The sequence below is a fragment of the Aestuariibacter sp. A3R04 genome (assembly GCF_018860805.1).
Lineage (GTDB): Bacteria > Pseudomonadota > Gammaproteobacteria > Enterobacterales > Alteromonadaceae > Alteromonas.
Genome location: NZ_JAHKQR010000003.1, coordinates 288,358 through 346,028, shown reverse-complemented (window position 1 = coordinate 346,028; position 57,671 = coordinate 288,358). Strand labels below are relative to the sequence as shown.

General features: G+C 47.0%; 43 protein-coding genes, 1 tRNA gene and 2 pseudogenes (1 of these 46 running past the window's edge). 19 read left to right on the top strand and 27 right to left on the bottom strand.

What is annotated here, in order from left to right:
• Window positions 1-210 carry the start of a UPF0149 family protein gene (locus tag KO518_RS06295; RefSeq protein WP_216024975.1) on the bottom strand. It extends 444 nt beyond the left edge of the window, so only the first 210 of its 654 coding nucleotides appear in the window; the start codon lies at window positions 208-210; its stop codon lies off the left edge, out of view.
• 80 nt (window positions 211-290) lie between these two features.
• Between KO518_RS06295 and KO518_RS06290 the strand changes: the two genes are divergently transcribed.
• Complete coding sequence (locus KO518_RS06290; RefSeq protein ID WP_216024974.1) at window positions 291-1,490, top strand: Nramp family divalent metal transporter; 1,200 nt, start codon at window positions 291-293, stop codon at window positions 1,488-1,490.
• Here KO518_RS06290 and KO518_RS06285 read toward each other — a convergent pair.
• From KO518_RS06285 to typA, 3 genes are all read right to left on the bottom strand, one after another.
• Window positions 1,476-2,612: a PatB family C-S lyase gene (locus KO518_RS06285; RefSeq protein WP_216024973.1), complete on the bottom strand. Its 1,137-nt coding sequence runs from the start codon at window positions 2,610-2,612 to the stop codon at window positions 1,476-1,478. The two genes, KO518_RS06290 and KO518_RS06285, sit on opposite strands and share 15 nt — an antisense overlap.
• Before the next feature lie 116 nt (window positions 2,613-2,728).
• Window positions 2,729-3,103 (bottom strand): response regulator, encoded by a 375-nt coding sequence (locus tag KO518_RS06280; protein WP_216024972.1) that lies wholly within the window; start codon window positions 3,101-3,103, stop codon window positions 2,729-2,731.
• Between the two features lie 129 nt (window positions 3,104-3,232).
• The gene (gene typA / locus KO518_RS06275; RefSeq protein ID WP_216024971.1) at window positions 3,233-5,062 is read right to left on the bottom strand and encodes a translational GTPase TypA; all 1,830 of its coding nucleotides are present in this window, start codon (window positions 5,060-5,062) and stop codon (window positions 3,233-3,235) included.
• Window positions 5,063-5,506: 444 nt separating this feature from the next.
• Between typA and glnA the strand changes: the two genes are divergently transcribed.
• From glnA to glnG, 4 genes are all read left to right on the top strand, one after another.
• On the top strand, window positions 5,507-6,916 hold the full coding sequence (glnA, locus tag KO518_RS06270; protein WP_216024970.1) for a glutamate--ammonia ligase: 1,410 nt from the start codon (window positions 5,507-5,509) through the stop codon (window positions 6,914-6,916).
• A 106-nt stretch (window positions 6,917-7,022) separates the two neighbouring features.
• The gene (locus tag KO518_RS06265) at window positions 7,023-7,556 is read left to right on the top strand and encodes a DUF4124 domain-containing protein (RefSeq protein WP_216024969.1); all 534 of its coding nucleotides are present in this window, start codon (window positions 7,023-7,025) and stop codon (window positions 7,554-7,556) included.
• A 128-nt stretch (window positions 7,557-7,684) separates the two neighbouring features.
• On the top strand, window positions 7,685-8,770 hold the full coding sequence (gene glnL, locus KO518_RS06260) for a nitrogen regulation protein NR(II) (protein WP_216024968.1): 1,086 nt from the start codon (window positions 7,685-7,687) through the stop codon (window positions 8,768-8,770).
• Window positions 8,763-10,178, top strand: a complete 1,416-nt coding sequence (glnG, locus tag KO518_RS06255) for a nitrogen regulation protein NR(I) (RefSeq protein ID WP_216024967.1) — start codon at window positions 8,763-8,765, stop codon at window positions 10,176-10,178. Before glnL ends, glnG begins: the two co-directional genes overlap by 8 nt.
• A gap of 58 nt (window positions 10,179-10,236) precedes the next feature.
• Here glnG and KO518_RS06250 read toward each other — a convergent pair whose 3' ends face one another.
• Entirely contained in the window at window positions 10,237-11,391 is a 1,155-nt protein-coding gene (locus KO518_RS06250; RefSeq protein ID WP_216024966.1) for an HD-GYP domain-containing protein, read from the bottom strand.
• A 258-nt stretch (window positions 11,392-11,649) separates the two neighbouring features.
• On the opposite strand from KO518_RS06250, the gene KO518_RS06245 reads away from it, so the two are divergent.
• From KO518_RS06245 to KO518_RS06235, 3 genes are all read left to right on the top strand, one after another.
• The gene (locus KO518_RS06245; protein WP_216024965.1) at window positions 11,650-12,372 is read left to right on the top strand and encodes a 1-acylglycerol-3-phosphate O-acyltransferase; all 723 of its coding nucleotides are present in this window, start codon (window positions 11,650-11,652) and stop codon (window positions 12,370-12,372) included.
• 55 nt (window positions 12,373-12,427) lie between these two features.
• On the top strand, window positions 12,428-12,808 hold the full coding sequence (gene rraB / locus KO518_RS06240) for a ribonuclease E inhibitor RraB (RefSeq protein ID WP_216024964.1): 381 nt from the start codon (window positions 12,428-12,430) through the stop codon (window positions 12,806-12,808).
• Between the two features lie 140 nt (window positions 12,809-12,948).
• Window positions 12,949-13,674 carry a choice-of-anchor H family protein gene (locus tag KO518_RS06235; RefSeq protein ID WP_216024963.1) on the top strand — a complete coding sequence of 242 codons (726 nt, stop codon included), beginning with the start codon at window positions 12,949-12,951 and terminating at the stop codon, window positions 13,672-13,674.
• A gap of 67 nt (window positions 13,675-13,741) precedes the next feature.
• On the opposite strand, the gene KO518_RS06230 is transcribed toward KO518_RS06235, so the two are convergent.
• The gene (locus tag KO518_RS06230; RefSeq protein ID WP_216024962.1) at window positions 13,742-13,960 is read right to left on the bottom strand and encodes a hypothetical protein; all 219 of its coding nucleotides are present in this window, start codon (window positions 13,958-13,960) and stop codon (window positions 13,742-13,744) included.
• Between the two features lie 20 nt (window positions 13,961-13,980).
• Window positions 13,981-14,835 (bottom strand): SPFH domain-containing protein, encoded by an 855-nt coding sequence (locus KO518_RS06225; protein WP_216024961.1) that lies wholly within the window; start codon window positions 14,833-14,835, stop codon window positions 13,981-13,983.
• Between the two features lie 172 nt (window positions 14,836-15,007).
• On the opposite strand from KO518_RS06225, the gene KO518_RS06220 reads away from it, so the two are divergent.
• Window positions 15,008-16,276, top strand: coding sequence for a PotD/PotF family extracellular solute-binding protein (locus tag KO518_RS06220; RefSeq protein WP_216025470.1), 1,269 nt, complete (start codon window positions 15,008-15,010; stop codon window positions 16,274-16,276).
• Window positions 16,277-16,287: 11 nt separating this feature from the next.
• A complete protein-coding gene (locus KO518_RS06215) occupies window positions 16,288-18,990 on the top strand; it encodes an ATP-binding protein (RefSeq protein WP_216024960.1) in 2,703 nt (900 codons plus the stop codon).
• 88 nt (window positions 18,991-19,078) lie between these two features.
• On the opposite strand, the gene KO518_RS06210 is transcribed toward KO518_RS06215, so the two are convergent.
• From KO518_RS06210 to pepA, 3 genes are read right to left on the bottom strand one after another with little or no spacing between them, the layout of a single operon-like run.
• Complete coding sequence (locus KO518_RS06210; protein ID WP_216024959.1) at window positions 19,079-21,856, bottom strand: valine--tRNA ligase; 2,778 nt, start codon at window positions 21,854-21,856, stop codon at window positions 19,079-19,081.
• 8 nt (window positions 21,857-21,864) lie between these two features.
• On the bottom strand, window positions 21,865-22,293 hold the full coding sequence (locus KO518_RS06205; protein WP_216024958.1) for a DNA polymerase III subunit chi: 429 nt from the start codon (window positions 22,291-22,293) through the stop codon (window positions 21,865-21,867).
• 5 nt (window positions 22,294-22,298) lie between these two features.
• Window positions 22,299-23,804 (bottom strand): leucyl aminopeptidase, encoded by a 1,506-nt coding sequence (gene pepA, locus KO518_RS06200; RefSeq protein ID WP_216024957.1) that lies wholly within the window; start codon window positions 23,802-23,804, stop codon window positions 22,299-22,301.
• Between the two features lie 284 nt (window positions 23,805-24,088).
• Between pepA and lptF the strand changes: the two genes are divergently transcribed.
• On the top strand, window positions 24,089-25,192 hold the full coding sequence (lptF, locus tag KO518_RS06195) for an LPS export ABC transporter permease LptF (RefSeq protein WP_216024956.1): 1,104 nt from the start codon (window positions 24,089-24,091) through the stop codon (window positions 25,190-25,192).
• Window positions 25,193-26,254: an LPS export ABC transporter permease LptG gene (gene lptG / locus KO518_RS06190; protein WP_216024955.1), complete on the top strand. Its 1,062-nt coding sequence runs from the start codon at window positions 25,193-25,195 to the stop codon at window positions 26,252-26,254.
• 11 nt (window positions 26,255-26,265) lie between these two features.
• On the opposite strand, the gene KO518_RS06185 is transcribed toward lptG, so the two are convergent.
• Window positions 26,266-26,751 carry an RDD family protein gene (locus KO518_RS06185; RefSeq protein ID WP_216025469.1) on the bottom strand — a complete coding sequence of 162 codons (486 nt, stop codon included), beginning with the start codon at window positions 26,749-26,751 and terminating at the stop codon, window positions 26,266-26,268.
• 223 nt (window positions 26,752-26,974) lie between these two features.
• On the opposite strand from KO518_RS06185, the gene KO518_RS06180 reads away from it, so the two are divergent.
• Window positions 26,975-28,954: a TonB-dependent receptor domain-containing protein gene (locus tag KO518_RS06180; RefSeq protein WP_216024954.1), complete on the top strand. Its 1,980-nt coding sequence runs from the start codon at window positions 26,975-26,977 to the stop codon at window positions 28,952-28,954.
• A gap of 203 nt (window positions 28,955-29,157) precedes the next feature.
• Window positions 29,158-29,244 (top strand) — tRNA-Leu (locus KO518_RS06175).
• A gap of 130 nt (window positions 29,245-29,374) precedes the next feature.
• Here the strand turns inward: KO518_RS06175 and KO518_RS06170 are convergent.
• From KO518_RS06170 to KO518_RS06140, 7 genes and pseudogenes are all read right to left on the bottom strand, one after another.
• Window positions 29,375-30,541 (bottom strand): annotated as a pseudogene (locus KO518_RS06170) (IS4 family transposase); the annotation flags it as partial.
• A gap of 496 nt (window positions 30,542-31,037) precedes the next feature.
• Window positions 31,038-32,105, bottom strand: coding sequence for a DUF4124 domain-containing protein (locus KO518_RS06165; protein WP_216024953.1), 1,068 nt, complete (start codon window positions 32,103-32,105; stop codon window positions 31,038-31,040).
• 193 nt (window positions 32,106-32,298) lie between these two features.
• The gene (locus tag KO518_RS06160) at window positions 32,299-32,832 is read right to left on the bottom strand and encodes a recombinase family protein (protein ID WP_216025468.1); all 534 of its coding nucleotides are present in this window, start codon (window positions 32,830-32,832) and stop codon (window positions 32,299-32,301) included.
• Between the two features lie 694 nt (window positions 32,833-33,526).
• Complete coding sequence (locus tag KO518_RS06155; RefSeq protein WP_252736001.1) at window positions 33,527-33,925, bottom strand: IS30 family transposase; 399 nt, start codon at window positions 33,923-33,925, stop codon at window positions 33,527-33,529.
• A gap of 141 nt (window positions 33,926-34,066) precedes the next feature.
• Window positions 34,067-34,699 (bottom strand): annotated as a pseudogene (locus tag KO518_RS06150) (transposase); the annotation flags it as partial.
• 93 nt (window positions 34,700-34,792) lie between these two features.
• Window positions 34,793-35,863 (bottom strand): mechanosensitive ion channel family protein, encoded by a 1,071-nt coding sequence (locus tag KO518_RS06145; protein ID WP_216024952.1) that lies wholly within the window; start codon window positions 35,861-35,863, stop codon window positions 34,793-34,795.
• A gap of 184 nt (window positions 35,864-36,047) precedes the next feature.
• On the bottom strand, window positions 36,048-38,483 hold the full coding sequence (locus tag KO518_RS06140) for an alpha-amylase family protein (RefSeq protein ID WP_216024951.1): 2,436 nt from the start codon (window positions 38,481-38,483) through the stop codon (window positions 36,048-36,050).
• A 350-nt stretch (window positions 38,484-38,833) separates the two neighbouring features.
• Between KO518_RS06140 and KO518_RS06135 the strand changes: the two genes are divergently transcribed.
• Both KO518_RS06135 and KO518_RS06130 read left to right on the top strand, forming a co-directional pair.
• Window positions 38,834-40,213 (top strand): lyase family protein, encoded by a 1,380-nt coding sequence (locus KO518_RS06135; protein WP_216024950.1) that lies wholly within the window; start codon window positions 38,834-38,836, stop codon window positions 40,211-40,213.
• Between the two features lie 3 nt (window positions 40,214-40,216).
• On the top strand, window positions 40,217-40,681 hold the full coding sequence (locus KO518_RS06130; RefSeq protein WP_216024949.1) for a DUF2753 family protein: 465 nt from the start codon (window positions 40,217-40,219) through the stop codon (window positions 40,679-40,681).
• A gap of 67 nt (window positions 40,682-40,748) precedes the next feature.
• On the opposite strand, the gene KO518_RS06125 is transcribed toward KO518_RS06130, so the two are convergent.
• The 3 genes from KO518_RS06125 to KO518_RS19850 form a co-directional block, all read right to left on the bottom strand.
• Window positions 40,749-42,698 (bottom strand): sulfatase-like hydrolase/transferase, encoded by a 1,950-nt coding sequence (locus KO518_RS06125; RefSeq protein ID WP_252736000.1) that lies wholly within the window; start codon window positions 42,696-42,698, stop codon window positions 40,749-40,751.
• A 242-nt stretch (window positions 42,699-42,940) separates the two neighbouring features.
• Complete coding sequence (locus KO518_RS19855) at window positions 42,941-43,060, bottom strand: hypothetical protein (RefSeq protein WP_252735999.1); 120 nt, start codon at window positions 43,058-43,060, stop codon at window positions 42,941-42,943.
• Window positions 43,061-43,176: 116 nt separating this feature from the next.
• Complete coding sequence (locus KO518_RS19850; protein ID WP_252735998.1) at window positions 43,177-44,205, bottom strand: sigma 54-interacting transcriptional regulator; 1,029 nt, start codon at window positions 44,203-44,205, stop codon at window positions 43,177-43,179.
• A 412-nt stretch (window positions 44,206-44,617) separates the two neighbouring features.
• Between KO518_RS19850 and KO518_RS06115 the strand changes: the two genes are divergently transcribed.
• Complete coding sequence (locus tag KO518_RS06115) at window positions 44,618-45,019, top strand: GreA/GreB family elongation factor (protein WP_216024948.1); 402 nt, start codon at window positions 44,618-44,620, stop codon at window positions 45,017-45,019.
• Between the two features lie 33 nt (window positions 45,020-45,052).
• Window positions 45,053-46,405, top strand: a complete 1,353-nt coding sequence (gene gdhA / locus KO518_RS06110; protein ID WP_216024947.1) for an NADP-specific glutamate dehydrogenase — start codon at window positions 45,053-45,055, stop codon at window positions 46,403-46,405.
• Between the two features lie 194 nt (window positions 46,406-46,599).
• Here gdhA and KO518_RS06105 read toward each other — a convergent pair whose 3' ends face one another.
• Genes KO518_RS06105 through KO518_RS06085 form a run of 5 tightly spaced genes read right to left on the bottom strand, consistent with a single transcriptional unit; the run spans window position 46,600 to window position 54,462 of the window.
• Complete coding sequence (locus tag KO518_RS06105; RefSeq protein ID WP_216024946.1) at window positions 46,600-47,901, bottom strand: HAMP domain-containing sensor histidine kinase; 1,302 nt, start codon at window positions 47,899-47,901, stop codon at window positions 46,600-46,602.
• Entirely contained in the window at window positions 47,894-48,574 is a 681-nt protein-coding gene (locus KO518_RS06100; RefSeq protein ID WP_216024945.1) for a response regulator transcription factor, read from the bottom strand. The genes KO518_RS06105 and KO518_RS06100 overlap by 8 nt, the downstream gene beginning before the upstream one ends.
• Window positions 48,575-48,582: 8 nt before the next feature.
• Window positions 48,583-51,714 carry an efflux RND transporter permease subunit gene (locus tag KO518_RS06095; RefSeq protein ID WP_216024944.1) on the bottom strand — a complete coding sequence of 1,044 codons (3,132 nt, stop codon included), beginning with the start codon at window positions 51,712-51,714 and terminating at the stop codon, window positions 48,583-48,585.
• On the bottom strand, window positions 51,707-53,062 hold the full coding sequence (locus KO518_RS06090) for an efflux RND transporter periplasmic adaptor subunit (RefSeq protein WP_216024943.1): 1,356 nt from the start codon (window positions 53,060-53,062) through the stop codon (window positions 51,707-51,709). The genes KO518_RS06095 and KO518_RS06090 overlap by 8 nt, the downstream gene beginning before the upstream one ends.
• Window positions 53,059-54,462 carry a TolC family protein gene (locus KO518_RS06085; RefSeq protein WP_216024942.1) on the bottom strand — a complete coding sequence of 468 codons (1,404 nt, stop codon included), beginning with the start codon at window positions 54,460-54,462 and terminating at the stop codon, window positions 53,059-53,061. The genes KO518_RS06090 and KO518_RS06085 overlap by 4 nt, the downstream gene beginning before the upstream one ends.
• 235 nt (window positions 54,463-54,697) lie before the next feature.
• Between KO518_RS06085 and KO518_RS06080 the strand changes: the two genes are divergently transcribed.
• Window positions 54,698-57,025, top strand: coding sequence for a PAS domain S-box protein (locus KO518_RS06080; protein WP_216024941.1), 2,328 nt, complete (start codon window positions 54,698-54,700; stop codon window positions 57,023-57,025).
• A 109-nt stretch (window positions 57,026-57,134) separates the two neighbouring features.
• Here the strand turns inward: KO518_RS06080 and pedF are convergent, their stop codons facing one another.
• Entirely contained in the window at window positions 57,135-57,635 is a 501-nt protein-coding gene (pedF, locus tag KO518_RS06075; RefSeq protein WP_252735997.1) for a cytochrome c-550 PedF, read from the bottom strand.
• Between the last annotated feature and the right edge of the window lie 36 nt (window positions 57,636-57,671).

The window sequence follows — 57,671 nt, the reverse complement described above, 5'->3', positions numbered from 1 at the left end:
CAGACCTTCTGCCAGCCTGTCCATAGAGGCGGAGTGATGCGCCCCCCCCTTGCCATACACCAGCCAGGGCATCCAGGTTTCCGGCATGGGAATTTCCGGACTGGTGGCAACGGCAAAAATAAATCCTTCGGCAAACGGCTGCTCAGGTAAAAGCGGGCGATAATGGTCTGAGGTATATAGATCGGTAAACTGCATCTCATAAGCCGTCATTTTGCAATGCGCCTTGCCTTGTTTCTCATAATCGTTATTCTGCTTAGTCTAATAGTAAATAAATGAATTGGAACTCTTTTATGTCCAAAGACAAATCGGGCTTTATTATCGCCGCTGCGTTTATCGGGCCCGGAACCGTGACTACTGCCAGTTTAGCCGGCGCACAATTCGGGTTCCACTTAGTGTGGGCGCTACTTTTCTCAGTAGTTGCCACCATGATTTTACAAGACATGGCAGCACGACTTGGTATCGGCACCGGACAAAGTCTTGCACACTGCCTGGTATCACTTACCGACAACCGGTTTGTAAAAAAAATATCTATCGTGCTAATCATATCCGCTATTGGCATCGGCAACGCAGCGTACGAATCGGGCAACCTCACTGGAGCGGCAATTGGTCTGCACAGTATCGCACCAATTGGCGTATCAGTTTGGGCGGGGTTACTTGGCCTTATTGCTGCCGCGTTACTCTACTCAGGCAAATACAAACTCATCGAGAGTGTGTTAGTGAGTTTAGTTGGACTCATGGCCTTAGTCTTTGTTGTTACTCTCATTGTGGCAAGGCCAGACTTTGCAACAATGACAGCGCAACTTTTTGCTCCGCGGTTCGACGCCCATACCACCACTATGGTACTTGCCCTCATTGGCACCACAATCGTACCTTACAACCTCTTCCTTCACGCAAGTCTTGTCGCTCAGGCCTACAGAGGACAAAATCAGGCCATAGCAATTAGAGCCTGTCGCAGACAGTCAGCCTTTGCCATTGGCTTTGGAGGCTTCATCACGCTGGTGATAGTGGCAACGGCGATGACCGCATTTTTCGGCCAAGCCATGGCGTTAAGCGCAGCAAACATGAGCGAACAACTGGCCCCCGTGCTAGGCGATAAAGCGACCTGGTTTTTCGGTGCGGGAATGTTGGCCGCGGGCCTGACCAGTGCAATCACTGCCCCATTGGCTGCGGCATATGCCATTTGTGGTGCCTTGGGCAAACCCGCAGACCTTCACACCCCATTTTTCAAAACCATATGGGGGCTTGTTATCGCCACTGGGATCATTGTTGCCAGCGCTGGCTTTAAACCACTGTCAGCCATTGTTTTCGCGCAAGCGGCCAATGCCTTGCTATTGCCGGTAGTCGCGGTATTCTTGCTGGCAGTGATGAATCAAAAGACCGTACCTGCAGCTTACAGAAACACCCCCGTCAGCAATCTGTTTGGCGGACTGACGGTTGCGTTCATCCTCGGCCTTGCCGGAAACAAAATGCTTCAGTTATTTACCGGCTAATCTACTCAGAATCTGCTCCAGCATCGCTTTGCTGCAGCCAAAGTTGATGCGCATAAAATCAGGGGCGAGAAAGTCGCTGCCTGGTGATGGGCCTACACCGCGGCTCTCAGCCCATTTCTGTACGTTGGGTACGTTAAGACCACTGCCGTCAACCCAGGCGAGGAATGTTGCCTGGGCAGTGTGGACTGATAACCCGGGAATATTGTTTACTGCGTCGACCAAACACTGCTGATTAGATCGCAAATAATCAAGCAGTGCATTGTGCCATTGGTCGCACAGTGTAAAAGCAGCCTCGGTGGCCACTAAGCCCAATACGTTTACCCACGGCATATGCCCCGCAGCAGCATTTACAAATGACTGGCGTAATTTTCTATCCGGGATAATAGCAAACGACGCCCCCAGACCCGCCACATTGAAAGTTTTGCTGGCAGCCATTAACGTTACGCTAATGTCTTTAAGCGCTTCTTCACGACCCGCCGGTATATGCGGAGCAGACGCATCTAAAACGAGATCGCAGTGAATTTCGTCTGAACAAAGTTTTACCTGGTTCTCCCGGCATATTGTGGCAATTCGAGCTATTTCATCCTGACTTAGTACACTTCCCACCGGATTCATAGGATTGCATAAGATCAGTAACTTACACTTTGGATCAGCGGCCTGGGTTTCAAGCTCTGCAAAGTCAATGGTGGGACGGCCATCAATCGTTACTGTACCTATGTCAACGCGCTCAAGACCATTGATCTTGGGAGCGGCCAGTAATGGCGGATAGTTAGGTGTCTGCACCATGACTTTGTCACCAGGCTCACAATACGCTTTGCAGGCAATGTTAAACGCCGGCACTACCCCAGGTGTCCACACTAACCACTCAGGATCAATATTCCAGGCGTGCTTGACTTTTAGCCATCGCTGCACCGCTTCGATAGCAGGCTGATATTGGGCAGGCAAAACATAACCTAAGTTACCGTGCTCAATTTTGGCAGACAGGGCATTCAGAATCGGCGGCGCGCACCGAAATTCAGTATCCGCTACCCAGGCCGGAATGATGTCCTGTCCGGCGTATTTCTGCCATTTAAAAGAAAAAGTATCCCGACGTGATGGCGTCTCATCAAAATTGAATTGCACGATAAGCTTCCTGTTATACGGTAATATGAAATGAATTCGATGTGGAGTGAAAACGGCGTTCTCACAGATATTTTCAGAGTTTAAAGCCTACGTCGTACTTTGACCAGTAGCAACCCTCAAACGAGCAAAGCCTTTACTTTTGCTATGAGATCATCAGTGGAAAACGGTTTTGCCAAAAACTGTGTAGCACCACCTTTTTTTGCTGCAATGACGGTTTCTCTGGTCGCGTCAGCGGTAAGAAGTATAAATGGGACGTTCACGCCAGCAGCCCGGCAGTCTTTCAACAACGTAAGGCCGTCATATTGAGGCATATTTTGATCACTAATAATAAGCGACAATTGCCGCCCAGAGGGGCTTCTGAGAAACTCTCTGGCCATTTCACTGCGACTAAACCCATACACGTTAACTTCCATGGCATCTTCCAGGGCATAGGTAACAATATCCAAAGTCAGTGTATCGTCATCTACCACAGCGATGTTGTACGCAGCCATGCAATATCACCTCTTTTCAGGCTATTAAAATGTACGTTGAGACAACATACTGCCTGTAAAAGTGTTTTAAAACCATGCCTTAGACGAAAAAAAAGCGCCATTCGGCGCTTTTTCAATCGAAAGTTTAAATTACTTTTTTTCCCGGGAAGCGCGTTTACGCTCATTTTCGGTCAGTAATTTCTTGCGAATGCGAATGCTCTCAGGTGTCACTTCTACCAATTCGTCATCGTCGATAAACTCAAGGGCCTGTTCAAGAGACATTTTAATTGGTGGCACCAGTGTTTGCGCTTCATCGGTACCAGATGCACGCACGTTCGTTAACTGCTTGCCTTTGAGGGCGTTAACGGTAAGGTCGTTGTCACGGCTGTGAATACCGATAATCATACCTTCGTAAACTTCCACACCATGACCGATAAACAAACGACCACGCTCCTGCAGGTTGAACAATGCATTGGTAAGCGCTTTACCATTGGCATTGGCAATAAGCACGCCATTCTTACGCTTGCCAATTACGCCGCCTTTGTGGGCACCGTAATGATCGAACGTGTGATACAGCAAGCCAGAGCCCGAAGTGAGTGTCATAAACTCGGTTTGGAAACCAATTAGGCCACGGCTGGGAATGATAAAGTCCATGCGCACCCGACCTTTGCCATCAGGCGACATGTCAGTAAGCTCTGCTTTACGCAAACCCAATTGCTCCATAATAGAGCCTTGATCATCACTCTCACAGTCAATGGTTAATGTTTCGAACGGCTCTTGCAGTTCGCCATCAACTTCCCGGAGAATAACTTCCGGACGCGACACTGCCAACTCGTAGCCTTCGCGACGCATATTTTCAATTAAAATACCCAAGTGCAATTCACCGCGCCCTGATACGCGGAACTTATCCGGATCATCGGTTTCTTCAACCCGCAGTGCAACATTGTGAATTAACTCATCTTGCAACCGCTCAAGAATATTTCGTGAGGTAACGTACTTGCCTTCTTTACCAGAAAACGGAGAGGTGTTTACCTGGAATGTCATGGTTACAGTAGGTTCGTCAACCGTTAATGGTGGCAACGCTTCAACAGCGTTTACGTCGCAAACGGTGTCAGATATCTTCAGTTCGCCCAGCCCTGTAATAGCAATAATGTCGCCTGCATGGGCAGATTCCACTTCGTGACGTTCAAGTCCGAGGTAGCCCAGTACTTGGCCTACTTTGCCGTTGCGGGTTTTGCCATCGGCGCCAACAACCGTTACCTGCTGGTTGATTTTAACGCTGCCGCGCGTGACACGGCCAACACCAATAACACCTACATAAGAGTTGTAATCAAGCTGAGAGATCTGCATCTGGAACGGGCCATCTGCATCAGCAGCCGGTGCTTCAACCTGATCAACAATCATTTGAAACAGCGGGGTCATATCTTCGCCCTGGGTATCTGAATCCATAGATGCCCAACCATTTAGCGCAGATGCATAAACCACTTGAAAATCAAGTTGTTCGTCTGTCGCACCCAGGTTGTCAAACAGATCGAAGACCTGATCCATTACCCAATCGGGACGCGCCCCTGGTTTGTCTATTTTATTAATGACAACAATGGGTTTGAGACCCTGAGCAAAGGCTTTTTGCGTCACAAAACGGGTTTGCGGCATAGGACCTTCCTGCGCATCAACCAGCAGCAGTACAGAGTCTGCCATTGACATTACCCGCTCTACCTCACCACCGAAATCGGCGTGTCCTGGTGTGTCGACAATGTTAATGCGGTAATCGTTCCAGTTAATGGCAGTGTTCTTTGCCAAAATGGTGATACCACGCTCTTTCTCGATGTCGTTAGAATCCATCACTCGTTCTTGAGCTTCGCCACGACTTTCCAGCGTACCGGATTGCTGAAGCAATTTGTCCACGAGGGTGGTTTTACCGTGGTCAACGTGAGCAATGATCGCAATATTGCGTAATTTATTAATATCAGTGGTGTTCATTGGGTCTAAGCCTTGGTGATTTACACGTTCAACACTGTCGTGAAGAAAAGGTGCAAACCGAATTGCAATTTCGGAATAGTAAAATGTGCGCGGATTGTACAGAAAATCACTATACATTGCGCATTTTTTTTTATTTAAATTTATTGCAATTTTGTGAACACACACAATTATACTGGTAAATCACTGACTTTCTCGTTTAGACACTGGTATCGCTGACAGGATTGCTCTACGCTAGGTCAGGAAATCACAAGCTCAAATCACCATTATAGTGCACCGTCGCACCATAATGGTTCAATTTGAATTATCTGAACGATCCCCTTTGTCTGCTAGGCCGCGCCATGACTCAGAACAGACAAATGGCACGAATATCGCTTAGTGGTTTCCACTCATTTTTTGGAATGAAAATTTTCATTCCGTTTTGTTTTAATAAATCCGGAGGACACGATGGCAATTGATAAGGCACTAGCGCTGATCAAAGAAAGCGAAGCGAAATTTGTAGATTTACGCTTTACCGATACTAAGGGTAAAGAACAACACGTATCGATCCCTGCCAACCTGATCGACGACGAGTTCTTTGAAGAAGGTAAAATGTTCGACGGCTCTTCTATCGCTGGCTGGAAAGGTATTAACGAGTCAGACATGATTCTTATGCCTGACCCTTCTACTGCGGTTGTAGACCCGTTCGCTGAAGAAGCTCAGGTAAACATTCGCTGCGATATCGTTGAGCCATCGACGATGGAAGGTTACGAGCGTGATCCGCGTTCTGTTGCCCGCCGCGCAGAAGAATATCTGAAGTCCACAGGCATCGGTGACACCTGTTTCTTTGGTCCTGAACCAGAGTTTTTCCTGTTTGACGACGTTAAATTCCACACTGACATGGCCGGTTCGTTCTTTAAGATCGACTCTTCTGAAGCCAAGTGGAATTCAGGCGCTGACTTCGAAGGCGGTAACCTTGCTCACCGTCCGGGAGTAAAAGGCGGTTATTTCCCAGTTCCTCCTGTAGATTCTGCCCATGACATTCGCGGCGCGATGTGTCTGGTTATGGAAGAAATGGGCATTGTTATTGAAGCCCACCACCACGAAGTGGCAACGGCAGGTCAGAACGAAATTGCAGCGTCTTTTAACACGCTCGTTTCCAAAGCTGACGAAATTCAGATTTACAAGTATGTTGTTCACAATGTGGCACATGCGTATGGCCAGTCTGCGACCTTCATGCCTAAGCCACTGGTTGGCGACAACGGTTCAGGTATGCACTGCCACCAGTCAATTGCTAAAGATGGTAAAAACATTTTTGCTGGTGACAAATACGCGGGTCTGTCTGAAGAGGCGCTGTATTACATCGGCGGTATTATTAAGCACGCCCGTGCTATCAACGCCTTTGCAAACGCGTCTACCAACTCGTACAAGCGTTTGGTTCCAGGATTTGAAGCACCTGTTATGCTGGCTTATTCTGCCCGTAACCGCTCAGCGTCAATCCGTATCCCTTACGTGACTAGCGATAAAGCACGTCGTATTGAAGTTCGTTTCCCTGACCCAACAGCAAACCCTTACCTGGCGTTTACTGCTATGCTTATGGCTGGTCTGGACGGTATTCAGAACAAGATTCACCCTGGCGATGCGATGGACAAAGACTTGTATGATCTGCCAGCAGAAGAGGCGAAAGACATCCCAACCGTTGCCAGCTCACTTGAGCAGGCACTTGAAGCGCTGGACAACGACCGTGACTTCCTGAAAGCTGGCGGCGTTATGACTGACGACATGATCGATGCCTACATCGCTCTGAAAGCGGAAGAAGTAACAACGCTGAATATGTCTACTCACCCTGTAGAGTTCGACATGTACTACAGCGTATAAGGTACGTTATCTACTATGCTAAGCCCGCGTTTTCGCGGGCTTTTTTATGCGCACTTGTTGCATATTTGCCGGTTATCGCTATGCTGTAGTATGACGAGAATTAACGATGAATACATTGTGGAGCAATGCATCGATGAAATGGCTACTGCTTTTACCTGTATTAATAACAGGTTCGGTAACGGCTCAAACCATTTACAAGGTTGTACAAGCTGACGGTACCATCCTCTATACTGACACGCCACAGGAAGGTGCCTCGCAAGTAGAACTTCAGGGTAACACCAGTAATGTCACTGACAGCCTGCCCACGCCTCAGGTTAAACCGCAACCTGCAAAAAAACCGACGCCCCGCTACACGGTGACCATTACCTCACCCGAGCCCGAAGCCACGATTCGCAACAACCAGGGTAATATTACCATTTCCGCCAGCACCACCCCCGCTTTTCGCGGTCGCTACCGCCTGACCTTTGACGATCAGTCTGCCAAAATCAATAACGCCGGCATTTTTAGCCTCACAGGCATCGAACGCGGTGCCCATACCTACCATATCGATATCATTGACAATAAGGGCAAGACTCTTGCATCAACCCCTTCACAAACGCTATACCTGCATCAGGCATCAGCGTTAATTAATACCAATTAGCGGGCTATGGTGGCGCATGCAGCGCACCATAGGGGTTCAGACAGAAAACCAACAACGGTCAACGTTACGCTATTTGAACAATAATAATCTATAATGCACCAAAAGTGTGCACAAGGGAGTTGCTCGGCATGTTTGCCTCCGAGTTTGATACTAATCATTTGCTAAACAGCCTAAACAGCGCATTGGTGATGGTGAATGAAAAACTACAAATAGTCTATGCGAATCACGCTGGTGAAGCGTTATTTGAAACGGGCTTCAAACAACTGTATGGCCACCAACTGGCCGAATTTTTTACGCCTAATTCCATTAATAATGCCCGTTTGCGCGCAGCACTTCGACGGGGAGAAGATTTTACAGAAAACGATCTCCGCCTTTGCTTCAAAGACGGGCGCAACGTACTGTCGGATCTCACGGTTACCAATCTGAATACAGAGGATGGCCCGAAACTGATGTTCGAGGTCAGACGAATAGATCAACAACGACGTATATCCCGTGAAAATCAACAAAATGCGCAGCACGATGCCGCCAGAGAACTCATCCGCGGACTGGCCCACGAAATAAAAAACCCCCTAGGCGGTATTCGAGGCGCAGCCCAATTACTGGAAAAGGAATTAACCAACCCGGAACACACTGAGTTTACTCAAATGATTGTCGAACAGTCAGACAGACTGCGCAATCTCGTTGACCGACTTCTCGGGCCAAATTCACTCCCACGGTTGGAGTGGAGTAATTTGCACCAAGCTCTGGAAAAAGTCCGCAGTCTAATGCAATTTGATTCCGACAATCCAATTACCATCATTCGCGATTACGACCCCAGTATCCCGGACTTGCGGGTTGACCAGGACATGGTGCAACAATCTGTTTTGAACATTTTGAGGAACAGCGTACAGGCGTTAACCGAAGCCAAAACGCCATCGCCCCAAATTCGATTAGTTACCCGTATAGACCGCCAGATGACCATATTGGGCAAGCGCCACTCATTGGTCGCCAAAATTCAGGTTATCGACAATGGTCCAGGCATTCCGGCGGAAATACGGGATACCTTGTTCTACCCAATGGTCAGCAGCAAGCAAAATGGCAGTGGGTTGGGTTTGTCTATTGCGCAAACCCTCATTAATCACCACGGTGGCAAGATTGAAGTAGACAGCCACCCTGGCAAAACAGAATTTACCCTTTACCTCCCAATCCCCAGAAAGGAGATGGACAATGAATAGTGAATCCGTTTGGATAGTAGACGACGACAGTTCCATACGCTGGGTGTTACAAAAAGCATTACAAGCGGCAAATATCGGGTGTCTGAGTTTTGAAAATCCCGAAGATCTTTTACTGCAATTAGAAAGTGGCCAAAGCCCTGAAGTCATTGTATCTGACATAAGAATGCCACAGATGGACGGCATGGTACTGCTCAACGAAGTACACAATATTTCGCCCTTGATTCCGGTGATCATCATGACCGCGCACTCCGATCTGGACAGTGCGGTTAATGCGTACCAAAGTGGTGCATTTGAATACCTTCCCAAGCCATTCGACATTGACGAGGCGGTTACCTTGGTGCAACGAGCTCTTGCTCACTCCAGAGAACAGACCCGACAATTGCAAGTTCCGCCTGACGAAACACCAACGGAAATCATTGGCGAAGCACCTGCCATGCAGGAAGTATTCAGGGCCATAGGTCGCCTCTCTCGCTCTTCTATCAGCGTATTAATCAATGGGCAGTCGGGCACCGGCAAAGAGCTTGTAGCCCAAGCACTACACCGGCACAGCCCCCGGGCGGCGAACCCGTTTATTGCTCTTAATATGGCCGCCATACCCGCAGATTTGGTCGAGTCTGAATTATTTGGCCACGAAAAAGGTGCCTTCACCGGCGCACAAACAGCGCGACAAGGTCGCTTTGAACAGGCGAACGGCGGCACACTTTTTCTCGATGAAATTGGCGATATGCCATTGGATGTCCAAACTCGCTTGTTACGGGTCCTGGCCGATGGCCAGTTTTATCGCGTTGGCGGACACCAGTCTGTAACCGTGGATGTCAGAATCATTGCAGCAACACACCAGAACCTCGAAAAGCGGGTGGCGGAAGGCAAGTTCAGGGAAGATTTATTTCACCGTTTAAACGTGATCCGCATTCACATCCCGGCATTGTCCGAGCGACGGGAAGACATCCCGCTATTGGCCCGCCACTTCTTACGGGCTGCAGCAAAAGAGTTGGACGTAGAAAGCAAGTTACTAAGTAAGGAAGCAGAAAAAGTCATTATGCAGTTACCGTGGCCCGGTAATGTCAGACAACTGGAAAACGTGTGTCGCTGGCTTACGGTGATGGCCAGCGGACAGGAAGTGTTGCCCACCGATCTTCCGCCGGAAATTCACGGCGAGAGCAGTATAGAAAAAACCACCTCCAGTGCCGAAGGCGATTGGCCAGAATTGTTGGCAAAGTGGGCTGATACTCAGCTTCGGGAAGGTCACTTTAATATACTCAATGACGCCATGGTTACCTTTGAGAAAACCATGTTAGAAAGAGCACTACAGTACACCCATGGTCATAAGCAGGATGCTGCTAAAAGACTCGGATGGGGTCGCAATACCCTCACTCGTAAGCTAAAAGAACTTGATGTGAATGATTAGCGCCTAACGCCCTCTGCCGCTCCTCGTCACAGCAAGGTCGGGGGACGGCGAGGAAGGATCAGCCGTTTTTCGTCAGTAATTTAGTCATGGCCTGATTGAAAAACCGCAGCCATTTCGGACTAAACTGTCCTTTTGCATGGCGATTAAGCTCAATAACCGCCTGTTTTTTAGACATTTGGTTTTCGGGGTTGTGAGCTCTTGAGTGGGTCATCGCATCAAACGTGTCTAAAATGGCCAGCAACTTTGCCCCATCACAAATATCATCTTCCTTAAGACCCAGTGGATAACCTTTCCCATCGGCCCTCTCGTGGTGTTGCATCACAATTTTTCTCGCGTGATCCCATTGATTGAGGTGTTCGAGTAAACGGGAGCTTTTGTACACGTGAGAACGCATTAGGTTGAATTCTGCTTCTGTGTAGGGCTCAGTTTTATTTAATAGCGACAACGGCATAAACGCCATGCCGAAATCGTGCACATAGCACGCCACTGAAAGCTGGTCATCGTCAATAAGGCCACCCGCTTCGTGATTGATATACAATGCCAGCTTGGCAATTCTGTCGCCCCGTCCCGCCCAGTAGTTGGAACGATGCTCAATAGCTTGCATGAGATCCCGGAAAAACAGCATATCTTCGCGTTTGTCGCCACTAACGGTTTTGAGAATCCCCGTATTAGCCACGGTGGCAGGCGGTTTGGAAGCCATGGTATCGACAGCATCGGCAGCGTCCAACTCTCCGTATGCAAGGTCTAATTTCGGGTTTAACAATAGCACTGCTTCACCCAATAAACGGTTGTGCTCGCCGTGGTTATCAGGCGTAATTCGCGAAATTGCGAGTACCAGCTTACCGTGAAGCTCATCATCATAGTTCGCCAAGCCGGCATCCATTACACCTTCGACGAAACTTTTCACCCTGTCCATGGTGAGTAACACGAGATCACTCATGGTGCTGGTGTATTCGATTTGCCCCTTGCGCAAGTAATCCAGCAAATCTTCAACGTGCTGAAGTAAAGGTATCATGGGACTAAAATTAACCAGCCCTAAATCACCCTTAATTGTATGAATAGAACGAAATAAACTCCGTTGCAGTTCATTGTCTTTTGGACGAAGTTCAAGCTCGATTAGCGTTTGCTCGCTGGACTCATAGAGTTCATTAATTTCCTCCATAAGGTCGACAAGAATATCATCTTCAAGCTCTTCGGGTGTAAACGTCTGCATTTTTTTCGCTACCGCAAATTGTAATTGTGGTTAAAACACGCTCTAACTCTTGCGTAAGATAAAGAACACGTCTTAGAGGCTACCAGTTAGTATAAGTTATATCACCTAGCTACCGCTTTCGCTAATGACAAAGACTTTGTCTTTCGTTTAATAGACAAAAATACGTTTCTGTGTCTGCTGGATAAAAAAATACTGATCGGATAACTGAAAGGGCGAAGATCCCGTATACTTCCGCGAAAAGAAATAACAGGATAATTTGTGTTAGCTATTCTACGCGTCATTGCGCTGTTTATCGCGTTTGTTGTCATCAATCTCGCAGTATTTATTGTTTGTATCCTTCGACCTTTCCACAAAGACAATGTGCATTTTGGCGGTCAGGCCTACGCCTTGATGTCGCGTATTGTAGGACTTAACGTGGTCGTCCGCAAAGACCCAGCCATTCAGGCAGATACCCCTTACGTTTTCATCGCCAACCACCAAAATAGTTACGACCTCATCACTATTTGTAAAGCAGCACTTCCCGGTGTAGTGACCATCGGCAAGAAAAGTCTGAAGTGGATCCCTATCTTCGGGCAGATTTACTGGCTTTCCGGCAATATCATGATCGACCGCAAAAACTCCGGCCGCGCCAGAGATACCCTTCTCCAGGCGGGTGAAAAAATAAAAGCGAAAAAGACATCTGTGTGGGTATTTCCGGAGGGGACGCGCAGTTACGGCAGAGGTCTCCTACCGTTCAAAACAGGGGCATTCAGACTTGCGCAAACCGCAAATGAGCCCATAGTTATGGTTACGGCAAGCGATCTGCACCAAAAGGTAAAGCTCAATCGCTGGGATAACGGCACTGTCTTTGTTGATCTGGCAGCCCCCATAGCCTTAGACGATTCGAAAACAATCAAACAGTGGACGGAGCATTTCCATAAAAAAATGCAGGAGACCTTTATCCGCATTAGCAAGGAAGCCGAAGACGTCGAAAAGAGATAGCTTCCACTGCTGCAGTTCATTACACTACGCCCAATCTTATTTATGGGTAACCCAAATGAATCAGTTTGACGAACGAGAAGAGTGGTACGAGTTTAATCAGGAAACCATAGATGCGCTGCTTGAAGATGGCAGCCAACCGGATGCCGTTTATACAGTTGAGTATCACCTTGCCTCTGACGACTTTGACATTTTAGAAAAAGCCGCTGTTGATGCATTCAAAGCTGGCTTTGAAGTATCAGATGCCGAAGAGCTTATGTTAGATGACGGCGGGACTATTTTTTGTTTTGATGCGGTTGTTGAACGCAAACTCGACCGCGCCGCCCTGGACAAAGACACCGATACCCTGTTAAAAATTGCAGACAAACACGACGTTCACTACGATGGTTGGGGAACGTACTTCATGCCTCAGAACGGCGAATCTGCGCTTGATGACTAATACCTGAGTCTCACCAGGTCAATCTGCGTCACTTAATCACTGGGTTTGTCTGACCCTGTGATTAAGGTTTGTTTCAGTTTTCGTTCATACAGAAAAAGCGACACTGTCCTCACAGTAAGTTATTCATTTGAGGACTGCATATGCTGAACCTACACTCCGCTACCCTATCTGCATTGGCATTAGCCACTCTGCTAACAACGACTGCTGCATGGGCAGAACCTGAGTCTAAACAAACGAAAGCGACAGAGTTCCAGTTTGGTGTGCAACACCAACCGCCGTCAGACACCGGCGTAGCCCGACGCACTGAAAATCAGCAAGTTAGCGCTTTTTCTTCCAAAAAGCGAAGCGCTGAATCTGTTGTGGTAAATACCGATTACTGGATTTACGATGCCCGGGTAGAGCGCCGCTACGACGCTGACCACGACGGTTACTACAGTCGGTTGGCAGTGGTCTTCGATGCCGATACAATCTATGCCGAAGTCCCCGTGTACGCGGTGCTGTATTTAGGTGACGCGGAATCGTATTACCCTGTTCACACCTCGTCTGATTTTTTCATCTACGGTGAAAGTTCCCACGACGAATTTATTGTTGAAACAGATCTTATTTCGGGCTTCCGCCCCGATGATTACGACATCCTCATAGAATTATACGATGCTCAAACAGAGGCGCTGCTTGCTGTTGCAGATCACACAACCGATGCAGACCTTAGCTATGTGCCACTTGAAAGTGAAAACTATGACAGAACCGGGCACGATGTTGTTGTGGAAGTAAGGGAACATGGTGGAAGTGTATACTGGCCATTTCTAACTGGCTTGCTGGGTATTACTCTGTGGCGCGGTCTGATAAAGCGCCGAAAATTAACCTAGCGTTTTAGTGGCCGCACATCACGGCAACACTGGCAGGTTTTAATACGCCCGCCAGTGGTATTATTTGTCAGTCTTCGTCCTGGCTTTTGCCATTCTCTGGCGTCACCACGACTTCGGTGATGACCTTTTCTACCAGTTTTACCCTCTTATTTCTGACCAGTGCCTCCCTCAATACGTACTCAATTTGCGCATTCACACTGCGTAACTCGTCATCAGCCCAGCGCTGCATCGCAGCCAGCACATTTGCATTAATTCGCAGTGGATACGCCTTTTTCTTGTCTGACATGAACCATCCCGGATGTTGATTTAATAAAGGCTGCCACTGTTTACAACAGGTTGCGCGGCTTTGTCACCACACAAGACTACAAGCAGATTACTGACCATATTTGCTTTGCGCTCATCATCCAACTCAACAATGTCTTTTTCATTCAAACCCGCAAGTGCCATTTCTACCATGCCTACTGCGCCGTCGACAATTTTACGCCGGGCAGCAATAATGGCCGCTGCCTGCTGCCGTTGTAACATGGCACTGGCAATTTCAGGGGCATAGGCTAGATGACTAAGCCGAGCCTCGTGCACCGTAATACCTGCTTTATCTAGTCTTGCCTGTATTTCCGATTGCAGATGATCGGCGATCTGTTGAGGATGACTTCGCAGAGCCACTTCTGCGCCCTCATCATCCCTTGGGTCGTAGGGAAAACTACTGGCCATATTACGTATGGCTGATTCACTTTGAATGAGCACGTAACTTTCGAAATTATCCACTTCGAATACAGCTTCTGCGGTATCCGTGACAGACCACACAATTATCGCGGCAATTTCAACGGGATTTCCCTGATTGTCATTCACCTTCATCTGTGCACTTTCAAAATTGCGTATGCGAAGTGAGAGTGTTTTTCTCATGAATAGCGGTACGGTCCAGCGCAGACCATTTGCCTTCACCGTCCCCACATAACTACCAAAAAAAGTCAGTACTTTACCCTGATTGGGTTGAACCATGAAGAACCCTGCCCAACAAACACCAACAAGTACAGCTGGTAATAAATGCCACGGCGCTTTATGAGCCACGCTGTCGAAATAAACTACAGTACCAATTTGTGCCAAGAGCAGCACAAACACCATCACAAACCCGTTAATAGAAAAACCTTTTTTCTCGTTCATTTCGATCTCAAATGATATCAATTTGATATCACTCTAATACACTCCTTTATACACTGTCAACCAGACCTTGTAATCAGGGTTTTAAGTTAATGAGAAATAAACACTTTATCTTTGGCAAGATAAGGATTTAGGTGCCACAATGTAGTTTAGGGATTTTGTGTACCACATGCTGATGACTAAAAAGAAAAATTCTCAAACCCGTCGAACACTATTGAAAGGGACGCTTGCCAGTTGGCTTACGGCTGGTATGGTGCCTTTTGCTATCGGCAAGGAAAAACCTCTCGTACGCGTACTGGGAACACATGTCACTCTGCAGGAGCCCCTTAGAAAACAAGCTATGGAAGACCTCGGTATCCAACTGGCCTACTCTCCGGGCGGGAGCGCTGCGGTACTGCAAAAAGCCGCGATCAATCCCGCGGGCTTCGACCTTTACGAGCAATGGTCCAACAGCATTAATGTGCTATGGCGCTCAGATGCAATTCAGCCCATCGACACATCACGTATCTCCTATTGGGATGAAATTAACAGTTTAACTAAAACAGGAAAAATCACCCCGTCGGCTAAAATTGGCGCTGGTGATGCCCCCCATAAAATTATCAACGTGGGAAAAAACGGTAAACTCGGTTCAGCTTTTACCGGGCAAATTAGTTTTCTGCCTTATGTTCACAACGTCGATTCTTTTGGTTATGACACCAGCGCATTGCCCCAGGATTTGAAATCTCAAAGTGAAAGCTGGGGCTGGTTACTCGACTCGCGCTTCAGCGGTAAAGTAGCCATTGTCAATGACCCAACTATTGGCTTATTTGATCTAGCTCTTGCTGCCCAAGCCAAGGGTTTTATGACATTCAACGACATTGGCGCTATCACACGCCGGGAACTCGACGAATTATTCTCACTGCTAATAGAACTGAAGCAACTTCAGCATTTTAGTGGTTTTTGGACATCCGTCCCGGAATCCGTTCAATTTATGCTTTCCAACCGGGTAGAAATTGAAAGCATGTTTTCGCCGGCTGTAAGTCAGTTAAACGGCGACAATATCCCCGTTCGCTTTGCCGCCCCCAAAGAAGGCTATCGGGGCTGGCACGGGGTAATGTGTTTATCATCAGCAACACAGGGCAGAGCTAAGGATGCAGCCTATGAATATATGAATTGGTGGCTGTCCGGATGGCCCGGTGCTTTTATTGCCAGACAAGGCTACTATATTTCCAATCCCCTTCGTTCAAAACCTTACCTCAGCAATGCTGAATGGCAGTACTGGTATGAAGGTTTACCAACACAGGAAGCATTAAAAGGCCCCGATGGTAAGGTGTCTGTTTCAATCGGGCAACAGCGTTCAGGCGGGAGTTACGAAAGTCGCTTCAACAATGTCGCTGTCTGGAATACCGTTATGCCGACTTATGAATACAGTCTGCAAAAATGGTATGAATTTATTACTTCTTGAGGTGTCTTCCTATGTTCCATTCTATACGCCTCCAACTCATACTCGTCCTCATTGTAATGGTTGCGCTTATACTCGTTCAGGGTTTTTTAGGCAGAGCAAATGAACAGGTACTGACAGAGGGCATGAACAACACCCGTCAGGCCGTAATTGATGTTGGTCTGGTAGGCGAGTTGGAGCGAGATATTCTCGATCTACAAAGAAATGTGCTTATTTTTAAAGAAACGGCAAGTCAGTCTGCTGTGACGCGGTTTGAGCGACTGATGATATCCATCACGGACAAAATTGATTCACTGGAAAACTCCACACTCTCCTCTGCTTATAATTACAGTGATGACGACACCTTGGTACGCATGCGCAGCCACCTTGTTGCGTACAAAGAGAATTTTCGCCAGGTTGTCGACGCTCGCCACGAGCGAAACCAGTTGATTAATGTTCAAGGTTTCTTTGTATTGGATGAGCTGAATGATTTGCTCGCTCAAGCGGCTGAAGAAACACTTTTGCCCGAACAGGCGATTACCAAGCTGAGACTACAAACAGCAAAGATGGAAAACATGGCGTTGCGTTACCTGAACTCCCCTAGTCAGGAAGCAGCAAATCAGTTCCAGGACGCCGTTTATGAAGTCCAAAGTATGTTACAACACGAAACTAACGCAACATTGCAAAGCATGAGTCAACAAGTTGACGCCCTGAATAGTCGCTTTCTTCAACTCGCTCAGATCACGCAAAACAATTTATTTTTGGTTAATGTTGTGATGGCTGGTTCAGCCAACGAGTTTTTATTCTTGAGCCGTGAACTGGCAGATTTAGTTAATTCACAAACCAATGCCGTTAATCGCAAAACGCAGAAAGCAGCGCAAGAAGCCAGACTCAATGGCGAAATTTATTCCGTTATTGCCATTGTACTGGCCATGGCATTCGCGATTTTCACAGTAAAGCGTATTCTCGGTCCCATCCGTTCAATTACTGACGTGTTTAATCGTCTCGCGGATGGCGATGATGTTGAGGTACTACCAGAGCTAAGGCGGAAAGACGAAATTGGCAAACTCGCCAGAGCGGCCTCTGTCTTTAAAGAAAAAAATGCGCAAACCAAGAAACTCCTGGAAGAGGCACAAACCCTAAACAGGCAGCAGGAAAAACTCAATAGTGAACTGGCAGAATCCAAACTAAAAGCCGAACGCGCCACAGCGTCAAAAAGCATGTTCCTGGCAAACATGAGTCACGAAATACGCACGCCATTAAATGGCATTATTGGCTTAATGGAACTCGCTCACCAGCAACCCATGTCTGCGATGCTCAAGGACTATCTCGACAAAGCGTCCTATTCCAGCCAAATTCTGTTGAATGTTATTAACGACATTCTCGACTTTTCCAAAATAGAGGCCGGGAAGCTTGAGCTGGAAAAAGTCAGCTTCTCCGTTCACTCCATTCTGGACAACCTGCTGGCAGTAACCAGCTTGCGCGCTCAGGAAAAGAACCTCAGCGTGAGACTGGTGGTTGATCCATCACTACCGCCCAGGTTGATTGGTGATCCCCTCAGATTGTCACAAATTCTTATGAACTTATGTACCAACGCCGTAAAATTTACCCAACAGGGAGAAATCACCATTGATATCAAGAGCCTGCTAAATCAAAAAGGTGATAATGTGGTACTTCGAATAGAAGTACTGGATACCGGCATAGGTATGACTCAAGGACAAATCGATCGCATCTTCCAACCCTTCACCCAGGCGGATGGCTCAACAAACCGCAAATTCGGCGGTTCGGGCCTGGGTTTAACCATTGTTAAGCAATTAACTGAATTAATGTCAGGCAAACTCAGAGTGAGCTCAAAACCCGACGACGGTACCACCTTCGTAGTTACCCTTCCCATGGGCGTTACCCTTGGTCAGAAAGGTATACTGGCGTCGACCCCTTCACTTCCTCAGGGTTCAGCCTATTTTTCTGACAAAGCGTTGTTACCTCCGCAATACATGGCCTTACTTAACTCAAAAGCAGTATGCCAACCCCTGGAAGCGCTGAAGAAAGACGTTGGAGTACCACCGGCTATCCTGGTAGAAATTCCCACCTACAGTATCTTTAAGGCATTATTGCCCACGTTAACTGTATACGAGCGTCAAGGCTGTGTCGTGGGGATAGTCATGGAGACGCAAACCGGACAGCTACAGGAAAAAGTGTTCAATCAGTGGCATGGACCGGTTTTATTGCACCCGTTTACACCGTCACAATTCAAGCGATTCGTTCATCGTCTGACGGGTACAGTAGACAGTGATGCCATACCAGAAGTTGCCGAGAGTTCGACGATGCTTGACGGGCACATTTTGCTAGTGGAAGACAATAATATTAATCAAGTGGTTACTGGTGAGATGTTGTCTTCACTAGGATTGACCTTTGATATTGCCGAAGACGGCCTTCAAGCCGTTACGAAGCTTACGAATGCGCCAGTATATGATTTAGTACTCATGGACGTTCAAATGCCGGTTATGGACGGTTACGAGGCTACCAAGCAAATCAGAAACAAAGGCTTTTCTGATCTCCCAATCATTGGCTTGTCGGCTAATGCCATGAAAGAAGACCGACTTCAGGCGCTAGATTTAGGGATGACAGATTACCTCACCAAACCCTTAAAACGGGGCGCCCTTGCCGCCATGTTAAGACGCTTTTTGAGCACGGAAGTAAACATGCACGCTATACAAACAGTCAGAAAGATCGAGTAACCCCAGGACTAGCAACGGCTTACCTAACCGAAAAAAAGGAGCGAGTAACGCTCCTTTTTGCCACTTATTACCGGTGTCTGACGGCGCTTTACAAAGCGCTTATCGTAGCGTGTTGCTCTTTTAGCTTGGCCAACGCTTTTTCAGCTTCGTCCAGCTTGCTGCGCTCTTTTTCTATAACAGCTTGCGGCGCATTGCTAACGAATTTTTCGTTCGACAACTTACCCTTAGTGCGATTTACGTCCAGCTCAACTTTACTCATTGCTTTGGAAATTCGCGCCAACTCCGCGTCTTTATCAATAAGTCCTGCCATTGGAATAAGAATTTCCATTTCTCCCACAAGTGCCGTTGCACTCGCTGGTGCGGGTTCTCCGTTAGCCAGGGTGGTAACAGATTCAAGCTTGGCGAGTTTCTCAATAAATGGTGCAGCAAGATCTAATCGACGCTGATCTTCGGCACTCACATTTCGCAATAGAGCATTTAGCGGCTTATTCGGGGAAATATCCATTTCCCCGCGTATGTTGCGAATACCGATAATAAAACGCTTCAGCCATTCAATATCGGCCAATACGCTGTCATTCTCACGCTCAGCATGCACCGATGGAAACGGCTGGATCATAATGCTGGTTTGATCTGCGGCGATACCTGCATCGCTCAACGGTGCTACGCGCTGCCAAATAGTATCGGTAATAAACGGCATCAAAGGATGCAATAATCGCAATAAATGCTCAAGTACATTAATAAGTGTGTGACGGGTGCCTCGCTTTTCAGCCTCAGTGCTGCTGTCGCTATTTAACACCGGCTTAGTGAGTTCAAGATACCAGTCACAGAACTGGTTCCAGGTAAATTCGTAGACAGCCTGCGCAGCGATATCAAAGCGGTAATCCGCAAGGGCCGATTCAAATTCCTTGAGTGTTTTCTGGAACTGCGCCCAAACCCATTTATCGGCCAGGCTAAGTACCATCTCACCACCGTCTCGACCGGTATCTTCAGTTTCTGTATTCATCAACACGAAGCGAGACGCGTTCCATATTTTGTTACAGAAGTTGCGATACCCTTCGACGCGGCCCATATCAAAGTTGATATCCCTGCTGGTAGATGCCATGGCGGCAAAGGTAAACCTAAGGGCATCAGTACCGTACGCATTTATACCGTCTGGAAACTGCTTACGAGTATTCTTCTCAATCTTCTTGGCTAATTGCGGCTGCATCATCCCCGACGTTCGCTTGGTAACCAGCGACTCCAGGTTGATTCCATCAATTAAATCAATGGGATCCAGCACGTTTCCTTTTGACTTAGACATCTTGTCGCCATTTTCATCGCGAATAAGCCCGGTTATGTAGATATCTTTAAAAGGAATTTTGCCAGTGAACTTCTTGGTCATCATAATCATTCTGGCAACCCAGAAGAAAATGATGTCGAACCCCGTCACCAGCACGGACGATGGCACAAACGTTTCCAGATCAGGAGTATCTTCCGGCCAGCCCATGGTGGCAAAAGGCCATAATGCTGACGAAAACCAGGTGTCCAGCACGTCGTCATCCTGGGTAAGCTCAACGGCTTCATCCAGCTTATAACGGCTGCGCGCTTCTCCTTCGTCCCGCGCTACATACACATTACCCTCGTTGTCGTACCATGCTGGTACCCGATGTCCCCACCACAGTTGCCGTGAGATACACCAGTCTTGAATATTGTTCATCCACTGGTAATAAGTTTTATTCCAGTTTTCCGGAATAAAGCGGATCTCACCACTTTCCACAGCTTCAATAGCCGGCTTCGCCAGTGACTCTACAGCCACATACCACTGATCGGTAAGATAGGGTTCGATGACGGCACCGGTTCTATCGCCCCGTGGCACTTTGAGCTTGTGATCTGCAACTTTAACAAGTAACCCCTGCTCCTCGAGATCTGCGACGATTTGCTTACGGGCATCAAAGCGGTCAAGACCGCGATACTTTTCCGGTGCTTCATCATTAATTTTGGCATCGGCAGTCAGCACGTTAATCATGGGCAGGTTGTGACGCTTACCCATATCGTAGTCGTTGAAATCGTGGGCGGGCGTAATTTTCACGCACCCTGTGCCAAATTCCGGGTCGACGTAATCATCAGCAATAATGGGAATTAAACGACCGGTAATCGGTAACCGGATATTCTTGCCAATAAGCGACTGATAGCGCTCATCATCCGGATGTACCGCCACGGCGGTATCGCCAAGCATGGTTTCAGGTCGTGTTGTCGCCACCACAATATCACCTGAACCATCGGCAAGCGGATAGCGCATATGCCACATATAGCCCGCTTCTTCCTCGTTTAGTACTTCAAGGTCAGAAACAGCAGTGTGAAGCACCGGATCCCAGTTAACCAACCGCTTACCGCGATAAATGAGCCCTTCCTCGTGCAAACGCACAAACACTTCAGTAACGGCCTTCGACAAGTTGTCGTCCATGGTGAAGACTTCGCGGTCCCAGTCGGTAGATGTGCCTAAACGACGCATCTGCTTGGTAATGGTTCCACCCGACTCTTCTTTCCATTCCCACACTTTATCGACAAACGCGTCGCGACCCAAATCGTGACGATTTTTGCCTTCCGCATTCAAGCGGCGTTCCACCACCATTTGTGTCGCAATACCCGCGTGGTCTGTGCCGACTTGCCAAAGGGTATTGTCGCCTTTCATACGATGGTAACGCGTCAGGGCATCCATTATGGTTTGCTGAAAACCGTGCCCCATATGCAAGCTACCAGTTACGTTAGGAGGCGGAAGCAAAATACAATAAGGGTTACCGCTGCCGGAAGGTTTAAAATATCCCGCCGCTTCCCATTTTTCATAACATTGCTTCTCAATGGACTGTGGTTCAAAGGTTTTATCCATACTTACTCTCAAGTGTCAGCAGATTGAAACTGCAGTTGGCAGCCAGCCTGTTGATATTGTTTATAGCGAACCCGTGCTGCTTGCTTCGCTTCATCGGCAGCAGGCACGAAATCGAAAATGATTTGATACGCATGGGGAGACGCTAACATCTTCCCACTAAGGTTGACGATAAGACTGCGACGGGACAACTGATTTTCCTGCCAGCATATTTCCACAGGCGTTCCCACGCTCGGCCCCTCACCTGCGAGGTTGTGCGGCACGAAGCGCTCTGCCGGCAATTGCCATAGCAATTCGTCGACCATTTCTGCTGATGCCTGATCAGCGCAGTACACTATGCACTTTTGTTTGTTCGAAAACGCATCTGCCACCAGATGGCAGGTGCGATTTTCTGCGGCATGCGCTTCGTCAGCCAGTTGCCAGAACGTCACCTGAGGCATGTAGCTCAATCCTCTTGCTTTATGCCAGAGCGGTTCATCAAAAATTGGGACAACATAGGTACCGGACGACCTGTAGCCCCTTTATTCTTGCCGCTGCGCCACGCTGTTCCGGCAATATCCATATGTGCCCAGTTGTATTTTTTGGTAAAGCGAGACAGGAAACACGCTGCAGTAATCGAACCTGCCGCGCGGCCACCTAAGTTGGTGAAATCGGCAAAAGGACTATCAAGCTGCTCTTGGTATTCATCCCACACAGGCAAACGCCAGGCCCTGTCTGAGCTTTGCTCTGACGCATTTAATAATTCATGAGCCAGTGGGTTATGCGTACTCATCAATCCGGTTGCATGGCTGCCAAGGGCAACAATACAAGCACCGGTAAGCGTTGCAACGTCAATTACCAACTCTGGTTCGAAACGTTCCACGTAAGTCAGAGCATCACAAAGAACCAAACGCCCTTCTGCATCGGTGTTTAACACCTCGACTGTTTGACCAGACATCGTGGTAAGAATATCACCCGGACGATAAGCCTTACCATCAGGCATATTTTCGCATCCGGCAAGGACACCTATAACGTTCACTGGCAAATTCAGTTCAGCCACAGTTTGCATCGTGCCAAGGACACCAGCCGCACCACCCATGTCGTATTTCATTTCATCCATGCCTTCGCCCGGCTTAATGGAAATACCACCGGAATCAAACGTGAGGCCTTTACCCACCAAAACGATAGGCGCCTGACCTTCCGGACCGCCGTTGTGATGAATAATACTCATCAGCGATTCATTGTCTGAACCACGCCCTACCGCTAGGTATGAATTCATCCCTAACTCTGCCATTTGCTCTTCGTTCACCACCTCTGCGGTTATGGAATCGTAGTTTGCAGCCAGAGACTGTGCCTGTTCCCACAAATAAGCGGGATTACAAATATTGGGCGGCATATTGGCGACGTCTTTGGTGAGACTTGCGCCTTTAGACACGGCCAGGCCATGCTCGATGGCACGTTCACCCACGGTAAGTTCACGACGGGTTGGTACATTAAAGACAATTTTGCGCAATGGTCGACGGGGTTCGCCTTTTTTGGTTTTTAATTGCAGGAAGGTATAAAGGGAATCCTGAGTTGCCTCAACTGCCTGACGTACTTTCCAGTATGTATCGCGGCCTTTCACATGCAATTCGGTTAAAAAACACACCGCTTCCATCGAGCCGGTTTCATTCAGCGTTTGAATGGTTTTAGCAATAATCTGCTTATACTGGCGCTCATCAAGCTCGCGCTCCTTGCCACAGCCCACAAGTAAAACACGCTCGCTAAGCACGTTTGGCACGTGGTGCAGCAGTAACATCTGGCCGGCTTTACCTTCCAGATCGCCGCGGCGCAACAGATTGCTGATATAACCTTCACTAATTTCATCCAGTTGTTCTGCTACCGCTGTAAGGCGACGTGGTTCAAAAACACCCACCACAATACATGCGCTTCGTTGCTTTTCAGGGCTACCACTTTTTACACTAAACTCCACGATATCACCTCGCTGTTTTTTATCTTGTGATTTGCATGACGATAATTTCGCATAACGTTTTGCGCTGCTTTGTGTTTTAATACGCAGCCATAAGGCAATAAGTCTGCGTTTGACGCTTTCTGCCGTGAGTCCGGACAACCAACAATAGCGGGTTAAACCGGACAATTCGCGCCGTTTTCATGCAATCGGGTTATTGATATACAGGCAAAACTTGTAAAAACAGTTAGTTTACTCAAAATTGTGCGCATTTTCACTATAAATCCAAATTTTCCAGAGGTGTCGGAATGCTGATATTCCGTTATCTGATAAAGGAAACACTGAAGTCTCAGATGGCCGTCTTTTTCATTTTGATGGCTATCTTCATTACGTTGCGCTTTGTGCGTGTATTAGGCGATGCTTCAGACGGGGATATTCCCGCCGGTCTTGTACTGGGTTTCCTGGGCTTGTATGCCCCTATTCTTTCTTCACTGGTACTGCCCATCAGTGCGTATCTTGGCATATTACTGGCCCACGGTCGCCTGTACGTCGATTCAGAAATGTCGGTGATGAAGGCCTGTGGCATCAGCGAATGGTATGTTACCCGCGTGATGCTGTTACTTTCTGTTTTCATTATGCTGCTCACTGGTTTCATCACGCTTTACCTTGCTCCCTCAGCCGCTGAAAGTGAGTACATACTACGCGAAAAGGCCAGAAGTGAGGCTGGATTCTCTGCCATTATGCCGGGAAGATTCACCCAGACTGGCAATGAAAAAGCCGTTATATTCGTTCGCGATGTCGATGGCAAGAACGATGAACTTAAACGGGTATTCCTGTCGCAAAATCAACAAGAAGGTGCCGAAGACCGGGTTCGGGTGGTACAGGCCCAAACTGGCCACATCCAAAACAATCCTGATGGCACGCGTAACTTGGTGCTTCGCGAAGGCGTGCAATACGAAGGCAGGCAAACTGAGAAAGAATACAGAAAAATCGCATTTGACGAATACCAAATACAAATTGCCGATGAAGATCAGGACGAGCCACGCCGCAAGGTCAGCGTATTGCCAACCATGGATCTATGGCAAGATGACTCCATTGAAGCCAGGGCTGAATTGCAGTGGCGCATTGCCATTCCTCTGTCAATACCTTTTCTGGTTTTGATTGCGGTACCGCTTAGTTCCGTTGATCCTCGTCAAGGCCGGTTTGGTAAAATGTTTCCTGCTATCTTGCTATATCTTGGCTATTTCCTGCTACTCCTTGCCAGCCGAAGGGTACTGGAAGATGGAAAAATACCCATTCAACTGGGTTTGTGGTGGGTGCACGGTATCATGCTGGCTATCGGCATAGCGCTCATTGTTCGCGACAGGCGAATTGGCACTGCGTTGCGTGCGCGTTTTTTGGGGAGAGTATAGATGTTTCGTATCCTCGATTTATACGTTGCCCGCACACTTCTAGGTACCGTTACCGTAACCCTGTCTGTTTTAATTGGCCTTTCTGCGCTAATTAAATTCGTCGAACAATTGAGAAAGCTTGGCGAAGGCAACTATGACATGACTGTAGCGGGTCTTTACGTGCTACTTAGCCTACCAAGGGATCTAGAACAGTTCTTCCCCATGGCGACCCTGCTCGGCGGGCTTATTGGCATGGGCCTGCTGGCCAGTAATAGCGAACTTGTGATTATGCAGGCCGCGGGTCTGAGTCGTTGGAATATTATTAACTCCGCAATGAAATCTGCGGTCTTCATGATTTTATTTGTCATGGCAGTTGGTGAATGGGTAACCCCGTTTAGTGAGTCAAAAGCTAAGGAAATACGAACTGAAGCCATCTCCGGTGGTAGCCTGTTTTCATCAGATGAACTCACCTGGGCCAAAGACGGTGAACACTTTGTGAGTATCGGCCAGGTAGTAACCCGAGAATCCTTGCGGGACATCAGTATTTTTGATTTCAACGAAGACTTAACACTAAACACCTTAACGTTTGCAAGAGAAGGGCATTTCGACGGCACCGCATGGTGGCTGGAAGAAGTATCGGTGACGCGTTTCTCCGATACCGAGATCTCGGTACTGGACCAACCCCGACAGCAATGGAATTCCACCCTTACGCCGGACAAACTGGGCATCGTGGCCATTAAGCCAGAAGCCCTGTCTATTCAGGGGCTCTACGAGTATGTAGAGTATCGAAAAGGCAATGGCCAAGACAGCTCGCGCTACGAGCTGGCTTTCTGGCGCAAGCTTTTGCAGCCTGTTTCAATTGCGGTAATGCTATTGATGGCCTTGTCGTTTATCTTTGGGCCGCTGCGCAGTGTGACCATGGGGGCCAGAGTGATTATGGGTGTATTAACCGGGTTTGGCTTTTTTATTACTAATGAAGTATTTGGCCCGCTAAGTCTAGTGTATTCACTACCGCCATTCGTGGGGGCTTTACTGCCCAGCCTCCTGTTTGCCGGTGTAGCCGCACTTCTGTTAAGAAAATAGGCTATTGGGTATTACCAGCTTTTGTGATCGTTGGCTTCTTTTGTCAGTTGCAGGACTTCTGTGCCTGCCACCCTGTCCTGCAGTGATTGTTTGTGCTTAAAGTCCAATAATACCAGCAGAGTACCAAGCCCACCTAGAGATGCCACTAAACGGAGTACCAGCCTGCCCCACCCCATAGGTGCTTCCACCGTACTGTATATGCGAAGTCGCCATGCACGCATACCAATAGTTTGCCCACCATTTTTCCAAAACCACAGAAAAAAACCAACAATCCAAAACCCCACCCAGATTTGGATGAGCGTTCTATACAAAACTGACCCCTGAATTAGGGCAGATGGATCGTCATAGCCCTGCAAATCCAATACGCCGTTACTAAGTAGTACAACGAGTAGAACAATCAAAACCATGGCTGCGCACATTCCCACGGCTATGGCAACCAGGGTGTCGTACACCATTGCCAGCAGCCGACGAAGAAACCCCGCGCGTTGCAGATCCATTTGAGCCTGTTCGTCTATCTTGTTATTTCTCAACTCTTCGGGCAAAGCACTCTTCCTAAACGTATTTGATCTGACAAATAATACCCTACTGAGAGCGGGTGATCATCTCCTAACAAACTATCAAATAGCAATGATTATCATTTGTGTATTTATTAAATACTTTTTATAATCCGCCCCCCGAAATTACATCGCCTACGATTCAAATGCATTGAGGACCTTAGTAGTGAATAAACACACGCTTGCAATCGCCGTGCTCACGGCTTTTTCGACACAGCTTTTTGCCGAAGACAGTGCAAATATTGAAAGACTTGAAATATGGGGTACAACAGTAAAAAGTTCCTCGGTTTATGTTGGCGAACAAGCCATCGCCGCAAAACAAGCAGACCACCTTAGTGACTTATTACGAGATATCCCTGGTGTTGATGTTGGCGGCACCCACTCGCTCAATCAGCGCATCAATGTGCGGGGCTTGGACGATACCGATTTAGAGGTACTAATCGACGGCGCTTCACAGAATAACTACATGTTCCACCACATGGGTAACTTAAATATTAACCCGGATATTTTAGAGTCGGTGGATATTCAGGTGGGCTCTAACTCAGTCGTCCACTCCGGATTAGGTGGCGCACTGGAATTCAGAACTAAAGCAGCACACGATTTACTTCAGGGCAACGAACAATTCGGTGGTCGGGTGTTAGCCGGTTACAACACCAATGACAGTGAATACATTTCTGTTACTGGTTACGGACAGCTTACTGATGCACTCGATATTCTGGTGTATGGATCTACCATGAACCGGAATAACTTTGACGATGGCGACAATATTGAAGTACTCGGTAGCGAGGGTACCATCGACAATATTATGGCCAAAGTTGGCTTTGATATAGATGAATATCAGCGCTTTTCTGTGAAATACGACACCTATCAAAACCACGGAATGTATTCCGCTCGTCCTGATATGGGCGTAAGAACCAACGCTGCCATTGGTGGTGGCGAAGTGCCCTTGTACGACACGCACTACGACAGAGATACCATAAGTGGTCACTACGAACTCAATGTAGGTACGGCAATCAACCTTCGTGCAGATCTGTATCAAAACGAACAAGAGTTGTGGCGTGTTTACAACGGGTCAACAACCGAAGGTACGTCGAAAAATACCGGCTTAACGCTTATCGCAAACAGCCGCGTTGCTACTGACGCCATGAGACATCAACTTACCTACGGTGTTAAGTGGCTCAAATCTGAAAATGACAGTGAAAGTGTAACGGACGGTGTTGCGACAACAGGAGCGGAAGATACCGATGACCTGGGTGTTTTCATTGAAGATGCTATCGATTTTGGTAATGGCCTTATTATTACACCGGGGCTGCGATTTAATGACTATGAGAAGTCTTCGGCGGAAAACCCAGAACCGCAAAGCTGGCAGGAGTGGCAAACAGCCGTCGCAGCTGAATATGCTATCACCCGCGAGTGGATTGTGCATGCCAGTACCACAGACCTGTTTAAAGGGCCACAGCCAGGTGAAATTTTTATTAACGAACAAGCCGGTAAGGTGCGAAATCCAGATCTACGCCCTGAAACGGGCAATAACCGAGAGGTAGGGATCCGATACAATACTTCAGATACACTCGGCGCAGACGAATTTCGCGTCGCCTTTACCGCATTCAAAACCGAAATAGACGATTACATTGAGGCGGTTACCTACCCAGACGAAAGCTGTGAAGGTTGTTTCGAGTGGGATGACAACATAGGCACAGTGGAAATTGACGGGTTTGAGGCCAGTATATTCTATGCCCTCGACGCGTTTAATGCGCTACTGACATTTGCAAAATCTGATTCAGAACTCAACGACGGCAGCGACACACCAACACCGTTAGAGCGGGAAGTAGGCGACAGCCTGGGCTTAACACTAAACTACTACTTCGACGACTACGACGTAGACCTTCGCTGGCATACCCAAAAAACCTTCTCCGAAGATGAGAAAGACGGTTACATTGTTCACACGCTAACTGCCGTGTGGGAGCCTGCCTACTTCCAGAACAACCTCAATATTACACTTGGTATTGAAAACCTACTGGATGAACTGTATGTATCCCATGCGTCGCGAACCGGGGTTACCAATCACCCTGTTTTCGGTGAACTGGAACTTAGCGATTACGAGCCTGGACGAAATATCAAATTATCGGTAGCCTATAAATTTTAACCTGATCAGCTTTGACTCGTAAGGTTAATACCCGCTAGACAGAAGGGGTGAAACACTCCTCTCGAATACCACGGGAAGCTTAAGTGCCCTCAAGTGATTAACTTTTGGGCACTTAGATTTAAAAGCGCCAAGAATTTTAAGAAAACACTTGTCAGTGTGCGGCGTATCGCTATAATGCACCACACATCGACACCACGTCGAATGCCAGTGTGATGGAATTGGTAGACATGACGGATTCAAAATCCGTTGCCTTTGCGGGCGTGGCGGTTCAAGTCCGCCCACTGGTACCATCTACTTCTTTTAGAAGTAGATACTGAAACCGACCTTTGAGTCGGTTTTTTTGTGGCCTTACGTAACCCTCTCTCAGAAGTTAATCCAATAATCAACTCATGGCGCTTCTCTCACGATTGTAGCGAGATTCCACGTTTGTGTTAATTCAGAATACGCGTCATGGAGTATCGATTCCATTAATGGATAAAACCAGCTCTGCGTATTTTTCGCGACCATAAAGCTCGATATATCGACGCCCATCAGTCGTTGGATACTAAATCCAATACGCCGTTTCACCAGTAATGCCAGTAAACTGACCCATATCAGCCCCTCCATTAATCCCGCATTCCGGGTATTGAACTTGCGTAAATTGCAGTAGGATTTCCATTCCTTGAACAGTAATTCTATCTGCCAGCGCAAGCTGTATAGCTGCATCACCACTTTTGCCGAGTATTGCTCACGGGGCAAATTCGTCGCCCAATAGGTTGGCTCTGATTTACCTGATGGCCAACTCGCTATCAGGCGATATGACACGCTTCCCTCAACATCCATATCGACTACCTGGCTTCGTCGGAAGTGATGTCTCACGTCCTTGAGCCTCACATTTTGGAATCGCTTCAAGCGCTTATCCTGCGCATTCACACCCAACAACACCAAAGGGTTAGCTGTCGCTTTTGCCCTGACCAGATAACTCCCTCCCGCCTGATGAATACTCTCCAGATACGACAGTTTGAAATAGCCCCGGTCTGCTATAAATAAGCAGGCCACTAACGATTCAGCTGGCGGTAAATAATCATACTCTGCCACGCTGTCTGCACTAACGGCTATCCGTTCAGGCTGGCTGTGTAACATATCCCAGCTTACATGTACCTCAACGGCAGCGGGGCTAATGGTCGTAAAACGCCCTTTAAACTCTTCCTTTAACGCATCATGGACGGCAAACGAACTGCCATCTTGCAGTACGACCTGTTTAAACGCCGACAGGTCCGTGTCTGTACCAAGGATATGCTGCTGCCATTTGTGCAATGCAACGCCCACTATGCGCTGAATCAACTGCTTAAATGCGGGTTTACTCAGTTGATTATGAAACGGCTTGTACTGCACATCGGTGTACGTCAATCCAGTAAAATAGCGGTGCAAATCACTGATACAGTCAATGCTCTTGTCGCCCATGGCCGTCACCAGAGCCATCACTAATTCATAGGGCTTCACAATACGTTCCCGATGGCAAAATCCACACCGTTTACCAATATCGTTGATATTAAATTCGTTCAGGACTTCCGTTATTCTGTTTAGCTCGTTATTCTTATCGTGTATGTTCTCAAATTTTTTCAGGACGTTTGTTTGGCGATAAACATCTGATCAAATTTGGGACATGCATTCAAGCTCTAATTTTCTTAAGATCCTACCTATGAATATCTGTTTATAAATACATATCCAGCTAGAGAGTATTGTTCGTCTAACAAACGCCTCGACAAGGGACGCAAAAAGCTTAGCGGGCGTTGACCGTCTGCTGTTTGTCTTTAGCTGACCACCATAGACCGACTAACGATCTCCGCTATTCACTCATTTGAGCCTTAAACCACTGCCAAGACTGAAAATGGTCAGAGCGGCCATCTCGAAAAAGTCCACCTAGTTCACTATTGAACCCCGAATTCAGATAATAAGTGCACCACTCATGTTTAAACGCTGAGGACTTACGGGAGCTAATGCTTCGCTCGGTTATGTACCTTCGTTCAAAGCGACAGCCAAGTTCCCAGGCTGTCCGCTCTATTGTAGACCTGGTAGCAAAATTTAATCTTTGCTCACTTTCTCAAGAGAGCCAGCGTTTTAGCATCGTGTCAATTGCCCGGGCGTCCTTTCCGATAATTCGGGTGACCTCTAACTGTCGTAGTGTCTCGCAGCCGTTTTCCGATTCAGCTAACAGCAGGCGGGTAAGGGCAGCCCTATCCGTAAAATACAAATAGCTTACCAACGCTTTAGCGGTTCGGTAATGGATAGATGAATCTTGCGTCCATTCTTCATGGGTACTATTGAGTAAGTCGCTGACGGGCAATAGCCGCTTCGAACGCAGTGTGGTTCTAATATTTTCAGGATTTTGAGCGATATCCTCAGCTAATTCCGCAACCCCCTCATTAAGCCATTTGCTCATCTGACCAATGTAGTGCCGATTTATGCTATGCATGGCTTCGTGCACCGCGGTCTTTTCTCCCTGCGATTCAGTTTTGACCCACACGACAGATTCGTTAGTGTCGGAGCGGTAGAAGCCCTGTGAGTTTTTAAGAAGGCCTGTCGCCGGCCCCCGATACTTCTCATAGCCTGTTTGGTCGGTGAAAAGTCTGAAATTGATGGTAAGCGGTTTTACCAGCTCGGCGGGCACCACCTTCTCAAAGAGTCTTTTGCTGGCATTGACCGAAGATACGATCCCTTGTCTAAGATTATAGCTACCCTGAAGCCCAAGAAAATTAATGGATAAATCCTCTGCGGGAATGTTGCTCACCAGGGTTACTGGTGTACCGTCATCGATTCGGCGAGGTCTGTCGGAGAGATGCTGAACCCCCTGACTGTCTGTCCACGTATAGATTTGTTTGGATTTTGTGGCATTACGCTTATCGAGACAGGTGGTACCGGTGTGCGGCAGCTCGTTGGGTACCGTTGTAACCGGCGAAAATTGATTTGCGGGTTTAGCCAGCACTATTTTTGCCGACATGGGTTTGGTGGCCAACGAATCGATAGCTGTTATTACTTCGTATTTTGAGCTCAGCGCAAGTTCATCCAGCCAATCCGGCAAAGTAAACTTGTCTTGCGCATACTGAAAAACCAAACATGAATTAGTGACAATCAGTGCACAAATAATAGCGAACTTCCTTTTGCTGCCCACAACTTACCGTTCCCTCTATTAAGTCAGCTTCTTTTGCCTACTAGTTTAAATCAACAAACAAGCGCAAACTAGTTACCGAACTTTAATTAAGGGATATGGAGTACAGCAAAGGAATAGTCAATAATACGCAAGGCTACAGTTTGGCAACCCAATCCGATTTAATCTGATTTGTCTTTATTTTCAATTCTAACCACTAAATAGCTGTTTCATTAAGTGCTTTATTAAGTGTGGGCCGGCTTACCTCAAAATGTTCTGCTACTTCGGCCTTAGTCATATTAGGATCGAGTAACATCGCATGCGCTCTTCTTATGTCTGATGCCGTAAGTTTGGCTTTGCGCCCACCTTTTCGGCCCCAGGTTCTGGCAGCTGCAAGCCCAGCCTTGGTTCGCTCGGAAATCAACCGTCTTTCAAAATGCGCGATTGACCCAATCATATGAAAGGCCAGCTCACCCACAGCCGTCGTCGTATCAATGCTCTCATTCAAACTAATAAACTGAACACCATGCTGTTTAAAGTCATCAAGCAGCTCAATTAAATCTTTCAAGCTTCGACCCAAGCGATCGAGTCGCTGAACAACAACCGTGTCAGCGGCACGAAGAGAGTCGGTCATTCGTTCCAGTTCAGGTCTTAGGCGAGACTTACCACTACCTTTTTCTTGGTAGATTCTTTCGCAACCAGCTTCTTGTAATACATCTAGCTGAGCACTGTCTAGATTATTGGTGTCGATTCAATTACAATGACATAGACTGTTCAAACCTAGCAATTGATGCACTTAAAGCATCAATGAGTAACACATTACCTGTCATAGTCTTCTAGCAAAATTTCTAACAATGCCAACGCAGTATTATGCTCCTCTCGTGAATGAATTTCAGTGATATAAGCGGCTTCTTTAGCTAGCGCTTGACCAGCGTCGCGTAGTTTTATGAACTCATTCCTACGTTCCTTCATTGCCTTTGCAATGCTTGTGTCTGAAGCAACAACCTCGAAAATATTGTCATACTCAAATTCTTCCTGGCCCTCTCTCTCAAGAACCAGCTTTTTTAGTTCGATATCATCAATTGCATTTTCACATTGTTCAAGTAGCTAGTTAAGCGTGTATTTATTCACGCTAAGATGCCGCTTTTTGCACCAAGCAACTGCTAAATTGTCCATATCTAAGGATGAATTACTTGTTGAAAAATAAGATTGAACATTGCCGTTTTCTGATTGATATTCAAAATTAATGCGACATCCATCATGAATACATAGCACTACATCCCTTTGGTTGATTTTGCTATCTGAATCGACCAGACTTTACTAGACAGATTTTCTTTTGAATTCTTCTAGCTTTTCATAAGCCAGTGGAGGCATATTATTCGCTTCACCATGCTTGCGTCTAGAGTTATACGCGAATTCAACTCCGAAGTGCACCACTCGCTAAACTAGGCAGCCCTGCGTAATTCGTTGAACACCGCAATTGGTTGCTTAAAGCCGAGACACTTTCTCGGTCTTGCGTTAAATGCCCGTTCGATTTCAGCAACCTGCTTATCCGTTACCGTCCGTAAATCCGTGCCTTTACGTATATACTGACGCAGCAGACCATTGAAGTTCTCGTTCAAGCCTCGCCCCCATGAAGAATATGGGTTAGCGAAATAAATATCAGTTTTCAACTTCTCTGCAACCAGCTCGTGGTCACAGAATTCGCTGCCGTTGTCCGCAGTAATGGTGCGGACGTGGCGCCGATACCGCCACAGCATCGCTACCATAGCCCGACTTACATCAGCCGCACTTTTCGCTGGCACTTTGCGTATCAGATACAGCTTACTTTTGCGCTCAACCAAGCTAAGGAAACTGCGAATAAGCCCTGCAATTTAGTACTTGAACCAGCCTTCGCGTTCGCCGTCTAATTTTTGAACGCCAAATTCTCAATTTAGGCTAATATACTACCTTTTAAGGCCTGATTTCGGCCTTATTCCTGGATTTTAGACAGATCTTGGCTGTCGTCGTAACATCGGGTCTACTTTAAACAGGTTCGCCAAGGTGAATAGCATGGCTAACTGTGAGTCATTTTTCATCAGTCCTTTGTATCGTGCTTTGATAAAGCCAAACTGACATTTGATGATGCGAAACGGGTGTTCAACTTTCGCCCGGATGCTGGCTTTTAAGTAATCGATGTTGATGGCAGTTTTATTTTTGCGGGGATGCTTTTTCAGCGCCCGGACTTTTCCGGGGCGTTCGGCAATCAGCCATTCCACATTCGTATCTTGCAACTCTTCCCGTTTCTTTGCTCCCTGATAACCGGCATCGCCGGAAGCGAATTCTTCTTCGCCGTGCAACAGGTTTTTCAACTGGTTTAAGTCATGCTCATTGGCGGCGGTGGTCACCAGTGTATGGGTGAGACGACTCTTGGCATCCACCAGTGTGCCCTGCGTCATCATCACACCGCAGCCCGACAGCCATTGATTAACTGTTTTGAATAATTGGCGAGTCAGCTTGTGCTTTTCCAGCAAGTGCCGGAAGTTCATAATGGTCGTGCGGTCAGGAATGGCCTTATCCAGTGATAAATGTGCAAATTGGCGCATTGAAGCAATCTCGTACAGCGCATCTTCCCTAGCTCAGCCCTGATCAGACAGTGACCCGTTTTTTCAGGTACCGCTGCCAGTTTAGCTTTGAGCTAGTACAAATTTTGTGTACACCTCATTCCTTCCCTACCCCTCTTGTATTTTCGCTTCAACTAAATCTGAAAGCTGCGCTTCTACTTTTGCTTTTTTATTCTTTAATACCGCTTTTTCATCCCCTTCGCTATCTGCAATTTTGGCGTCAATATCGGCGAGCGCTTGCACTAAACTATCCTTACTCTTTTCTTTTTGTTCCGCCTCTTCAGCCTTGTCAAAAATCACATCTTCAGGCAAGGAATCTTCTTGCTGAGTTTGGCGAGGTGATTTGGCAATTATTTTCAGACCATCAGGCTGAGGTCGCTGATTCATAAAGCTCGGTGAAACAATCTCGATATCCGCGTTGTGCAAAGTATCAAGCACGGCTTTGTGCAAGCGAGAACGGGCACTTAGCAGACTTTTAACTTCAGAAAGTAAACCTGAAATTCGGTAACTCACCGAAAAATCACCAAGCCCAACAACTTGAACGAAAGGATCAGTGAGCGCTGCATTTTCTGCAGCAACAAGCAAGTGCTTTTCGATAATGCTGTGGTGAATGTCGTAACCCAAACTGATGTCTACACTCACAATGGCCCCTGAAGCGCGGGTGACGGAAACCGGAGAATTCACCATGAGAGTATTTGCAAAGGCAATAAGTTCTCTACTTTCTGTTTGAATTTCAGTATCCAGTAATCCCATTTCAGTAACGCGACCGCTGTAGCCTTCTACTTTGATAAAGTCACCAACCCTATATGGGCGATTCACTCTTAAAACGATCCCTGCCATAAGGTTACCGACCATGGTGGTTGACGAAAAAGCAATCACACCTGAAATAAGCACACCGATAAGCGCTATCACCTGGTTGCGGGTGCTTTCACTTACTGGTAGTGTCATTGCGATAACAACTGCTCCAACGATAGTAAGTACCAACAAGCCTACTTGACGCGGCAATTTTTGTTCGCTGGTGAGATGATGTTGCTTAGCCAATAGTACAAAGTGAAGTGCGATGAGTGTTCCTGTGACAAATACAATAGCGATAAGTAAAGGTATTAAAGGAAGCAGTGCATCGAGTACCGTTTGTAGCAGAGTTTGCGGCATGCCGTCAGTTGGCGTATTTGATTCCATAGCCTTTTGGATCACCTTATGTGTTTCATTAAGCTATAGTAACGACATATCGACATCTGGCAACAGCCAACTCAGACGTGCTCGGCAATGTAAAACGCTAATCTCCCTTGTTATTAGGCGTTTAAGTGACAAAAAAGGCCAATTTACTTTTGTAAACTGGCCTCGCTATCAATAACTTACCTATTTACCGCTTTTCTACTTCTAACAGCAGTACTTCTTCAGACCCCACCTCAAATGAAGTCTTCATTTCATTGGCCGTCATCAAGTTAGTCACTTTCAGCTCGCCGCCATCTTTGTGCGAAAGGTTCACCTTCACTGGCTCATGCCCTACACTCAGGATATTCACTAAATATTTATTACCTTCTGTTTTCGCCACACGGGTAATCGTTGTTTTGTGCTCCAGGCGGCTATCTATGTCGAATTTAATGTCAGGCATGTTACTTTGTTTAACCTGCGATAGTGCCGCGTCGTGTAAGTCGTTTATCCCCTTACTTTCGTCAAGTACTGTAAGGTTACCCTGCCCTGCAACCAATAATTTATCGCGCTTTTTACCATATTCATCGAATTGTAAAGAGTGTGCATCCATGACCACTGATCCACCCGCGTCCAGGTAGCTTTGCAAAGTAGCAAATTCGCTATCCGTTACATTTGGCGTTTTGTAAACTACCACCGTATCCCAAAGCCCATTATCTTGCTTCTTGATGATATTTTCTGTGGCATAGCCCAGGGGAAACCCTTCAAAGAACATCGCTTTATACAATTTGGTCTGTTCTGTCATGTAATTACCAATATTAATGGCAGAGGTTTCTGAATAGAACAACCTGACTGGCCTGGACTGTTTGCGCAGCGCCATGATTTCTTCTGAATAGGTATTTAAGTCGAACATCACTTGTGTGACTTCATTGGAAACGTGAGGCTGCATGTTATTAGAGCCAGCAAACGCCCCCGCTAAGCCCGGATCAAAGAAATTGAGCTCACCCTCAAGACGGTCTTCTGGCGAACCATCCGGATCGCGCATCCAAAACCAGCCCATATTCGCATCCATCCCTTGCAATGTAGCCAACCAATAGACGTTTCGTACATAGCTTGTACGTGGGTCCATCACTTTCCACTGGCCCGAAGACAAGAAGTGAGATTCTGAATTTACATTGATTTTGTTCGGTGATACCGACTCGGTAAAGTCGTGGATCATGCTCATGCCATCCCACTTGTAGGTATATTTTTCCCACCAGTCAGAGGAAATGTGCGAACGAATACTCGGGCTGCCTAGCGCTTTCGCGTCATGACCAATCATGGTAGTCAACTCGGTCAATGCCTCTAAATCAATGCCGTGAGACCGAGAGTCTTCGTAGAATGTACGCGGAAATATTTTAATGTGCGTATCCGCTTCGGGATTCACGGCGTGAATCTCATTTTGCATAAATGTGAACCAGGAAGTAGCACGATGCATGTTGTAGCGATTCCAGTCGTACCAAATGGGTTTACCGCGCAAACTCACATCAATAGGTATTTCAATTTCCACTTTATCAAAACCGGAAAATTGCGCCCCCCAATTTGCGTTTAGCAGTGCGATATTTCCACGGTATTTTTGCTTGAGCCATTTTTGGAACTCAGCCAATGTGTAAGAGGAAATACCCTGCATTTCTTCATAGTTGCCCGTCCAATGTCCAGACTCTGAGTACCAATGCGGTTCGTTAGCAAGCACGAAACCGAGCTCTATGACCTTCTTCCCCTTAGTGACCTCAGCCGCCTTACGCAGGATCTTGCTCCAGACTTCTCGGGCGAGAGGGTTGTCTATATCAAACCCCTGAAACAGCGAGCGGCCCTTCCTAATCTCAGGCTCCTTTGCTTCAACCCATTCCGGGATCCCCATAAGCCAAGCGACGAGATAGCCAATATTAACATCTGGAATTTCTGTTAACTCTTTGAGCAGCGCTTCGTCAAACGTACCGTCTTCCTTGACCAGAAAAGAATTTATGGCGCGATCGTGATCCACCGGATAGAGATTTTCACCACCGTGATAGAGTGCGCCTAAATAGTCGTTGTAAATATCCGGCTGACCTAGCGGTTGTCCAACTGACTTTGAAAAGTAGTCGTACAAGAAAATGGGTTTGCCATTACTCACAAACATGTCATCTGCAGCTTTGGTATTTTGCCAGTCAACTTTTACTACCGGCCGACGCTTTATCTCTCCGTGGAGTACTTTTCCAAGCACATCGATACCCGCATCAAGAATTTCAATAACTTTGCGACGTTCGAAATCTGGTAAATCTGCAGCAAGTTGTTTTTTATCAGGTGCAAAATGCCGTTCGTAACCAAACGCAGCTTCTATTGCTTCCGGGTTTGCTTCATCCCAATTTGCAAATTTCAAAAATTCTTCTGCAAACCAGATAACGGCTTCCTCTCGCGTTACATCGATATCCTTCGATTTAGCGTCGTCCATCATCCGTTGAAGCTCATCCATTTTACTTCTTGCCGTCAGTTCAAGTGCGCTGACAGCCTTCACCTGCTGACTTTGTACAGTTCGTGATGAATCCGTTTGTGTGGTTTCCATTTGCGTGCACGCGGCACCAATCATCATAAGCGGAGCCAGAGCGGCGACCTTGAATTGGCGTTTCATAGTATCGTCCCGAGTAAAGATGCACCTTGCCGAATAACACGTTACAGGCTATTGACTAAATGCATCGTATTGATCTTATTTTTTACACAGTATTGATACTACATAAACAAACATCATATGTATACACCTCTTTAACATTTCATCTGGATGATGGTGTCGTCATGAACAAATCACAGGCCTTACTCTCAATTTACCGCTACTCACCTGTTTAGTCAGCGATGAATGTTTCTTGACAACAATGATAGATGCGCTAGATTATACAAATGAGAATAATTATCATTTAATGGCATTTTAGATACGTGTTAACCACATTAGGCCGCTGTTTTTTATAAATTCATCAGGGAGAAACTATGTCAAAAACACGACTAGAGCGAGACAGTATGGGTGAGTTGGAAGTGCCTTTTGATGCGCTATACGGGGCTCAAACCCAACGCGCAGTAAACAATTTCCCCATCAGTGGACAGGTAATGCCTGAATCATTTATCCGAGCGTTGCTGCTCGTTAAGTTGTCCGCGGCGCAAAGTAACGTTGAACTGGGATATCTGGATAGAGAAATAGGAGACGGAATAACTCATGCGTGCTATTCATTATTGGAAAGTCAGGACATGCTAGCCCATTTCCCAGTAGATGTATTCCAGACCGGTTCGGGCACTAGCAGTAACATGAACGCCAATGAAGTTATCGCGAAACTTGCTAGCCGCGCCTCACAAATGAACATAAATGCCAATGACCACGTTAACTTTGGCCAAAGCAGTAATGACGTAATTCCAACCAGTATTCATGTAGCGGCGTCACTTGATCTTCACAACAAGCTATTACCAGCGTTGCAACACCTTATTCAGACAATTGAAGAAAAGGCCGCTACATTAACTAAATTTTGCAAAACCGGGCGCACACACTTGATGGATGCCATGCCAGTGCGTATGGATCAAAGTCTGAAGTGCTGGGCCGCTCAGCTTTCTGAACAAAAGCTGAGCATGGCATTTTTTCAAACTCGCATCCAATCACTTGCTATTGGCGGAACAGCCGTGGGGACGGGCGTAAATACAGACGTTAAATTTTCGCAGGTCTTTACCAGACATTTAACCGAGACGACAAAAGTTAAATTCACCCCCATGAACAATTTATTTGCTGGGATTAGTTCCCAAGACACCGCTGTGACATTGTCAGGCCTAACTAAATCACTTGCCGTTACTTTATTGAAAATTGCTAACGATTTACGGTGGATGAATTCAGGGCCTCTAGCCGGCTTAGGTGAAATCACTCTACCGGCCTTACAACCGGGTTCGTCGATTATGCCGGGCAAGGTCAACCCCGTGATCCCAGAAGCAGTAGCAATGGTCAGTGCCCAGGTAATTGGCAACGATACCGCAATTACCGTTGGCGGCCAGTCAGGGAACTTTGAGCTAAACGTCATGTTACCGCTTATCGCTCATAATCTACTCAACAATATCTCCTTGTTAACTAATGCGGCGATTTTACTTGCAGATAAAGCTATTCGCGATTTTGTGGTAAACGAAGAGAATCTCAATATTGCACTTGGTAGAAACCCGATTTTGGTCACAGCCCTAAACCCGTTGATAGGCTATGCAAAAGCCTCCGAAATAGCGAAAAAGGCATACTCAGAGAACCGCCCCATTATCGACGTAGCACATGAATCAACTGACTTGTCACTGGATGAGCTAACAAAGTTGCTCAACCCGATGAGCTTAACCAAAGGAGGTTTTTAAGCCATGCAATATCGTCAGGAAATGAAAGCGTGGAAAACACATATTTGCGAAGCCAACTATAATTTTGAGAAACACAATATATTTCTAGCTCTGGTGCACTACCACAAAGCCATTCAATTGGCCGAAAGCCTTCTATCGTTACCTGACAACCCCAATGAGGCCGTTGCCGCCGTGGTGGAGAGCTACCAAAATCTCGCTAATTTGTACGTCAAAGAACATCAAAACAAACTCGCAGAAAGTGAGCTTCGAAAGGTATATCAAAAGTTATCTGCTCGACTGAGCGAATCTTCACCTGAAACGCCAGAGGTTGAAGCATTGCAGTGGGGAATAGGTAAAACCTATACTGCACTTATGAACCAGTTGAAAAATCATCCAAACCAAAGCACAAATCCTGTTCCCGATGCATTTTGGACACCAAGAGTAGGGATCCAATATGATTCTGTCCCACCGAACATTAACCCCGCGTAACAGAAAAGAGTCCAAAATAGCTTACAAAGGCTACGACTAAGTGTCGTAGCCTTTGCTTATCGAGATATCACATTGATGTCGCACTAGCGGGGAGTGGAGGAATTAGTGCGTTAGGAATATCCAGTTTTTTGTTGTCTGCCCCCTCGGCGAAATGACTGATTGCGTAACTATTTTCTTTTGACCAGTCCACCTCAACACGACCATCTCCGAGCACGATATTGCCAAGTTTGTTTCTCAGCCAAAGCGCCAGTGGTCTGTAGGCTTTGGTATTGGCAACATTATTTCTCTCAAGAGGATCGACGGCCAAATCATAAAGGGCCATGTCTACATCGTCTGCATTGGCGTCAAGAGCCCAACGTATGCGTTCACCTGGTGCTGCGCCTGGTGGTCGCGTGCGCATAGAAAAACGAAACCGTTTTGAGTGAAGATAAGCGCGGTGGCCCACTACAACATTGGTTTCGCCAAGGATATACTCTCGTTTTGGCGCCTTTTTCGCTAGCACATCCAGTAAACTAAAACCATCCAAATGGTTGAACGCTTCCTGTTCAATATCAATCCCCGCCAAATCGAGTATTGTCGGCGCAAAATCCACAAACTCTACGAGGTCATCATTAATCACACCGCGGGGGACCAATGACTTATCAGACGCGGTAATGATGGCGGCATTTCCCACGCTTTGTTGCCAAGGACCATATTTCGCTTCAATACCTTGCTCTCCAAGATGCCAACCGTGATCACCTATCGTGTATACAATTACCCAAGGGCGATTTTGCATTTTACTGTAATCTTTAAACGCTTGAACTGCTTCGCCAATCAGTTCATCACCATGGGCAGCAAAAGCGTAATAATCCTGTATTGCCTGCTGCACTTCCGCGTCGGTCATGCCTTCAATCTTAGTAGCGTGATACAGTTTCCGGAGTTGTGCGGGCAATTTCTCAACTTCAGACAAATCGAATTTTGGTACTTTGTATTCCTTCGATTTAAAACGATCTCTGATAGATTTTGGCGGCAACACAGGTGTATGTGGCAGATGGAAGCCCAAATTAACGAACAAAGGTTTATCTAAATCAGCGCCTTTCACAGACTTACCAGCTAGAGTTTTGTACGTCTTAGCTGCATTTTCTAAGTGGTTGCGCAATTCCCTCACTACTTTGGCATCAATGGTTTCTGACGCGCGGTTCGGGTTTACGCCACCAATGATTAAATTCGGATTGCTCCGCGTGTAGCTGCGCAATATGTCGAATTCTTCGTCGGTTTTCTCTCGCTGGCCAACATCCTGTTCGCTCACCTCACCGTCTTTGCTTGCTATTAAATAATGCCTGCTTTTACCATCGGGATAATTCACATGTTCGCTGTAGCCAATGGGTGTTGAATTTCCAGGTTCATCGCCATATGACGCGCGGGTGTAAATGTCACCAATTCCGTGATTTTGCAAGTCGTGCTTAAAATGTACTCTAAAATCAAACAAGGGGAGTTTGTTAAAGCTTTGCCCCGGCCCCCACTGCATAAAGTAGTGATCTTCTTTCCCAAACATTGCCGTGTAATAGCCCTCGCGCTTTAGATATTCAGACAACAGGGGTTTGGAAAAATCGGGGCCGGGGTGAGAGAGTTCAAACGCAAACCGCCCAGTGCGAAAGGGGTATCTTCCGGAGTGCAGTGCAGCGCGTGAAGGGGCGCATACAGGCGAGTTGGTAAAAGCGTGTGTGAACATTACGCCCTCTTTAGCGAGCTGATCTGCATTCGGCGATTCAACATAGCCCAACGGGCTATGACTTTGCCCATATACCGCCCTGTTGTACGCCGATATGGAATCTGGTCTGTGATCGTCTGTAATGATCCAAAGAATATTTGGTTTTATTTTTTCATTCGAGACACTCACCAGCGATGCCCGTTCACTGTCTTCACCCCGTACTTGAGAGACTAGTGCCGATTCCTGGTACCGGGGTTCGTGCGCGCACGAAACTAACCCCATACCGGTAATTAGCGCGAAAATTATGGATAAGTACCTGTATTTCATTGCATAGATCCTGTTCTGAATTAACTTTTCTGTGTAAACGCAATAAAGCAACCAATGGCAAGCAGCAAAAATACCACACAAAAAAACATAATACATTATACTGTTAACAATATTGCAAGAAAAAAACAACAAACCAAGTCAGGTTATCCCTATTTCAAGAACCCTATGTAAGATGGAAGTGAACCGCCAGACAGCGGATCGGAGCAGCACATGACAAAAAAGTGCAGGAACAGAACGCGCACTTATTCTTTCACTTGCTTTTCAACAGATACCCCAAGGCGCTTGGCCAAACGCACCAGGTTAGCGCGATCCATGGTCAATGACCGAGCCGCTCTTGACCAATTGCCTCCGGCTTGGCGCAAAGCCCTGGCAATAAGCTCTCGCTGAAACTTGTTTGTGTGGGCACGAAAATCAATCGCGTCGTCAACGCCAGTGTATAAAGCCGATGCGTCGGATATGTGCTCACCAGCCGCCCCAATCAGGTTAATTCCTGTGAGATGCGACGTTTTATAACTGTGATCCCCGTCGGTGTTTCCTCCCTGGCATACAATGCAGCACGAGAAACAACATGCTCCAACTCTCTGACATTTCCAGGCCAGTTGTAGCGCGTGAGCTGAAGCAGAGTGTCGTCGGAAAGTATTAATTGTTGTAAGCCAAGACTACGGCGAGTCTTTTCTGCAAAATAACCGGCTAACAAAGTAATATCACTTTGTCTTTCTTTTAACGTAGGTACGTATATAGGAAACACCACCAATCGATGGTAAAGGTCGGCTCGAAAACGTTTGTATTTAACTTCATCTTCTAGTTTCCGGTTGGTCGCGGCAATGACTCTAACATTCACCTTGCGGCTTTTATCTTGCCCCACAACTTGAATTTCTTGGTTCTGAATGGCACGTAACAACGTGCCTTGTATTTCCAGGGGGAGTTCCCCTATTTCATCGAGAAACAAGGTTCCGCCGTCCGCCAGTAAAAACTTACCATCGCGGTCTCGGTTGGCACTGGTAAACGCGCCTTTTACGTGCCCAAACAATTCACTTTCTATCAGGTGCGAAGCAATAGCGGCACAATTCACATAAACGAGGGGTTGGCCGTGTCTTGCGGACTGAAAATGAAGCGCGCGGGCAACTAACTCTTTTCCAACCCCACTTTCGCCCTGGATTAAAATGGTCAATTCAGACGACGCAGCCAAACGAATAACGCGTTTTAACTTTTCCATTGCCTCGCTTTTACCAATCATTTCTCCGTGTTGATGCTGTTCTGAAACTTGTTCGCTCACCGCCTGTAAAACGTGTTGAGTATGCAGGTGTTGTTGATCCAACTTTTCGATATACAAGGCTGTGTGTAGAAAGCGCGCTGACAACTCTCCAAGCGTGTTAATAAAAGCAGCATCCAGGAAATCAAATTCGTGGGGCTCAAGGCTGTCAAGAGTCAACACCCCAAGCAGCGCGTTGCCAAAGTGGAGAGGGATCCCGTATTCACTACGAATTATTCGGCCCCACCAAGCCATTTAACGACGAAAAATACGGTGCTTTTGCTGTGGCAATTGCCCTGAAAGCACGGCCCCAACCAGCAATAAGAATAATATCCTGAGAAAGACACATACAACAAACTTTTATTCTGCAAAAAAGCAAATTTCAGAGCAAAATTCACTGTGAAACCCCTTGTTATTTTCTTGTGAAGTATTAATATCAAAAAGATAATCGAGGGAATCATGTTTAAACATTGCAAACTAAATAAGAGCATATTACTCACCTTACCCAATTAAGCCGGATGCAAATTTGCATTCGGCTACCTTTCTGTTTTTCTTAAAAATATCCGGTTAATCACCAATCGGAATTTCGTAAAAATCACTTTTTATTCCCGCGTCGAAAAAAGGTTTTATCACGCGTAAAAAATCGATTGAAAACAGGAGTGTTCTCATGGCTAGAAAACCCAACATTACTATTTCATACGAAGACCTTAGAGATATTGAAGATCAGCTCAGCAAAATTAAATTGCCGTCTGAAAGATATGACGAGTTAGAAAAAGAACTGATTCGGGCAAAGGTGGTGAATCAAAAAGATCTCGCCCCTGACGTGGTCGCTATTGGTTCTCAGGTCACGTTCAAAATAAGCAAGTTTGACAAGCACTTAACGAAAACGCTTTGCCTTCCATTGGATATGAATAAATACGACGACGGCATTTCTATTTTTGCGCCTATTGGCTCTGCACTATTGGGATTGCGAGCAGGCCAGAAAATACGCTGGAATACCCAAAGTGGTGAGCAGCACATCGATATTCTGGAAGTGAAAAGAAAGGTACGTTATCTCGTCTGTGAATAAACAGATAGTAATTTAAACAAAATAGGTTAATGCATGAATTATTTAAAAAGTACTATTTCTGAACTAAAAGAAAGCAGCCCGGCACAGACTGAATTCTATCAGGCTGTGGAAGAAGTATTGCGCTCTCTTGCTCCGGTACTAGAAGAAAATAACTACTATAAGAAACATGCAATCATTCAGCGAATCGTGGAGCCAGAGCGTCAAATTATGTTTCGGATCCCCTGGTATGATGATGAAGGCAATATCCAGGTAAACAAAGGCTATCGTATCGAATTTAATTCTGCTCTTGGTCCGTACAAAGGAGGGTTGCGTTTTCACCCTTCAGTAAACGCCAGTATCATTAAATTTCTCGGGTTTGAACAAATTTTTAAAAATGCGCTGACAGGACTACCAATAGGGGGTGGTAAAGGCGGAGCAAACTTTGATCCCAAAGGAAAATCAGACGGGGAAATCATGCGCTTCTGTCAGTCTTTTATGAATGAACTTTATCGCCATATAGGGCCAAATACCGATGTACCAGCTGGCGATATTGGCGTAGGTGCCAGGGAAATCGGCTATCTTTTCGGGCAATATAAAAAGCTTACTGGCAGGTATGAGGGCGTATTGACCGGTAAGGGGTTGCTTTGGGGTGGCTCTTTAGTGCGCAAAGAAGCCACAGGTTACGGTACCGTGTACTTTGCCGACCATATGTTAACCGCGCGTGGAGAAAACATGCAGGGTCAACGATGTTTAGTTTCCGGTGCGGGAAATGTGGCTATTTACGCGATGGAAAAACTCTATCAACTCGGTGCTATTCCCATTGCCTGTAGTGACTCTACAGGTACCTTGTATCATCCTCAAGGCGTCGATCTAGTGGCAATAAAACAGCTCAAGGAAATACAAAGAACCAGCTTAAGTGCCTATCTCAATATCCATACAGACGCGCACTTTACGCCAGTTAGTGATTACCCTCTAAACGGTCATGCAATTTGGCAATACCAAGCAGATGCGGCATTCCCCTGCGCAACACAAAATGAAGTTACTACACTGGATGCGCAAACGTTAATAGCCAATGGTTGCAAGCTTGTAAGCGAAGGCGCAAATATGGCCTCGACTCAAGGCGCTGTTGAGTTCTTTTTGGAGGCAGGTATCGCATACGGACCGGGAAAAGCAGCAAATGCAGGCGGCGTGGCTACCAGTCAGTTGGAAATGGCGCAAAACGCCAGCATGCAAAAATGGACCTTTGAGCAGGTTGATCAACAGCTATTGCAGATCACAAAAGACATTTACCAACGAGCAAGTGACACAGCAAAGGAATTTGGCACCCCTGGAAACCTGGTACTCGGCGCGAACATAGCCGCTTTTCGCCGGGTGGCAGATGCAATGATCGAACAGGGCGTGGTGTAATTGTCAAAGCCTCGCTCGAGCGTCAATCAAATGCAATTAATTTCAGCGTTCTCGCTCCCACGGTGAGGAAGGTCCTCCCTCGTAACGTAATATACAACCTCGCGTTAATCGCCGTAAATTAAAAAAAACAAGGTTATTACGCGAGTGCAAATACTTATTTAGTTAAATGCAATCTGTACAAATACTCAGAATTTTTAAGCCTTTAGCGGGGTAAAGGAGCGAATGTGTAAAGTGACAGAATACCCATTTTCAGAAAACGCAGGCTGGTACCCCCAGTTTAGTTTCCGCGAGAGCTTTTCGATGAGTTTAAGTCCAATACCAAACCCTTCTTCCCCATCACGAGTTTTAGTAGCACAGCGGCTGTCTGCCAGAGCGCCGTCTTCACAATTGGTAACGACTAATTGGTCGTTGTGCAATTGAATATCCACTTTGCCTTGATAGGTATGTTGAAAGGCATTGCGAATAATATTGCCAATAACAATCTGCGTTGCAGTTTCCGGCAATATCAGATAACAAGGAGATAAATGAAGAGACAAGGTTACAGACTTGCCTTGTAGAAGATACTTAAGATCAGCAGTCAATCCTTTCACCATATCAGCCACATCCACTTCGGTTTCTGGTAATCCCGCGGTATCTTCTCTGCCCAACCACAACAGCGTTTCCGTTAAATCCGCCATGGTTTTCGACGCATTGTCTATGCGGGACACGGCATTTCGCCCCTTGCTATTCTCTACATCAACCACCCTGCAAAGCAGCTCAATACTGCTTCTTACTACGGCAATGGGGGTTCTGAGTTCATGACTGGCATGGTTCACAAATTCGCGTTCCCGCTCCAGGGTTTGACGCACGCGTTGCAAGCTCATATGAATGATTCCAGCCAGTGCATTGAGTTCTTTATAGCGAAAGTTGGGAATAGGCGCATCCAGTTGCGCTTCATCCAGCCCCGCCGCCCACTGTTGCAGTGATTCGACAGGCCGCGAAACAGACCTGAGCAACAAAAAAAGCGCAACGGCGAAGGCACCTAATGCGGCCACGCCCACTAAAATACTGTGAAGCTGAGGGCCAATTCGAAACGATTTGTTACCGTCTTCCGGTGGCGCTTCAAAGCGTTGTGATACAAACATCTTGCGTCGTTCTTCACCAGGAACCATAACTAAAAAGTTTGCAGAGCGGGGACGCGAGAAAATACTGGGTTTATCAATATCTTTGTATAATTTGTACGGGGCTATTTCTGTCTCGCTGAAACTCTGTTTAATTGTTTCGGGTATGTCGGCGTAGGTCGAAGCAATATGAAAATCCAGTACCTGTGTGGGAGCACCGGGCTCAACGTCTACACTTCTCGCGGCTCGGAGCATGCTATTTCTAAGCATACCATCCATACCATCGAGAAAACTATCTGCTGACTGAATGGAAAAAAGAGTAAAAATAACACCTGCTACAGCCAGCAACGTTAATACCACATACTTGCGCAAACTGAATCGCAATCCTTCAACCATGAACTGACTCCGTAGATAGATAGAAGCCGCTATTGGGCCTCGAGCACAACTGCACGGAGGCGTTGGCTTGTTCCAACGCTTTGCGCAAATGATGAATATGCACTTTGAGTGCATTGCTTTCTGGCGCGTCTTCGCCCCACACCGCGTTAACCAAGGCAGCGCGAGGCACGCACTCTCCTGCGGCGCGAATTAAGTGCTTCAACAACCTGTAGGTTGTAGGGCTGAGCTTGATTACAGCGCCATCGGCTGTGGCCATCTCAGGTTTAACCGTTAGCGTGACATTGCCAAACGTCAACTGGTTAACCTGGCTGGATCGCCGATTCGCCAATGCATTGACTCGTGCGACCAACTCAGCCATGGCGAAGGGTTTAATGAGATAATCGTCGGCCCCTTTTTCAAACCCCACCAGTTTGTCTTCCAGTTTATCCCGAGCGGTAAGCATAATAACAGGTGTATCATCGCCTTCGTTTCTAATATGTTCGCAGACACTCAATCCATTCATTTGCGGCAAGTTAATATCGAGAATAATCACATGGTATGGGTGAGTTTGTTGAAAGTTGAGGGCCGCTATACCATTCGCGGCATGATCACAAACCATCTCTTCCAGTTCGAGATAGTCAAGGATATTCCCCGCTAAACCTAAGTCATCTTCCACCAACAATACCCGGATCATATGTTCTCCTACCCTGCAATTTTCAGCGCGCTTCTTCTCGCCCGCTCACCCAGCCTGGCCATGTCTTCATAAATTAGCAGCAATGCCGGAATTAATAAAAGGGTGATGGCTGTGGCAAATAAAATCCCATACCCCAGTGAGGCAGCGGCCGGAATAAGAAACTGCGCCTGTATTGAGGTTTCCCCCAAAATCGGATACAAACCCACAAAAGTTGTGACTGATGTAAGCAACACCGCCCGCAGCCGGCTGGTACATGCTTCAATTACAGCCTGATCCACTGTCATACCTTCCTGACGCAAAGTGTTAAACCGTGTTACCAACAACAAGCTGTCGTTCACCACCACCCCGCTTAGCGCTAAAATGCCATTGAGAGACAATAAGCTCAGCATCAATCCATTTGACCAGTGACCAATGATAGCTCCCACAATACCAAACGGGATGGCGGTCATGATAATTAACGGTTGAATATAAGATTTAAGCGGTATTGCTAGCAATGCAAAAATAGACAACAAGGCCAATATAAAAACACTTTGCATAGAACTTTGAGTTTCCGCCTGCTGTTCAGCTTCTCCCGCAAAATAGAGAGATAAATCCTGATATTGCTTTTCTAACTGAGGTACAAAACTCTCATTGAGATAGTTAACCAGTTCGGTAGATGTAATCACATCGCTGTCTACCGACGCACTCACCGTTAACGCCCGCAGACCGTCGATTCGCACCACCTGCTTTTGTTGCACATCCTGTATAACCTTTGCCACTGCGCTCAATGGCACTACAGTTCCATCATCTAAACGCACCTGAGTATTCATTACGTCAGACGGATTCATTCTGTCTTCTTCCGGGTAACGCGCCCGGACTTTAACTTCGTTTTTATCGCGCAGATAACGCTGCACTATTTCGCCACCAAACGCTTTTAGCAGTTGTTGTGACAAACTTTGTGTGTCCATCCCCAGAGCCCTGCCCTGAGGTGTGATTTCAAATCGCATCATGGCTTCACCCGGCGTCAACGAGCTTTCAATGGCATACACACCGTCAATGTTTGCCAGAACTTCCTGAAACGCAGTATTTGCTGCATTAAGCGTATCTTCATTGATACTTTTTAGCTCCACTTTAAAACCGTCTACTATTTCCCGACGCGAGCGAATTTTGAGACTCTTTACACCTTCCAGGTTACCTGTGAGGGCATTCCAGCGTGCCGAAAGCTCATCGAGGGAATAGGGCTGAGATTCGTCTAAAGAAATAGTGATGGTTCCGCTTTGATCTCCGCTCGCTGTTACCTGAAGGCTGCTGATCCCTGTCCCTTCTGCACCTTTCTCTTCCATTAACTGCCGGTCTGCTTCCAGGGCGTTTTGTTCTAATAACATTAAATTACGCTCGTTTTGACCAAAGCTCACGTCACTGTAGAGAGACAAGTTTGCAGTCACCGTATCACCCTGCATACTGGGGAAAAAACTCACCCGCACTGCCCCGGTTAATGGCAGACTCATTACTACAATAAATAGGGCAACGAACAGAAGCACCGCCGCGTAGCGGTAGGCTACTGTCACCTTTAAAAAAGGTTGATACACTTTGTAGTTAAACCATTGCAGTCCTGCGTCGGCTTTGCCCTGTACTTTGTTCCACGCTCCCGCGATGCCTTTTTTAGGCGTGGATTTAGTTGGCAAATGTGCTAAGTGAGCAGGCAATATCAGCTTTGATTCCACTACAGATAGCAGCAGGCACAAGGTAACGATTGTGCCGAACTGAGAGTACAAGGTACCCAAACCACCAGAGACATTGGAAAGCGCAAAAAAAGTCGCCACTGTAGTCAATACGCCGAATAAGGTTGGAATAGCAACCTTGTGAGTACCGAGAATGGTATTTTGCAGTGTATCACCATATTGTTTTCGGGTGGAATAAACGCTTTCCCCCACCACAACAGCATCATCCACCACTATTCCCAGCGCCATAATAAAACCGAACGTGGTCATCTCGTTCAGCGTCATATTGGTGTAGGAGTCGGTCATGAAATATAGCGTACCGAAGAAAATAAATGGCAGCCCGGCGGCTACCCAAAAAGCCACGCGTAGGTTCAGAAACAGCGCAAGGGTAACGAACACCAGCGCGATCCCCATGAGTGCGTTATTGGTTAACAGGGTTAACCGCTCTGTTATCAGAGTACTTTTGTCATACCAGGTTTCAATTTCCACGCCTTGAGGCAAAAGACCTTTTTCGTGCCATTCATCGACGACTTCATGGGCTTGTTCCACCATTTTGGTCACATCGCCATATTCATCCATCAGCACTTGAATACCGTAACCATTTTTACCGTTGTAACGAGACAAATTGTAGCTGTCGTCTGCAAACATATCGGTCACTGTCGCCACGTCTCCGACGGTAAGGATCACGCCATTACTACTGGTAACAAGGGGGATTGATGCAAAATCCTTGGCATAATAAGCCTGCTCCGAGGCCTTTAACCGAATCACTTTCTCCTTATTGCGCAAACTGGTGGTCAACGCCGTATTTGATTCCTCATTTACAGCAGCAGCCACATCTGAAAGCGTTAACCCATAAGCCTGCAACTTAGCCTCATCTATTTCAATCGACATCATGGGGTCGATAAAGCTGCCCGCACTGACTTCGCGAATTGCATCGGTGGCTAGTAAATCCCGTTCTAACTGTTCGCCCAAATATTGCAAAGTTGCGTGATCTGTATCACCGTACAATTGAACCCAGATGGCATGCTCCTGCCTTCTCGCTTTATCGATAACCGGGTTTTCCGCGTCTGATGGAAAGTTAGAAATACTGTCCACTTCCGTTTTTATATCGTTAAAAAGAACGTCGAGGTCGTACTCCGTTTCTTTTTCCACCTGAACAGTGGCCCCATTAGCACTGGACGTCGAGGTAATGCGCTTAATACCGGGGATGGCTTCCAGTGCATTTTCTATCTTGATGGCAATACCTTCTTCCGCTTGTTCGGCATCTCCACTTTCGTACGTCATGGAAATGGTGACAAATCTCGGCTCCATGCTTGGAAATGCCTCCTTGCGGATATCGCCCATTGAAACCAGCCCGAGAATGATCAAACTCACCATTAACAGGTTTGCCGCCACGGAATTCTGCGCAAACCATGCAATTATGCCTTTTTTATTAGTCATTCTCTGCCCCTCCCGTTACCCCTTCAATTAACGGCGCAACTGCGGTATTCACCAGATAACTGTTCAGTGGCCGAGCGACTACGAGAGCGCGGTTAGCGTTGTTATAGGGTGTAATAAATGCAAAACCATCCTGCTCAAACAGCACGTCTGGCGTAAATTTCTGTAACAACCCAGTGTCTGGCTCTACCAACCAGACCTCTTGTTTTTGCGATACCGCAGAAGCAGGAATTTTCCACACATTTTCAAGCGCACGCCCTTCGATTTCAGCGCTAACAAAACTGCCGAAAGCGAGCGGCTCTGCCTGTTCCAAAGGCTTATTGACAGTAACCACCGCATTGCGTTGACGGGTACTGGTGTCCTGATGCAGTTCGGCACGACTTACTTCTGCGATCCAATGCTGTTGTGTTGTCGCATCGGTAAGGATGACCGGCCAATCAAGCTGCTCACCAGCTGTGACATCGGGAAGCTGAGACCACTGCGCAGGCGACAGGGCCACGGCAATTTCTGCCGTGTTCAATGAATAAAGCGTTGCCACGACCTCCCCAGTCTGAACATAACTGCCCGGTGATACATCACGGCTAACGATAAGGGCGTCAAAAGGCGCGGTTACTTTGGTAAATGCCAAATCACGCTTAGCCGCTTCCAAGGCTTGCTTCGCTTTTTCCACCTTTGCTTGTGCTGCTTTTAACTGCGGTTGCCGCAAAACCAACGCCGATGCAGGCTCCCCCTTTAAACCGGAACGACGCCATTCATCCTGCGCCTGAACACCTTGCAGACGCTCTTCTTCCAGCGCCACCAGTGCGTCCTCATAATCGGCTCTCGCACTGCTCAACGCCGCTAAATAATCGGTGTCATCAATGATAGCCAGCGTTGTATTTTTACTGACAATTGCACCGGTTTTAAATTCGTCGGCAAGGATCGTTATACGTCCCCCCACCTGAGCCACTAAACTGAGTGAGTCGACTGGTTGCACCTCCCCATAGCCTTTTACTGACGCCTTATAGCTTGCGGTTTGTACTGCATACACACCCACTTTCGCCAGGTTGCTACCGACACCTGTTGATGGACTCTGTAGTGGTGGTTTTGCGGCTAAGTCACCACGGCGCTCGCCATTTGTAGTCTTGCCTGCGGATCGTAATGCCAAAGATCCGTCTTCACCGCCTTCTTCCCCACCCGGCACTTTCCCTCGAGAACTGGCGTTTTCGGCACTATTGGTCGACGCGCTTTTCTCACCGGCCCCCGGTGGTGTACCCGGGTGCCCGCCACCGGTGTTCATCGCGGTATACACAATAGCCAGCACAATGCAGGCTGCAGCCAACAAGGTAACGATTATTTTTTTGTTTTTCATTGTGACACTCCAAGACCCAAAGCAAGGCCTAAGTCGATACGGTTTTGTAATTGTGATGATCGCAACTGAACTTGTTGCGCTTGCAAGTCAAAGTGGGTGTTGTATACAGATAGCAAGTCAAGAATATCGGCGAGCCCCTGGCGATAATTGCCCGAAGTACTCGTTACACTGCGCTGAGCATTCTCAATTGCATCAGTAGTGAATTGAATTCGCGCCGTTAACGCACGCTCATTGTCGATGGCATCCTGTGTTTCCTGAACGGCATTTAGCAGCGTTTCTTTGTATTGCCACCAGGCGTTCAATGCACTCAGCTCTGCACTCTCTATTTGCGCGCGCAACTGCCCTCCTTGAAACAGTGGCGCCGTTATTTGCCCAAGTACACTCCACAACGGATTTGCAAATAGCGCTTGAGAAGCCGAACTTGCGCTGTCTGTGAGCGCCGCGGATAAGTTAATACTTGGGAGTAAGGCTTTATATGCCACGTCCACCTCGTATTCTGAGGCCTTTATATTGAAGTAGGCGGCTTGTAAATCGGGACGGCGGGCCAGATCCTGTTCGGGCAGTGCAGTAAGGGGAAGCAATACATCCGGATAAGACTGGTTGGCAGTTAATTCTGTTAACGACTGCTCTTGACGACCGAGCAGCACCGCCAAGGTGCGTTTTGCCGCGGCCACTGCGTACTCGTATTGTGCTATGGTTGCCCGTGTGTTTGCACTGCTGGTGCGAGCAGAGTCAAGATCGTCCAACCCACCCAGCCCAGTGCGGTAGCGGGTTAGGATGATAGCTTCCTGGTTCTCTAAGACCTGCAAGCGTTCACGCTCGATAGAAAGCAGATTCTGCTGTGTGATGATCTCGACGTAGCTGCGAATAACACTGGCGATTAAGCTGTCTTTGGCAGCCTGATAACTCGCTCTTGCACTAGCGGCGTCTAAATTCGCTGCCGTTACGCCATCGGCTATTTTTTGCCACAAGTCCAGCTCCCAGCTAACCGATAACGCACTGGAAAAGCTACTACCAGTTTGCTCATCTCTACCACCATTAAAGCTGGCATCCAAATTCATAGCCCCCTGAGACTCAGCGCTGTCGATGGACACTTGTGCCTGACGCAGGGTAATAAGGGTTTGTTGCAGGCTTGGATTGCTATTTAGTGCCTCATTTATGTATGAGGACAGGTGTTCAACCGCAGTGACATCAATAAGATCAGTAAGCTGACTGGCTGCTAAAGCGCCACCAGCCGGTACATTCTGACCTGAATACTCACTGACAAGCGGCTGCCAAACCACCTGTTTACCCGTTATATCTGTGGCTGATTCACTCAGTGTTTTATCATCCACACTTGCACATGCGCTTAGAAGCAAGCTTGCCGCTACCGCGCACGCGATTTGTTTCGCATTACTCATTTACCTGTTCCCGTGCTGCTCTGTCTGGAGCTAAGGGCAATAATGAAAATCGCCCTCTGAGAAGGGATTATTTCAAAGGCAAGGTTAAGCGAGGGTTAAAGTACGAAAATCAACGCAATTTTCTTTTCACTTGTTATTTCTTTTCTCTATACTGTTACACCGTCAACGTGCGCGAATAGAATCCGTTCTCCGAATGTTGCCTCTGCTGCCAATAACACGAATAAAGGCCTGAAGAATGTCTGATGCGCAGTCTTTACTGAACTCTCTTAATACCCTCGTTTGTAAAGCCAGTAACGAGGGATACTTTACCTACCTAAATGATTATTGGGTGGACAGTTTAGGCTGGGAGTTAGCCTACCTGTGCGGCAAGCCTTTCATCTCCCATGTACACCCTGATGATGTAGAGGCAACCAAAGAGGTATTAATTGGATTAGTTAACCAAAAAAACAATGTTGAAGGATTCAGAAACCGGTACAAGAAGAAAGACGGTAGCTATATTTGGTTGGAGTGGTTCGCCAGGGCTAATTCCGACACGGAAATTGTTGCTTCCGCAGTTATCATTACTGAAAAAGTCGCATTGGAAGAGGCTGACAAAAAACAAAAAGCCTTGTTACAACAAGCAGAGATCCTCGCGTCCCTGGGGCACTGGAGCGTGGATGTTGCAAACCAAAAAGTATTTTGGTCAGATGAAATATACCGCATTCATGGCGTCATAAAAGGGGAGTATACCCCAACGCTGCAATCGGCTATCGATTTCTATCATCCCGACGACATAGCCACGCTTGAGCAATGTATGAACGATGCCATGACAAATGGCGCAGGATGGGAAGTAAAACTGCGAATTGTCCGTCCTTCCGGTGAAGTTCGCCACGTTCAAAGTAAAGCCTTAATACAACGTGACAAGACCGGTGGTGTGGCATCGATATTTGGTACGTTTCAGGATATCACTGCGAGAAAAGCAGCTGAGACCGAGAAAGAGGAGCTAATTACCGAACTGGCCAAATCTAACGAGATGGCAAACGCCATTCTCGATGCGTCCAAACACTTGCTTATCACCACTGACACCTCCGGCATTGTCACCCAGTTTAACGCAGCCTCTGAGATAATGCTGGGATACAATGCTGATGAAATTGTCGGAAAAAAAACCCCTGCGCTTTGGCACGATCAAGAAGAGACCCGTCGTCGCGCAGCCGCTATCGCTGAAGAATTCAAAGAAGAACCAAAATCTAACTTCGAGGTTTTTACTAAAAAAGCCTATACATATGGAACCGATACCGATGAATGGACCCTTATCCGAAAAGACGGTTCCCGGTTTCCTGTCAGTCTTACCGTCACTTGTATTAGAGATGCTAAGGGCAAAGTGACCGGGTACCTCGGCGTGATTGAAGATATTACCGAACGGCTGGAAAAATCCCGCGAACTGGAAGCCGCAAAACAAAAAGCAGAAGTAGCAAACGTAGCAAAGAGCCGCTTTCTGGCATCCATGAGCCATGAAATCCGAACCCCAATGAATGGTATTCTAGGCACGCTGCAATTACTTGATGACGAAATAACCCGGCCCTCAGACAGAAAGCTCTTAAGCAATGCGTTAACCTCTTCTTACCACCTGCTCACCATTGTCAATGACATCCTCGATTTTTCAAAAATTGAGGCAGAAATGTTGTCCCTTGAAAGCATCGCATTTTCTGTTCGTCAGTTATTAAACGAAGTAGCTTCAAACTTCATTCCCAAGACGAAATCGAAAGGCGTAGTATTTAAAAATACCCTTGAAAAAGGCCTTCACGACGTGTGGTTAGGCGACCCGGTACGTATCAAACAAATTATTACAAACCTCATTTCCAATGCCGTTAAGTTTACTGACAACGGCAGCGTGACAGTCGCCCTTTCGACTCAGCAGCACAACAACAGTACGTCGCTAGTTATCGGCGTCATCGATACCGGTATAGGCATGAATCAAAATGTTATCGACGGTCTGTTTGAACGCTTTACCCAAGCAGATAGCTCCACCACGCGAAAGTACGGCGGAACGGGCCTTGGCATGACCATCACTAAAAGCCTGGTAGATCTTATGAATGGCACTTTATCGGTACACAGCGAACTAGGCAAAGGCACCACATTTACCGTTGCACTGCCGTTGGAAAAAGGTGAACGCGCGGAGCAATTAAAAGATCAAACCGCCCCAGCCCCGGATTTAGCCGGTAAGAAGATTTTAGTCGCAGAAGACAACAACATTAACCAAACCATCGTACAAGCAATGCTGTCTAAAACAAACGCTGAGATCTGCCTGGCAGAAAATGGCTTAGTTGCCATCGATAAATATGGCACGTTCAAGCCTGATGTTATTCTGATGGATATACAAATGCCCGAATTAGACGGCCTTGAGGCCTGTAAGATCATTCGCAAAAGCGATACCGACACGCCCATTATTGCGCTCACAGCAAATGTAATGCTGGAAGATATTCGGACCTACCTCGACAATGGCTTTGATGAACACCTGGCAAAGCCCATTGAAGTTACCAAGCTGTATCACAAGTTGCAGTATCACCTGTTAGAAGCGAAGTGAATGTAGCGGAACGCTCAGAAAGCCATGAATTTTACTCAGTCTTTTTACCCCCGAAACTAACACACCGGGCTACATCGCGTTGCCCGGCGATATACAAACCACATCTGCGTCAGTCGGCTTCTATTTCACCTTCTTCAATAGCAACAATCCGACGAGCTTCCACATAGGTTTTAATGGCCCACAGCGTTTCCTGATCTAAAATAGGCTCAGACTGCCCTTCAGGAATACCGCCTAATGCTGGCATTCCTTTGGCTGAGCCAAAACGAAGACGTTCCACAAACCATTCATCATCTTCAAAACTATCGGGGTTAAGCTCTCTCAAATCAGGGTTAATGCCTCCTGATTGGGCATGTAACCCATGACAACCCGCACAGTTGTTTGCATAAGCTGATTCGCCAAACTTTATTACTTCCGTTTTGGTATCGTCATCCAACCCTCGGTAAGGGTTTTCAAACACCCAGCCATCTTCGGCTTCATCACCATCTGTAATAGGAGGCATAGCTGAGCTGTCTGCCCCTTGAGGAATCACGTTTCCGTGGGCACTAGCATTACAAGAAACACCAGCCACCACGAGTGCAGCGAACAACAGAGATAATTTTGTTTTCATCATTAATACATCCTAAAAGACTATGTATTAAGTATACGG

Bases quoted from the DNA above. Each gene is read 5' to 3' on its own strand.
- KO518_RS06290 (WP_216024974.1), top strand. From the start codon at position 291: ATGTCCAAAGACAAATCGGGCTTTATTATCGCCGCTGCGTTTATCGGG.
- KO518_RS06265 (WP_216024969.1), top strand. From the start codon at position 7,023: ATGAATACATTGTGGAGCAATGCATCGATGAAATGGCTACTGCTTTTA.
- KO518_RS06140 (WP_216024951.1), bottom strand. From the start codon at position 38,483: ATGAAACGCCAATTCAAGGTCGCCGCTCTGGCTCCGCTTATGATGATT.
- KO518_RS06090 (WP_216024943.1), bottom strand. From the start codon at position 53,062: ATGAAAAACAAAAAAATAATCGTTACCTTGTTGGCTGCAGCCTGCATT.
- KO518_RS06210 (WP_216024959.1), bottom strand. From the start codon at position 21,856: ATGGATAAAACCTTTGAACCACAGTCCATTGAGAAGCAATGTTATGAA.
- lptF (WP_216024956.1), top strand. From the start codon at position 24,089: ATGCTGATATTCCGTTATCTGATAAAGGAAACACTGAAGTCTCAGATG.
- KO518_RS06225 (WP_216024961.1), bottom strand. From the start codon at position 14,835: ATGAACGAGAAAAAAGGTTTTTCTATTAACGGGTTTGTGATGGTGTTT.
- KO518_RS06100 (WP_216024945.1), bottom strand. From the start codon at position 48,574: ATGATCCGGGTATTGTTGGTGGAAGATGACTTAGGTTTAGCGGGGAAT.
- gdhA (WP_216024947.1), top strand. From the start codon at position 45,053: ATGAATTATTTAAAAAGTACTATTTCTGAACTAAAAGAAAGCAGCCCG.
- rraB (WP_216024964.1), top strand. From the start codon at position 12,428: ATGAATCAGTTTGACGAACGAGAAGAGTGGTACGAGTTTAATCAGGAA.
- glnL (WP_216024968.1), top strand. From the start codon at position 7,685: ATGTTTGCCTCCGAGTTTGATACTAATCATTTGCTAAACAGCCTAAAC.
- glnA (WP_216024970.1), top strand. From the start codon at position 5,507: ATGGCAATTGATAAGGCACTAGCGCTGATCAAAGAAAGCGAAGCGAAA.
- KO518_RS06080 (WP_216024941.1), top strand. From the start codon at position 54,698: ATGTCTGATGCGCAGTCTTTACTGAACTCTCTTAATACCCTCGTTTGT.
- KO518_RS06145 (WP_216024952.1), bottom strand. From the start codon at position 35,863: ATGGAATCAAATACGCCAACTGACGGCATGCCGCAAACTCTGCTACAA.
- KO518_RS06235 (WP_216024963.1), top strand. From the start codon at position 12,949: ATGCTGAACCTACACTCCGCTACCCTATCTGCATTGGCATTAGCCACT.
- KO518_RS06250 (WP_216024966.1), bottom strand. From the start codon at position 11,391: ATGCAGACGTTTACACCCGAAGAGCTTGAAGATGATATTCTTGTCGAC.
- glnG (WP_216024967.1), top strand. From the start codon at position 8,763: ATGAATAGTGAATCCGTTTGGATAGTAGACGACGACAGTTCCATACGC.
- KO518_RS06215 (WP_216024960.1), top strand. From the start codon at position 16,288: ATGTTCCATTCTATACGCCTCCAACTCATACTCGTCCTCATTGTAATG.
- KO518_RS06205 (WP_216024958.1), bottom strand. From the start codon at position 22,293: ATGCCTCAGGTGACGTTCTGGCAACTGGCTGACGAAGCGCATGCCGCA.
- lptG (WP_216024955.1), top strand. From the start codon at position 25,193: ATGTTTCGTATCCTCGATTTATACGTTGCCCGCACACTTCTAGGTACC.
- pedF (WP_252735997.1), bottom strand. From the start codon at position 57,635: ATGATGAAAACAAAATTATCTCTGTTGTTCGCTGCACTCGTGGTGGCT.
- KO518_RS06230 (WP_216024962.1), bottom strand. From the start codon at position 13,960: ATGTCAGACAAGAAAAAGGCGTATCCACTGCGAATTAATGCAAATGTG.
- KO518_RS06220 (WP_216025470.1), top strand. From the start codon at position 15,008: ATGACTAAAAAGAAAAATTCTCAAACCCGTCGAACACTATTGAAAGGG.
- KO518_RS06115 (WP_216024948.1), top strand. From the start codon at position 44,618: ATGGCTAGAAAACCCAACATTACTATTTCATACGAAGACCTTAGAGAT.
- KO518_RS06280 (WP_216024972.1), bottom strand. From the start codon at position 3,103: ATGGCTGCGTACAACATCGCTGTGGTAGATGACGATACACTGACTTTG.
- typA (WP_216024971.1), bottom strand. From the start codon at position 5,062: ATGAACACCACTGATATTAATAAATTACGCAATATTGCGATCATTGCT.
- KO518_RS06095 (WP_216024944.1), bottom strand. From the start codon at position 51,714: ATGACTAATAAAAAAGGCATAATTGCATGGTTTGCGCAGAATTCCGTG.
- KO518_RS06185 (WP_216025469.1), bottom strand. From the start codon at position 26,751: ATGGATCTGCAACGCGCGGGGTTTCTTCGTCGGCTGCTGGCAATGGTG.
- KO518_RS06135 (WP_216024950.1), top strand. From the start codon at position 38,834: ATGTCAAAAACACGACTAGAGCGAGACAGTATGGGTGAGTTGGAAGTG.
- KO518_RS06105 (WP_216024946.1), bottom strand. From the start codon at position 47,901: ATGGTTGAAGGATTGCGATTCAGTTTGCGCAAGTATGTGGTATTAACG.
- KO518_RS06130 (WP_216024949.1), top strand. From the start codon at position 40,217: ATGCAATATCGTCAGGAAATGAAAGCGTGGAAAACACATATTTGCGAA.
- KO518_RS06085 (WP_216024942.1), bottom strand. From the start codon at position 54,462: ATGAGTAATGCGAAACAAATCGCGTGCGCGGTAGCGGCAAGCTTGCTT.
- KO518_RS19850 (WP_252735998.1), bottom strand. From the start codon at position 44,205: ATGGCTTGGTGGGGCCGAATAATTCGTAGTGAATACGGGATCCCTCTC.
- KO518_RS06125 (WP_252736000.1), bottom strand. From the start codon at position 42,698: ATGAAATACAGGTACTTATCCATAATTTTCGCGCTAATTACCGGTATG.